Origin of the sequence: Micromonospora sp. NPDC047465 (assembly GCF_040643125.1) — a bacterium.
GTDB lineage: Bacteria > Actinomycetota > Actinomycetes > Mycobacteriales > Micromonosporaceae > Micromonospora.
In genome coordinates this window covers 1-55,316 of the sequence record NZ_JBEYTP010000014.1, presented here as the reverse complement: position 1 = coordinate 55,316, position 55,316 = coordinate 1, and the positions used below count along the sequence as shown (strand labels likewise).

Annotated in this window: 58 protein-coding genes and 1 pseudogene; 25 read left to right on the top strand and 34 right to left on the bottom strand. The window is 73.8% G+C overall.

Going from position 1 to position 55,316, the window contains the following annotated elements:
- Window positions 1-10: 10 nt before the first annotated feature.
- From ABZ793_RS15305 to ABZ793_RS15265, 9 genes are all read right to left on the bottom strand, one after another.
- Window positions 11-877: a PHP domain-containing protein gene (locus tag ABZ793_RS15305; protein ID WP_357457185.1), complete on the bottom strand. Its 867-nt coding sequence runs from the start codon at window positions 875-877 to the stop codon at window positions 11-13.
- Between the two features lie 46 nt (window positions 878-923).
- Window positions 924-2,150, bottom strand: a complete 1,227-nt coding sequence (locus ABZ793_RS15300; protein WP_357457183.1) for a hypothetical protein — start codon at window positions 2,148-2,150, stop codon at window positions 924-926.
- A gap of 56 nt (window positions 2,151-2,206) precedes the next feature.
- Window positions 2,207-3,136, bottom strand: coding sequence for a SigE family RNA polymerase sigma factor (locus ABZ793_RS15295; RefSeq protein WP_357457181.1), 930 nt, complete (start codon window positions 3,134-3,136; stop codon window positions 2,207-2,209).
- A gap of 102 nt (window positions 3,137-3,238) precedes the next feature.
- A complete protein-coding gene (locus ABZ793_RS15290) occupies window positions 3,239-4,111 on the bottom strand; it encodes a PH domain-containing protein (protein WP_357457178.1) in 873 nt (290 codons plus the stop codon).
- 6 nt (window positions 4,112-4,117) lie between these two features.
- Window positions 4,118-4,276: a hypothetical protein gene (locus tag ABZ793_RS15285; protein WP_007455302.1), complete on the bottom strand. Its 159-nt coding sequence runs from the start codon at window positions 4,274-4,276 to the stop codon at window positions 4,118-4,120.
- 133 nt (window positions 4,277-4,409) lie between these two features.
- Window positions 4,410-5,096, bottom strand: coding sequence for a TFIIB-type zinc ribbon-containing protein (locus ABZ793_RS15280; protein ID WP_357457176.1), 687 nt, complete (start codon window positions 5,094-5,096; stop codon window positions 4,410-4,412).
- 95 nt (window positions 5,097-5,191) lie between these two features.
- Entirely contained in the window at window positions 5,192-5,815 is a 624-nt protein-coding gene (locus ABZ793_RS15275; RefSeq protein ID WP_357457174.1) for an RNA methyltransferase, read from the bottom strand.
- 146 nt (window positions 5,816-5,961) lie between these two features.
- Window positions 5,962-6,486 carry a hypothetical protein gene (locus tag ABZ793_RS15270; protein ID WP_357457172.1) on the bottom strand — a complete coding sequence of 175 codons (525 nt, stop codon included), beginning with the start codon at window positions 6,484-6,486 and terminating at the stop codon, window positions 5,962-5,964.
- Between the two features lie 61 nt (window positions 6,487-6,547).
- Window positions 6,548-7,063: a MaoC family dehydratase gene (locus tag ABZ793_RS15265; protein WP_091098336.1), complete on the bottom strand. Its 516-nt coding sequence runs from the start codon at window positions 7,061-7,063 to the stop codon at window positions 6,548-6,550.
- Between the two features lie 548 nt (window positions 7,064-7,611).
- Here ABZ793_RS15265 and trxA point away from each other — a divergent pair.
- The 3 genes from trxA to ABZ793_RS15250 all read left to right on the top strand — a co-directional run bounded on the left by trxA (window position 7,612) and on the right by ABZ793_RS15250 (window position 9,465).
- Window positions 7,612-7,974, top strand: coding sequence for a thioredoxin (trxA, locus tag ABZ793_RS15260; protein WP_091098340.1), 363 nt, complete (start codon window positions 7,612-7,614; stop codon window positions 7,972-7,974).
- A gap of 136 nt (window positions 7,975-8,110) precedes the next feature.
- Window positions 8,111-8,551: a hypothetical protein gene (locus tag ABZ793_RS15255; RefSeq protein ID WP_357457169.1), complete on the top strand. Its 441-nt coding sequence runs from the start codon at window positions 8,111-8,113 to the stop codon at window positions 8,549-8,551.
- On the top strand, window positions 8,548-9,465 hold the full coding sequence (locus tag ABZ793_RS15250) for an HTTM domain-containing protein (RefSeq protein ID WP_357457167.1): 918 nt from the start codon (window positions 8,548-8,550) through the stop codon (window positions 9,463-9,465). The genes ABZ793_RS15255 and ABZ793_RS15250 overlap by 4 nt, the downstream gene beginning before the upstream one ends.
- Here ABZ793_RS15250 and ABZ793_RS15245 read toward each other — a convergent pair.
- The gene (locus ABZ793_RS15245) at window positions 9,429-9,848 is read right to left on the bottom strand and encodes a DUF393 domain-containing protein (RefSeq protein ID WP_357457165.1); all 420 of its coding nucleotides are present in this window, start codon (window positions 9,846-9,848) and stop codon (window positions 9,429-9,431) included. The genes ABZ793_RS15250 and ABZ793_RS15245 overlap by 37 nt on opposite strands.
- 92 nt (window positions 9,849-9,940) lie before the next feature.
- On the opposite strand from ABZ793_RS15245, the gene ABZ793_RS15240 reads away from it, so the two are divergent.
- The 4 genes from ABZ793_RS15240 (at window position 9,941) to ABZ793_RS15225 (ending at window position 14,018) form a co-directional block, all read left to right on the top strand.
- Window positions 9,941-12,019, top strand: coding sequence for an intein-containing Rv2578c family radical SAM protein (locus ABZ793_RS15240; protein ID WP_357457163.1), 2,079 nt, complete (start codon window positions 9,941-9,943; stop codon window positions 12,017-12,019).
- A gap of 23 nt (window positions 12,020-12,042) precedes the next feature.
- Entirely contained in the window at window positions 12,043-12,771 is a 729-nt protein-coding gene (locus ABZ793_RS15235) for a hypothetical protein (protein ID WP_357457161.1), read from the top strand.
- 22 nt (window positions 12,772-12,793) lie between these two features.
- Window positions 12,794-13,201 carry a CoA-binding protein gene (locus ABZ793_RS15230; protein ID WP_357457159.1) on the top strand — a complete coding sequence of 136 codons (408 nt, stop codon included), beginning with the start codon at window positions 12,794-12,796 and terminating at the stop codon, window positions 13,199-13,201.
- Window positions 13,202-13,271: 70 nt separating this feature from the next.
- On the top strand, window positions 13,272-14,018 hold the full coding sequence (locus ABZ793_RS15225) for a hypothetical protein (RefSeq protein WP_357457157.1): 747 nt from the start codon (window positions 13,272-13,274) through the stop codon (window positions 14,016-14,018).
- 12 nt (window positions 14,019-14,030) lie between these two features.
- Here ABZ793_RS15225 and ABZ793_RS15220 read toward each other — a convergent pair whose 3' ends face one another.
- The gene (locus ABZ793_RS15220) at window positions 14,031-15,227 is read right to left on the bottom strand and encodes an acyl-CoA dehydrogenase family protein (protein WP_357457155.1); all 1,197 of its coding nucleotides are present in this window, start codon (window positions 15,225-15,227) and stop codon (window positions 14,031-14,033) included.
- 172 nt (window positions 15,228-15,399) lie between these two features.
- Here ABZ793_RS15220 and ABZ793_RS15215 point away from each other — a divergent pair, with 172 nt between their 5' ends.
- Entirely contained in the window at window positions 15,400-15,957 is a 558-nt protein-coding gene (locus ABZ793_RS15215; RefSeq protein ID WP_357457153.1) for a DUF4190 domain-containing protein, read from the top strand.
- A 19-nt stretch (window positions 15,958-15,976) separates the two neighbouring features.
- Here the strand turns inward: ABZ793_RS15215 and ABZ793_RS15210 are convergent, their stop codons facing one another.
- The gene (locus ABZ793_RS15210; RefSeq protein ID WP_357457347.1) at window positions 15,977-16,813 is read right to left on the bottom strand and encodes an SDR family NAD(P)-dependent oxidoreductase; all 837 of its coding nucleotides are present in this window, start codon (window positions 16,811-16,813) and stop codon (window positions 15,977-15,979) included.
- Between the two features lie 190 nt (window positions 16,814-17,003).
- Here ABZ793_RS15210 and ABZ793_RS15205 point away from each other — a divergent pair, with 190 nt between their 5' ends.
- Entirely contained in the window at window positions 17,004-17,507 is a 504-nt protein-coding gene (locus ABZ793_RS15205) for a DUF4190 domain-containing protein (protein ID WP_357457151.1), read from the top strand.
- Between the two features lie 54 nt (window positions 17,508-17,561).
- Here ABZ793_RS15205 and ABZ793_RS15200 read toward each other — a convergent pair whose 3' ends face one another.
- The gene (locus tag ABZ793_RS15200; protein ID WP_357457149.1) at window positions 17,562-18,518 is read right to left on the bottom strand and encodes a CoA ester lyase; all 957 of its coding nucleotides are present in this window, start codon (window positions 18,516-18,518) and stop codon (window positions 17,562-17,564) included.
- Window positions 18,519-18,646: 128 nt separating this feature from the next.
- On the opposite strand from ABZ793_RS15200, the gene ABZ793_RS15195 reads away from it, so the two are divergent.
- Window positions 18,647-19,471, top strand: coding sequence for an SDR family NAD(P)-dependent oxidoreductase (locus tag ABZ793_RS15195; protein ID WP_357457147.1), 825 nt, complete (start codon window positions 18,647-18,649; stop codon window positions 19,469-19,471).
- A 40-nt stretch (window positions 19,472-19,511) separates the two neighbouring features.
- Window positions 19,512-20,264 (top strand): GNAT family N-acetyltransferase, encoded by a 753-nt coding sequence (locus ABZ793_RS15190; RefSeq protein WP_357457145.1) that lies wholly within the window; start codon window positions 19,512-19,514, stop codon window positions 20,262-20,264.
- Window positions 20,265-20,292: 28 nt separating this feature from the next.
- Here ABZ793_RS15190 and ABZ793_RS15185 read toward each other — a convergent pair whose 3' ends face one another.
- Together ABZ793_RS15185 and ABZ793_RS15180 are read right to left on the bottom strand one after the other, a co-directional pair.
- On the bottom strand, window positions 20,293-22,494 hold the full coding sequence (locus ABZ793_RS15185) for an APC family permease (protein WP_357457143.1): 2,202 nt from the start codon (window positions 22,492-22,494) through the stop codon (window positions 20,293-20,295).
- 137 nt (window positions 22,495-22,631) lie between these two features.
- Complete coding sequence (locus ABZ793_RS15180; protein ID WP_357457141.1) at window positions 22,632-23,591, bottom strand: DMT family transporter; 960 nt, start codon at window positions 23,589-23,591, stop codon at window positions 22,632-22,634.
- Window positions 23,592-23,696: 105 nt separating this feature from the next.
- Here ABZ793_RS15180 and ABZ793_RS15175 point away from each other — a divergent pair, with 105 nt between their 5' ends.
- The gene (locus ABZ793_RS15175; RefSeq protein ID WP_357457139.1) at window positions 23,697-24,512 is read left to right on the top strand and encodes an HAD family hydrolase; all 816 of its coding nucleotides are present in this window, start codon (window positions 23,697-23,699) and stop codon (window positions 24,510-24,512) included.
- Window positions 24,513-24,552: 40 nt separating this feature from the next.
- Here the strand turns inward: ABZ793_RS15175 and ABZ793_RS15170 are convergent, their stop codons facing one another.
- Both ABZ793_RS15170 and ABZ793_RS15165 read right to left on the bottom strand, forming a co-directional pair.
- Window positions 24,553-25,062: a hypothetical protein gene (locus ABZ793_RS15170; protein ID WP_357457137.1), complete on the bottom strand. Its 510-nt coding sequence runs from the start codon at window positions 25,060-25,062 to the stop codon at window positions 24,553-24,555.
- Window positions 25,063-25,154: 92 nt separating this feature from the next.
- On the bottom strand, window positions 25,155-26,024 hold the full coding sequence (locus ABZ793_RS15165) for a PhzF family phenazine biosynthesis protein (protein ID WP_357457135.1): 870 nt from the start codon (window positions 26,022-26,024) through the stop codon (window positions 25,155-25,157).
- A gap of 33 nt (window positions 26,025-26,057) precedes the next feature.
- On the opposite strand from ABZ793_RS15165, the gene ABZ793_RS15160 reads away from it, so the two are divergent.
- From ABZ793_RS15160 to ABZ793_RS15150, 3 genes are all read left to right on the top strand, one after another.
- Window positions 26,058-27,341 carry a CBS domain-containing protein gene (locus ABZ793_RS15160; RefSeq protein ID WP_357457133.1) on the top strand — a complete coding sequence of 428 codons (1,284 nt, stop codon included), beginning with the start codon at window positions 26,058-26,060 and terminating at the stop codon, window positions 27,339-27,341.
- Window positions 27,334-27,951, top strand: coding sequence for a DUF1003 domain-containing protein (locus tag ABZ793_RS15155; protein WP_357457131.1), 618 nt, complete (start codon window positions 27,334-27,336; stop codon window positions 27,949-27,951). The genes ABZ793_RS15160 and ABZ793_RS15155 overlap by 8 nt, the downstream gene beginning before the upstream one ends.
- 156 nt (window positions 27,952-28,107) lie before the next feature.
- A complete protein-coding gene (locus ABZ793_RS15150; protein ID WP_357457129.1) occupies window positions 28,108-29,256 on the top strand; it encodes an Mrp/NBP35 family ATP-binding protein in 1,149 nt (382 codons plus the stop codon).
- A 211-nt stretch (window positions 29,257-29,467) separates the two neighbouring features.
- Here ABZ793_RS15150 and ABZ793_RS15145 read toward each other — a convergent pair whose 3' ends face one another.
- Both ABZ793_RS15145 and ABZ793_RS15140 read right to left on the bottom strand, forming a co-directional pair.
- Window positions 29,468-29,890: a preprotein translocase subunit TatB gene (locus tag ABZ793_RS15145; RefSeq protein WP_357457127.1), complete on the bottom strand. Its 423-nt coding sequence runs from the start codon at window positions 29,888-29,890 to the stop codon at window positions 29,468-29,470.
- Window positions 29,891-29,965: 75 nt separating this feature from the next.
- Window positions 29,966-31,306, bottom strand: a complete 1,341-nt coding sequence (locus ABZ793_RS15140; protein ID WP_357457345.1) for a trypsin-like peptidase domain-containing protein — start codon at window positions 31,304-31,306, stop codon at window positions 29,966-29,968.
- A gap of 284 nt (window positions 31,307-31,590) precedes the next feature.
- On the opposite strand from ABZ793_RS15140, the gene ABZ793_RS15135 reads away from it, so the two are divergent.
- Window positions 31,591-32,178: an O-methyltransferase gene (locus ABZ793_RS15135; protein ID WP_357457343.1), complete on the top strand. Its 588-nt coding sequence runs from the start codon at window positions 31,591-31,593 to the stop codon at window positions 32,176-32,178.
- A 39-nt stretch (window positions 32,179-32,217) separates the two neighbouring features.
- On the opposite strand, the gene ABZ793_RS15130 is transcribed toward ABZ793_RS15135, so the two are convergent.
- Both ABZ793_RS15130 and ABZ793_RS15125 read right to left on the bottom strand, forming a co-directional pair.
- Window positions 32,218-33,690, bottom strand: a complete 1,473-nt coding sequence (locus ABZ793_RS15130; protein ID WP_357457125.1) for a leucyl aminopeptidase family protein — start codon at window positions 33,688-33,690, stop codon at window positions 32,218-32,220.
- A gap of 129 nt (window positions 33,691-33,819) precedes the next feature.
- Entirely contained in the window at window positions 33,820-33,987 is a 168-nt protein-coding gene (locus tag ABZ793_RS15125) for a DUF3117 domain-containing protein (protein ID WP_007455245.1), read from the bottom strand.
- A 190-nt stretch (window positions 33,988-34,177) separates the two neighbouring features.
- Between ABZ793_RS15125 and ABZ793_RS15120 the strand changes: the two genes are divergently transcribed.
- Window positions 34,178-35,002, top strand: a complete 825-nt coding sequence (locus tag ABZ793_RS15120) for a PaaX family transcriptional regulator C-terminal domain-containing protein (RefSeq protein WP_357457123.1) — start codon at window positions 34,178-34,180, stop codon at window positions 35,000-35,002.
- Window positions 34,999-35,790 carry an enoyl-CoA hydratase-related protein gene (locus ABZ793_RS15115; RefSeq protein WP_357457121.1) on the top strand — a complete coding sequence of 264 codons (792 nt, stop codon included), beginning with the start codon at window positions 34,999-35,001 and terminating at the stop codon, window positions 35,788-35,790. The genes ABZ793_RS15120 and ABZ793_RS15115 overlap by 4 nt, the downstream gene beginning before the upstream one ends.
- A gap of 107 nt (window positions 35,791-35,897) precedes the next feature.
- Here ABZ793_RS15115 and ABZ793_RS15110 read toward each other — a convergent pair whose 3' ends face one another.
- The 4 genes from ABZ793_RS15110 to ABZ793_RS15095 all read right to left on the bottom strand — a co-directional run bounded on the left by ABZ793_RS15110 (window position 35,898) and on the right by ABZ793_RS15095 (window position 38,591).
- Window positions 35,898-36,521 (bottom strand): hypothetical protein, encoded by a 624-nt coding sequence (locus ABZ793_RS15110; protein ID WP_357457119.1) that lies wholly within the window; start codon window positions 36,519-36,521, stop codon window positions 35,898-35,900.
- A gap of 13 nt (window positions 36,522-36,534) precedes the next feature.
- Window positions 36,535-37,116 carry a DNA-3-methyladenine glycosylase I gene (locus ABZ793_RS15105; RefSeq protein WP_357457117.1) on the bottom strand — a complete coding sequence of 194 codons (582 nt, stop codon included), beginning with the start codon at window positions 37,114-37,116 and terminating at the stop codon, window positions 36,535-36,537.
- A gap of 177 nt (window positions 37,117-37,293) precedes the next feature.
- Window positions 37,294-37,791 (bottom strand): SRPBCC family protein, encoded by a 498-nt coding sequence (locus tag ABZ793_RS15100; protein ID WP_357457115.1) that lies wholly within the window; start codon window positions 37,789-37,791, stop codon window positions 37,294-37,296.
- The gene (locus ABZ793_RS15095; RefSeq protein ID WP_357457113.1) at window positions 37,788-38,591 is read right to left on the bottom strand and encodes a DivIVA domain-containing protein; all 804 of its coding nucleotides are present in this window, start codon (window positions 38,589-38,591) and stop codon (window positions 37,788-37,790) included. The genes ABZ793_RS15100 and ABZ793_RS15095 overlap by 4 nt, the downstream gene beginning before the upstream one ends.
- 328 nt (window positions 38,592-38,919) lie before the next feature.
- On the opposite strand from ABZ793_RS15095, the gene folP reads away from it, so the two are divergent.
- Window positions 38,920-39,789, top strand: coding sequence for a dihydropteroate synthase (gene folP, locus ABZ793_RS15090; protein ID WP_357457111.1), 870 nt, complete (start codon window positions 38,920-38,922; stop codon window positions 39,787-39,789).
- 97 nt (window positions 39,790-39,886) lie between these two features.
- On the opposite strand, the gene ndhC is transcribed toward folP, so the two are convergent.
- On the bottom strand, window positions 39,887-40,264 hold the full coding sequence (gene ndhC / locus ABZ793_RS15085; RefSeq protein WP_357457109.1) for an NADH-quinone oxidoreductase subunit A: 378 nt from the start codon (window positions 40,262-40,264) through the stop codon (window positions 39,887-39,889).
- Between the two features lie 124 nt (window positions 40,265-40,388).
- On the opposite strand from ndhC, the gene ABZ793_RS15080 reads away from it, so the two are divergent.
- The 3 genes from ABZ793_RS15080 to ABZ793_RS15070 all read left to right on the top strand — a co-directional run bounded on the left by ABZ793_RS15080 (window position 40,389) and on the right by ABZ793_RS15070 (window position 44,977).
- Window positions 40,389-41,801: a hypothetical protein gene (locus tag ABZ793_RS15080; RefSeq protein ID WP_357457107.1), complete on the top strand. Its 1,413-nt coding sequence runs from the start codon at window positions 40,389-40,391 to the stop codon at window positions 41,799-41,801.
- A gap of 301 nt (window positions 41,802-42,102) precedes the next feature.
- Window positions 42,103-43,950: a 2-oxoacid:acceptor oxidoreductase subunit alpha gene (locus tag ABZ793_RS15075; RefSeq protein WP_357457105.1), complete on the top strand. Its 1,848-nt coding sequence runs from the start codon at window positions 42,103-42,105 to the stop codon at window positions 43,948-43,950.
- Window positions 43,943-44,977, top strand: a complete 1,035-nt coding sequence (locus ABZ793_RS15070; protein WP_357457103.1) for a 2-oxoacid:ferredoxin oxidoreductase subunit beta — start codon at window positions 43,943-43,945, stop codon at window positions 44,975-44,977. Before ABZ793_RS15075 ends, ABZ793_RS15070 begins: the two co-directional genes overlap by 8 nt.
- 126 nt (window positions 44,978-45,103) lie before the next feature.
- Here ABZ793_RS15070 and ABZ793_RS15065 read toward each other — a convergent pair whose 3' ends face one another.
- Entirely contained in the window at window positions 45,104-46,903 is a 1,800-nt protein-coding gene (locus ABZ793_RS15065; protein WP_357457101.1) for a trypsin-like serine protease, read from the bottom strand.
- Between the two features lie 346 nt (window positions 46,904-47,249).
- Complete coding sequence (locus ABZ793_RS15060) at window positions 47,250-48,263, bottom strand: NAD-binding protein (protein ID WP_350701536.1); 1,014 nt, start codon at window positions 48,261-48,263, stop codon at window positions 47,250-47,252.
- Between the two features lie 259 nt (window positions 48,264-48,522).
- Between ABZ793_RS15060 and ABZ793_RS15055 the strand changes: the two genes are divergently transcribed.
- Window positions 48,523-49,047, top strand: coding sequence for a helix-turn-helix transcriptional regulator (locus ABZ793_RS15055; protein ID WP_357457098.1), 525 nt, complete (start codon window positions 48,523-48,525; stop codon window positions 49,045-49,047).
- A gap of 135 nt (window positions 49,048-49,182) precedes the next feature.
- On the top strand, window positions 49,183-49,782 hold the full coding sequence (locus ABZ793_RS15050) for an ATP-dependent Clp protease proteolytic subunit (protein ID WP_350701539.1): 600 nt from the start codon (window positions 49,183-49,185) through the stop codon (window positions 49,780-49,782).
- A 163-nt stretch (window positions 49,783-49,945) separates the two neighbouring features.
- On the opposite strand, the gene ABZ793_RS15045 is transcribed toward ABZ793_RS15050, so the two are convergent.
- Entirely contained in the window at window positions 49,946-50,827 is an 882-nt protein-coding gene (locus tag ABZ793_RS15045) for a trypsin-like serine protease (protein ID WP_357457096.1), read from the bottom strand.
- A 300-nt stretch (window positions 50,828-51,127) separates the two neighbouring features.
- A complete protein-coding gene (locus tag ABZ793_RS15040; RefSeq protein WP_357457094.1) occupies window positions 51,128-51,487 on the bottom strand; it encodes a helix-turn-helix domain-containing protein in 360 nt (119 codons plus the stop codon).
- A 121-nt stretch (window positions 51,488-51,608) separates the two neighbouring features.
- Here ABZ793_RS15040 and ABZ793_RS15035 point away from each other — a divergent pair, with 121 nt between their 5' ends.
- On the top strand, window positions 51,609-52,457 hold the full coding sequence (locus ABZ793_RS15035) for an SDR family oxidoreductase (RefSeq protein ID WP_357457092.1): 849 nt from the start codon (window positions 51,609-51,611) through the stop codon (window positions 52,455-52,457).
- A gap of 54 nt (window positions 52,458-52,511) precedes the next feature.
- Here the strand turns inward: ABZ793_RS15035 and ABZ793_RS15030 are convergent, their stop codons facing one another.
- The 4 genes and pseudogenes from ABZ793_RS15030 to ABZ793_RS15015 all read right to left on the bottom strand — a co-directional run bounded on the left by ABZ793_RS15030 (window position 52,512) and on the right by ABZ793_RS15015 (window position 54,904).
- Window positions 52,512-53,489, bottom strand: a complete 978-nt coding sequence (locus ABZ793_RS15030; RefSeq protein ID WP_357457090.1) for a zinc-binding dehydrogenase — start codon at window positions 53,487-53,489, stop codon at window positions 52,512-52,514.
- 70 nt (window positions 53,490-53,559) lie between these two features.
- A pseudogene (locus ABZ793_RS15025) lies at window positions 53,560-53,751 on the bottom strand (DUF6228 family protein); the annotation flags it as partial.
- Between the two features lie 18 nt (window positions 53,752-53,769).
- Entirely contained in the window at window positions 53,770-53,973 is a 204-nt protein-coding gene (locus ABZ793_RS15020; RefSeq protein WP_357457088.1) for a hypothetical protein, read from the bottom strand.
- 709 nt (window positions 53,974-54,682) lie between these two features.
- Window positions 54,683-54,904 (bottom strand): hypothetical protein, encoded by a 222-nt coding sequence (locus tag ABZ793_RS15015; RefSeq protein ID WP_357457086.1) that lies wholly within the window; start codon window positions 54,902-54,904, stop codon window positions 54,683-54,685.
- Window positions 54,905-55,316: the final 412 nt, after the last annotated feature.

Genomic DNA, 55,316 nt, shown 5'->3' with positions numbered 1-55,316 from the left:
GAAACGCGGATCAGCCGGAAGCGATCCCGGTCACCCCGCTCGCTTCGGCGAGGATCCGTTCGTACGCCTCCGGGTCGGTGGTGAACGCGCCGAGCCGGACGGTCTTGTGCGTGCCGTGGAAGTCCGACGAGCCGGTCACCAGCAGGCCCAGCTCGCCGGCGAGGGCGCGGACGTGCGCCCGCTCGGCCGGGGAGTGGTCCTCGTGGTCGGCCTCCAGCCCCGCCAGGCCCACCGCGACCAGGTCGGCGATCAGCGCGTCCGGCACGATCCGTCCCCGCCGCGTCGCCCGGGGGTGGGCGAAGACCGGCACGCCGCCCGCCGCGCGGACGAGCCGGACCGCGTGGAAGACGTCGATGTCCTCCTTCGGCAGCCGGTAGCGCTCGCCCAGCCAGTCCGGCCCGAACGCTTCCGTGGTGGTGGCCACCAGGCCGGCCCGGATCAGCGCCTGGGCGATGTGCGGCCGGCCCACCGAGCCGCCCGCCGCGCCGGCCAGGATCTCCGGCCAGTTCACATCGATCCCGTCGGCCCGCAGCAGCGCCACGATCCGCTCGCCCCGCTCCTCCCGCGCGGCTCGCACCCGGGCCAGCTCGGCGACCAGCTCCGGGGCGTCCGGATCGAAGAGGTACGCCAGCAGGTGCAGCGGCACCGCCGGCTCCTCGCCGTACCAGCGGCAGGAGATCTCCGCCCCACGGACGAGGCTGAGCCCGGCCGGCAGCGCCCGCAGCGCGGGCTCCCAGCCGGCGGTGGTGTCGTGGTCGGTGATCGCCACGACGTCCAGCCCCGACTCCGCCGCCGCCCGTACCAGCTCGGCGGGGCTGAGCGTGCCGTCGCTGGCGGTGGAGTGGGTGTGCAGGTCGATCCGCGGGCGCGCGCTCACCGCCCCGACGCTACCGGCCACCGCCGACGCCCGGCGCGCGGGCGGGTCAGGAACCGGCGCGGCCGACCGGGATCGGGCGCTGCCCGTCGCCCAGGCCGCTGACCGGGGCGCCCGACGACTCCTCGCCCGCGAGCACCCGGCTCACGTCGACGCGCACCAGGCCGGCGCGGGCGTCGGAGTAGTACGCCGTCCCCTCGGGCGTCCACGCCACCGGCCCGTGCACGGGCGGCCCGGCCGGTCGGACCGCCCGGGTGGCGCCCAGCCGGTCCAGGTCGACCAGCAGCGCCCGGTCCTCGCCGCCCACCCGCCCGTTGACCAGCAGCCACCGGCCGTCGGCCGAGACGCCGCCGCGCCCGTCGTCGCCCAGGGTGGGCCCGCAGCCGGTTTGGGCGGGCGCGAGGTCCCGGGTCGGGTCGAGCAGGGCGAGACAGAGCCGGCGCGGCGTGCCCGCGGACACCTGCGCGACCACCACGCCGTCGGGGCGGGTGCCGTAGACCCGCAGGGTCGCACGGTCGCCCCCGCTCTTCAGCGGGCCCTGCGCCGGGCGCCACAGGGTGTGGCCGGGCCGGTCCGCGTCGAGGCGCACCAGGACGGCGTCGCCGGCGAAGCCGACCGGCACCGCCCCGGCCGGCACCGGCGTGCGGGCGGCGGCGACGACCTGGATGCCGACGATCCCCGCGGCGACCAGCTCGCCGCCCTCCCGCCAGGCGACCTGACGCCCGTCGCGGCTGAGCGCGATGTCCCGCGCCCCGGCCAGGAGCAGGTGCACCGCGCCGTGCGGCTGCACCACCCACAGCGCCTGACCGGCCGCCGTCGGGGTGCCGACCACGGCCCAGCCGGTGCCGTCCGGCAGCCGCTGGGCGCGCTCGGCCGGACCCACGTCGGGCAGCGTCAGCCGCTGCCCGCTCGTGGTGGCGAGCACCGCGCCGAGGATCAGGTCCACCTCGCCCCGGCCCGCGCCCTGCGCCGGGTCGGTCGGTGGGGCGACCGGCAGCGTCGGGGTCAGGTTCGGCAGGGGCGAGGCGTACGGGTCGCCGAGCACGACGGTGGGATGGGTGGGCCGGCCGGGCTGCTGCCCCAGCTGGGCGATCCCGGTGCTGATTCCCACGGCGGTGACCGCGGCCAGCGCCAGCCCGGCCACGGTGCGCCGGCGCCGGGCCCGGTCGGCCCGGCGGATCGCCAGGCCCGCCGGGTCGGCGGCGAGCGGGTGGGCGACGGCGACCCGGCGGGCGAACGTCTCCCGCACCGCCTGCTCCAGCTCGTCCTCGGTCACGCCGTATGGACGCCTCGGGCCGCCGGTCCGGTTGTCAGCAGGGCCCGCCGGGCGGCTCACCGCCGCTCTCCGGCACCGGTGCCGGCCGGTACGACCGGCAGGCCTCGCGCCTCGTCGTGGTCGGCCTCCGCCGGGCCGGCCGGGGTTCCCGGGGCAGATCCTTCCCCACGGCCCGGCCGCGCCGCCGGCGACGACACGGGAACGGGCTCCGCCGCCGGCTCGCCGACGGGCGGCGTGAGCCCGGCGTCCGGCCTCGGCAGCCCGGCGTCGGAGGCGGGCAGCCCGGGCGCGGGTGCGCCGTCCGGTGCGTCGACGCGCGGCGGGGCGTTGGTCGCCGCGACCACGGCCGCCGCGTCCGCGCCCACCACCATCCTCGGCGCGCCGTACGCCGGCGACCGTCCGGCATCGGCGGGCGCCGGTGCCGGCCGGCCGGCCGGAGCGCGCCGGGGCCGGGGCGGGGTGGGTGCCGCCCCGCTCGGCAGGTCGAGGGCGGCCTCGGCGCCCATCCGGCGGCGCAGCGTGCCCAGGGCACGCGAGGTCTGGCTCTTGACGGTGCCCGGGGAGATGTTGAGCAGGGCGGCGGTCTGCGCCTCGGACATGTCCTCGTAGTAGCGCAGCACGAGCACCGCCCGCTGCCGGGTGGGCAGCGCGCTCAGGTGGCGCCAGAGCAGGTCGCGGTCGAGCTGATGCTCGATCTCGTCGACCGCGACGCGCTCCGGCAGCACCTCGGTGGGGCGTTCACCGTGCCAGCGCCGGCGCCACCAACTCGTCGAGGTGTTGACCATGACCCGGCGGGCGTACGGCTCGATCGCCTCGATCCCGCCGAGCCGCTTCCAGGCCAGGTAGGTCTTCGTCAACGCGGTCTGCAGCAGGTCCTCCGCGGTCGCCCAGTCCCCGCTGAGCAGGTACGCGGTGCGCAGCAGGGCGCCGGAGCGGGCCGCGACGAAGTCGCGGAACTCCTCCTCCAAAGGATCCCTGCTCGCCATCAGCCACCTCCGCGCCCCGTCTCCCTGGCAGGTTGCCATGGCCGGGCAGGTCGGGTCGACGGCGAATGGTGCGCAGTTCCTCCGATGTTCGGACGAAAAGTTTCACGCCCCGTCGTCGGCCTTGGCCTCGTCGGCCTCCTTGCCCAGCCGCGCCTCGACCGCCTGCGGCTCGTACATCTCTTCGACGACGCGCAGGTAGAGCTCGTTCGGGTTGGGCAGATTCTTGATCTCGCGGAGCGCCTGCTCCTGACCGGCGGACTCCAGCACGAACGTGCCGTAGTTGAGCGCCCGGCCGGCCGGGGTCTGCTCGTATTTCATGTCGGTGACCCGGGTCAACGGCATCATCGCGACCTTCCGGGTGATGATTCCGTTGACCACCATCACCCGCTTGTTGGTCAGGATGAAGCGGTCGTACCACCAGTCGGCGACCTTCCAGGCCACCCAGCCCATGACGGCGAACCAGAGCAGCACGGCGATCGTGGTGAGGGCGCCGACGTCCTGCCCGGCGAGGAAGCCGGAGAGGTAGCCGAGGACGAAGGTCGCGGCGATGCCGACGAGCAGCGGGGTGGTGAGGTGGACCCAGTGCCGCTTCCACTCGCCCCGGTAGCGCTCGGTGGGGAAGAGGTAGCGGGCGACCAGCGAGCTGGGCTCGTCCTCCAACGGCAGGACCCGGCGTGGGGCCGCGCCGGCGGCGTCGGCCCGCAGGCCGGCCAGCTCGTCCTCCGAGATCTGCGGCGGCTGGTAGCCGGCCTCGGGGTCACGGATCCAAGCCCGGCCCGACCGGCCTTCCCCGCCGTACGGGCCGTCACCGTAGCCGACGTCGTCCGAAAAGGAGGGGCCGTCGCCGAGACCCGGGCCGGTGCCGTAGGCCGGCCCGTCGTCGGGCCCGAGCCGGGGGATCGGCTCCGTGTCTCGCTCCCGGCGCTCCCTGTCGGGGTCGTCGGGGTCGAAGGGTGGACCGGAGGGGTTACCCATCGGCGGCTAGGCGACGAGGCTGGTGAAGAAGTCGCCGAAGCCCTGTGCGATGTCCATGATGCCGCCGCCCAGGGACTTGAACACGTCCGCGGCGGAATTTGGCCGGTAGGCGACGAAGAAGATCAAGAATGCGATTCCGGCCCAGGTGAGGACCTTCTTGACCATGGCGGGCCATCCTCTCGCGCGGCGCCGGGTCCCATTACCGCAGCGGCACCCAGAGTATCAGTGTGGTGTCGTACAGTGAATATCTGCGTCCGTTCTCCGTCATTCCGGGAGCCCTGTCAAGCCCTGGAGCTTGTCAGGCCTTCCCGTGCAGATACGGAGATGGTGCGCCGTACACGAGTTCGGGCGGTGTCCACTCGGTCAGGTCGTGCAGCACGACGTCTTCCGCGAGCAGGTGACCCGCACTCGCCGGCCAGGCTATCGCATGGAGCCACAAACCCCGAGCCTCGCCGGCGTACGCGCTTCGATCCGTAGGCGAGTTCACAAGCCACAGTGGAGTCGGGTGGCCGGCCACCTTGATCCTGGCCTGCCCGACGTGCTCCGGGTGGCCGGGCCCGGGGCCGGTCAACGCCTCGGCCAGTTCCGGTCCCGGGTCCGGGCCGGCCATCCCGGCGAACCGGGTGCCCAGGCCGACGCCCGGCTCCTCGGCCACGAAGACCAGGTCGGCGGGGCCCTCGCCGAGCGGCGCGGGTCCGGCGCAGGCGACCGCCGTGGCGCGCACGCCCGTCCGGTCGTCCCCGGCGTACGCCACCCCGGTCATGGTCCAGCCCGGCGGCAGCGGCCACGGGCACCAGAGCGGCGTCGCCGGCCGGCGCGGCAGGTCGGCGGCGGCGGTGATGCGGTCCACCACGCTGGCGACGATCTCCGCGCCGATGTGCTCGGGCACGTGCAGCGGGGGGACGGGCCCGCAGTCCAGGCAGCGCGATTCGGTGTGCATCAGGTCCGGCGCCCGCACGGGCCCGCCACATCTCGGACAACTCACCGCGACACTCACCTTCCCACCGTCACCCCGCGCCGCCGCCCCGTCAAGCGGAGCGCCGGTTTCGGTGCCGCCGGCCGGTGCCGGGAACGACCCGCTCAGGCGGGCGGCGGGCCGGCGTGCGCGCGGATCCAGGCGTGCATCGCGATGCCGCTGGCCACGCCAGCGTTGATCGACCGGGTGGAGCCGTACTGTGCGATGGAGAAGAGCTGGTCGCAGGCGGTGCGGGCCGGGTCGGACAGGCCCGGTCCCTCCTGCCCGAAGAGCAGCACGCAGCGCCGCGGCAGGGTGGTGGTCTCCAGCGGGCGCGACCCGGGCAGGTTGTCGATGCCGACGACCGGCAACTCCCGCGCGGCCGCCCAGGCGACGAACTCCTCGATGGTCTCGTGGTGCCGCACGTGCTGGTAGCGGTCGGTCACCATCGCGCCGCGCCGGTTCCACCGGCGGCGGCCGACGATGTGCACCTCGGCGGCGAGGAAGGCGTTGGCGTTGCGGACGACCGTGCCGATGTTGAAGTCGTGCTGCCAGTTCTCGATCGCCACGTGGAAGTCGTGCCGGCGCCGGTCCAGGTCGGCCACCACGGCCTCGCGCCGCCAGTAGCGGTACCGGTCGACCACGTTGCGCCGGTCGCCCTCGGCGAGCAGCTCGGGGTCGTACCGCGGGTCGTCCGGCGGGTCCCCCGCCCACGGTCCCACGCCGACGTCGAGCTGGTCTCCGGTCACGGTCACGCAGGGTACGGCCCCCGAGCCCCGCCCCCGGCGGCGGCCCGGTCCGGCAGCGGCGGGCCGCCGGGCGCGGGGGCGGCCGGCAGCGGCCGGATCGGCGGTTCGCCGGGCGCGGGACGCCGACGGGGCCGGCCGGCGGCGGATCAGCCCAGCCCCAGCGCGCCGCCGAGCCGGTCGAGGAAGCGGCGGTCGGCGGGCGCCGGGGGCAGCGCCTCGGCCCCGGGCGTCGCCGCCCGGCAGACCCGGGCCGCCACGGACTGCACCCACTGCCGGTACGCCGCCGAGTCGGCGGGATCGGCCCGCCGCAGCACCCGGGTCGCCGCGCGGCAGGCGGCCAGCAGGTCCACCAGGTCGGCGAGCCGGTCGACCGACGGGGCGGCCCCGTCGTGGCGGGCGTAGATGGCGGCGACCACCGCGCGGACGAGATCGCTGTCGAAGGCCCGACCCGCCGCGACCGCGTCCAGGCCGGCGAGCCCGGCGGAGACCCCCCGGCGGGGCCGGCCGGGGCCGGGCGCGGCGGCGGCCACGATCACCCGGCCGGGCAGGCTGGTCAGCAGATCCCACTCGGCGGCGGAGTAGACGGCGGTGGTCAGCGGTGCGGCGCGGCGGCCGGCAGAGGGCGGCTCTCCGGCGACGGAGTGGCTCATGGGGACCTCCGGCGCCAGCATATGCCCCGGAAGGGGAAAAGGGCCCCTTCCACACGAACCTGGCGGGAAGGGGCCGTCGACGTCAGCGCGGCTCGGGGAAGCTCGGCCGCTCCGGGTCCACGCCCTCGGGCACGGTCGTGGCCGCGTACTCCTTCTTGGGGACCATCACCCGGCGGCGGAAGACGCAGACCATGGTGCCGTCCTGGTTGTAACCCCGGGTCTCCACCGAGACCACGCCCCGATCGGGCTTGGAGGACGACTCGCGCTTGTCCAGCACCGTGGTCTCGCCGTAGATCGTGTCGCCGTGGAAGGTCGGCGCCACGTGCCGCAGCGACTCGACCTCGAGGTTCGCGATGGCCTTGCCGCTGACGTCGGGCACCGACATGCCCAGCAGCAGGGAGTAGATGTAGTTGCCGACCACCACGTTGCGCTTGAACTGGCTCGCGGACTCGGCGTAGTGCGCGTCCATGTGCAGCGGGTGGTGGTTCATGGTGAGCAGGCAGAAGAGGTGGTCGTCGTACTCGGTGACCGTCTTGCCGGGCCAGTGCCGGTAGACCGCGCCGACCTCGAACTCCTCGTAGTAGCGGCCGAACTGCATCCTTGTCCCCTTCGACGGGCGGCGATGGAGTTCGGCACAGCATGCCTTATGGAGTGTTAAGGCGACGGGTGGGGCGCGGGCCGTGCGGAAATGTCACACCGGCGCTACCGAGGGGAGACGCAATGAGCGGCGGGGCCCTCCCCGGCACCCGCCGCCCACGCTCTGATGCGGAAGATTCTGCCGTACGACAACGAGGACCGAACAGAGACAGAGGTCACATTTATCTTTTTGTAACACTACTCTGTGTCATCACATCGGGAGCCTTCGGCGATCTCCGCACACCGGATAGCCGCTTGTCAACCGCCAGATTGCTGAATTGCGCCGATCCGTTGAGGCGATCTTTATGGAAGCGCTCCCATCACCGCTGGTCACGCAAATGCGTTGTGCACTTGCGATCAGCACCCCGAGGCAAAGCCAACTCCGTCGATGGGAGCGGGACCACCCCCACGGGCCGTGAGCGCGCGTTTCGGCGCGCAACTGCCGGGAATTCCACGCGGTACGCCCTGGTTCCACCAGACGTAGCTATTCCGCGCCGATCGGAGACTTTCATGGCAACCGTAGAGCTGACCACGGCAAACTTCGACGAGGTGGCCGGCAGCGACGGCATCGTGCTCGTCGACTTCTGGGCCGAGTGGTGCGGCCCGTGCAAGCGGTTCGCCCCGGTCTACGAGCGTTCCTCGGAGAAGCACCCCGACATCGTCTTCGGCAAGGTCGACACCGAGGCGCAGCAGGAGCTGGGTGCCAAGTTCGACATCCGCTCCATCCCGACCATCATGGCGATCCGCGACGGCGTCATCGTCTTCGCCCAGCCGGGCGCCCTCCCCGAGTCCGCCCTGGAGAACCTGATCGAGCAGGTCCAGGCACTCGACATGGACGACGTCCGGCAGAAGCTGGCCGGTCACCAGCACTGAGCCGACCCGCTCCACGACGGCCGGGCCCCCCACGGGCCCGGCCGTCGTCGCGTCCGCGACCCCGTCCGCCCGGCGGCGACAAGTGGCCGTCGGAGGGACCCGGAGCGGGCGGTACATCCCGTATCGTCACGACCCGATGGAGACCTTGACCAGCCGTGGACGCGCGATCCGGCTCGCCGCCACCGCCCTCGGCCTGGCCGTCCTGCTCGCCGGCACCGTCTGGGGCACCGACGACCACTTCCCGTTCGGCCCGTTCCGGATGTACTCGACCTCCAACCCGCCGAACTCCCCCGCCCCGGACACCCGGATCGAGGGCGTCGACAGCACCGGCGCGGTCGTCGACCTGGGCGAGCGCGCGACCGGCATCCGCCGGGCCGAGATCGAGGGCCAGCAGGACCGCTACGCCGCCGACCCCGAACTGCTCACCGAGGTCGCCGACGCGTACGCCGAACGCCACCCCGACGCGGCCGAGCTGGTGGAGGTCCGCATCGTGATCCGCTGGCACGGCATCCGCGACGGCCGGCCCACCGGCCGCTGGACCGACGAGACGGTGGTCTCCTGGAAGGCGCACCCATGAGCCGCTGGTTGACCGAGCCGGTGCCCCGCGGCCGGGTGGCCGCCTTCCGGACGCTGATCTACCTCTTCGTCGCCGCCGACCTGGTCGTGTTCACCCCGTGGATCCGCACCCGGGTCGCCGTGCCCGGGGAGCTCTACCAGCCGCTGTTCGTGGGGCGGGTGCTGCCGCTGCCCACGCCCACCCCGGCACTGGTCGCCGTGATCTTCTGGGCCCTGCTGCTGCTCGCCCTGCTCGCCGCGACCGGCCGGGCGCCCCGGCTGCTCGGCTGGGCCGTCTTCGCGCTCTACTTCGAGTGGATGATCGTCGCGATGAGCTACGGCAAGGTCGACCACGACCGGTTCGGCCTGCTCGTCGCGCTGGCCGTGCTGCCCACCGCCGGCCGGGCCCGGCACGGCGACGCCACCCGCACCGAGGCCGGCGGCTGGGCCCTGCGGGTCACCCAGATCGCCGTCATCTGCACCTACTTCCTGGCCGCCTGGGCCAAGCTGCGCTTCGGCGGGCTGGACTGGCTGACCGGCTCGGTGCTGGCCCGGGCGATCCTCCGGCGCGGCACCGAACTGGCCGACCTGATCGCCTCGGTGCCGTACCTGCTGATCGTGGCGCAGTTCGGCATCGTCGCGTTCGAGCTGCTCAGCCCGGTGGTCTTCCTGCTGCGGGAACGCTGGCGGCTGGCGACGGTCGGCTTCTTCTACTCGTTCCACCTGGTCACCGTCGCGACCATCACCATCTCGTTCGCCCCGCACCTGGCCGCGATGACCAGCTTCCTGCCGCTGGAACGGGTCCGGCCGGTCGTCTGGGCGCGCCGGCTGCTCACCCGCCGCGAGGGGAGCGGCGGACGGCCCGTCGACACGGGCGGCCCCGCGCCGTCACTCGCCGGTCAGGCGTCCGCCGCCGGCCGACCGGACGGGCCGTAGAGGCGCTCCCGCGCCTCCTGGGGCAGCGCGCAGGCGGCCGTTCCGCCCGGAAGCCGGTGCCGGTTGCGGGCGACCCAGCGGTACGCGGGCCAGGCGGCGGCGCGTACCGGCGGGAACCGGAGGCCGGTGCCGGCCATCCGCCAGAGCGGGCCACTGTCGCCGAGCAGCTTCGCGATCGCGTCAGGGCCGGCCGCGCGGGAGCCGTCCGCGCCGACCCACTGCACCGCCTCCTCGCACTCCGCCTCGGTCAGGCCGAGCGCGTCGAGGTCGGCGAACTGCCACGGCACCACGCGCACACCGGTGGGGATCCGCCGGTCGATGAACTCGGCGCACCGGGTGCAGAACGCGCAGTCCCCGTCGTAGACGAACGTCGACCTCTCCATGCCTCCATCCTGCACCCGCCGGCTACAGACCGAACGCCGAGGTGGGCGGGAACACGGCGGGTCGCTTGCGCTCCGCTCGTACGCGTGTTCGAATGAGGGTCATGCGCTGGGACAACCTCTCCGCTCCCCCGGACGAGGGGGTCCCCGATCGGGCAGCGCCAGCGACGCCACCCCTGCCGCTGGCGCTGCCCGGCGCGATCGCCCGCACCTTCGACACCCCGGGCTTCGCCGGCATGACGTTCTACGAGATCCGGGCCAAGTCGATCATCAACAAGGTGCCCGGCGCGTCCCGCGTCCCCTTCGAGTGGACGATCAACCCGTACCGGGGATGCAGTCATGCATGCGTCTACTGCCTGTCGGGTGACACCCCGATCCTGATGGCCGACGGGCGCACGAAGCCCATCAGCGAGTTGGAGATCGGTGACCGGATCTACGGGACCGAGCGCCGTGGCGCCTACCGGCGCTACGTCGTCACCACGGTCCTGCGCAAGTGGTCCACCGTGAAGCCCGCCTACCGCGTCACCCTGCAGGACGGCACGACGTTGGTCGCCAGCGGTGACCACCGATTCCTCTCAGAGCGGGGTTGGAAACACGTCACCGGCGCGATGAACGGTGCTGGCCAGCGTCCCTACCTGACCACGAACAACCGCCTGATCGGCACCGGCCGGTTCGCCACGGGCCCCAAGGACTCGGTCGACTACCGGCGGGGCTACCTCTGCGGAATGGTCCGCGGTGACGCAAACCTCGGTACGTACCGCTATTCGTACGGAGTGGTACACCGGTTCCGCCTCGCACTCGCCGACGAGGAGGCGCTGCGTCGCACGGAGCGCTACCTCGCCGACTTCGGCGTGGAAACCGACCGCTTCTCGTTCACCCCGCCCAGCGGAGCCCGGCGCGCTATCCAGGCGATCCGTACGTCCCGGCGACGTTCGATCGAGGCGATCACCACGCTGGTGCGGTGGCCGGACGATCTCACCGACGACTGGCGGCTGGGCTACCTCGCCGGGATCTTCGACGCCGAGGGCGGTTGCAGCCAGGGCGTCTTCCGGATCAGCAACGGCGACGACGAGATCCTCGACCACGCGTCGGATGCTCTGCGCCACTTCGGCTTCACGACCGTGTTGGAGGACGGAGGCCGCGCGAACCGGGTGCGACAGATCCGTCTGACCGGAGGGCTGCCCGAACGACTGCGCTTCTTCCACCTGACTGACCCGGCGATCACCCGGAAGCGGTCGATCGAGGGCGCCGCGCTGAAGTGCCAGGCCGCGCTCCAGGTGGTCAGCATCGAGCCCCTCGGGCTGGAGTTGCCGCTCTGGGACATCACGACCGGCACCGGCGACTTCATCGCCGACGGCGTCGTGAGCCACAACTGCTTTGCACGGAACACCCACACCTATCTCGACCTGGACGCCGGCGCGGACTTCGACCGGAAGGTGATCGTCAAGGTCAACGCGGGTGAGCTGGTCCGGCGGGAGCTGACCGCGCCGCGCTGGCGGGGCGCGCACGTCGCGATGGGCACGAACGTGGACTGCTACCAGCGGGCCGAGGGGCGCTACCAGCTCATGCCGCAGATCATCGCGGCGCTGCGCGACTTCGCCAACCCGTTCTCGATCCTCACCAAAGGCACGCTGATCCTGCGGGACCTGCCGCTGCTGCGCCAGGCCGCCGAGGTGACCCGGGTCGGCGTCTCCTTCTCGGTGGGCTTCGTCGACGAGCGGCTCTGGCGCGCGGTCGAGCCGGGCACGCCCAGCCCGCGGCGGCGGCTGGACGCGGTGCGGGCGCTGACCGACGCCGGCTTCGACGTCGGGGTGCTGATGGCGCCGATCCTGCCCGGGCTCAGCGACGACGACGCCTCGATCGACGCCACCGTGGCGGCGATCGCGGCGGCCGGGGCGACCAGCGTGACCCCGTTGGCGCTGCACCTGCGCCCCGGAGCCCGGGAGTGGTACGCGCGCTGGCTCGGCCGCGAGTTCCCCCATCTGGTCCCCCGCTACCGCGAGCTCTACCGCTCCGGCGCGTACGCCCCGCAGTCCTACCAGCGGGAGTTGACGGCGCGGGTGCGGATCGCGTCGCGCCGGCACGGGCTGCACCGGGGCGAGCACGGGGACAACCGTCGCCTGCCCGACCCGACACCCGCGCCGCCGGCCGCCGAGCAGCTCAGTCTGCTGTAGACGCCGGCCGATACCCTGCCGCCGTGCGGGAGACGATCGACCGGGCACTGCGCCGGCAACGGATCGCGGTGGCGATCGCGCTGACCGTCGGGCTGCCGTGGGGCACGGCCGCCGGATGGGCGGTGCGCGCGGACGGCTCCGCCCCCGTCCTCACGCTGCTGCCGCTGCTCCTGCTGATCTGGAGCCTGGTCCGGGTCTTCGGCCGACCCGGCGACGCCGAGCTGCGGGTGGACGAGCGGGAGCGCGCCTTCTTCGGGCCGCCCAAGACCCGGACGAGCTACCGCTGCGTCCTGCTCGCCTTCCTCGCCTACCAGCTGACCTACCAGTCCGTCTCCGATCAGGACGGACTGTCGTGGTTCTTCGCGGGCCTCTCCGGCGCGTTCACCGTGATCCTGTCGGTCGCCCTCTGGCGACAGGTCCCGGAGGTCGCGCTCACCCCGGCCGGGATCACCGCAGGCGACCCGCTGCGGCACACCTTCGTACCGTGGGAGGCCCTCGACCCGGCGGCTCCGGTCGGTTCGCCACGGCAGTCCGGTTTCCTCCGGCTGCCGGTGCGGAGCCCGGAGTTGGTCCGCCACCGGGGGATGGTTCCGCGCCGACGTGCCATCGTCGAGACCGGCGAGCTGGACGTCGCGCCGGAGCTGCTGGTCGGGGCGGTCCGGCACTACGCCGCCCATCCTGAGCACCGCGCGGCGATCGGCACGCCCGAGGAGCACGCCCGGCTGCGCCGCGTACTCGGGGGCGGCGGCTGATCGGCGGGGTTAGAGTCGGCGGGTGCGCTCCGCTCAGCAGATCCTCGCCGACTCCGCCGTGATCGCCGTCGTGGGCGCGTCCCGCGACCCGCGCAAGGCCGCGCACAGCGTACCGTTGCAGATGCAGCGGTACGGCTGGCGGGTCATCCCGGTCAACCCTACCGCCGACGAACTGTTCGGCGAGCGGGTCTACCGGTCGCTGGCCGACATCCCGCACCCCGTCGACCTGGTCGACGTGTTCCGCCCGGCGCAGGACGCGGTCGAGGTGGTGCGCGAGGCGGTGGCGATCGGCGCCCCGGCGGTCTGGTTGCAGCTCGGCATCGTCTCGGCCGAGGCGCGGCGGATCGCCACCGAGGCGGGCGTCGACTACGTCGAGGACCGCTGCCTGGTCGTCGAGCGCGCGGCGGCCGGGCTGACCCGACTGAGCTGACCCGGCTCGGAAGGTCGCGCCGCAACGGCGAGGACCGACCGCGGTTGTCCGCGGCCCGTACCCTGCGGCCGTGTCCCCCCGACAGCGCCGACTTCCGAAGCGCGACGACGGCCTCTGGGCCCGCCGGCTGCTTGCCGCGACGATGGCCGGAACGGTGACGGTGGTGGTGGCCGCAGCGCTGTCCCTGGTACCCCGGTTCGAGGTGGACGGGACCGCCGGCGTCTTCTGGCTGTTCGTCGGTCTGGCCGCGCTGCTGCGGCGGTGGCGCCCGCGGCAGGACGCCCGGCTGGCCTGGCGGGAACGGGTGGCCGGCCTGGACAAGATCGAGCCAGGTCTGGTCGCTAGGCGGTCCCTGGCCGGTCGGGTCGACCTGGCCGCCGCCCTGGCCTTCGCGACGGCGATGACGCTGGTGGTGACGATGCTGCTGCCCGCCGACCCGCAGTGGGCCCGGGTCGTACGGCTGGCGCTCCTGGTCGGGTTGGCGGTGGCGACCGGTTTCGTCGCCTATTCCGGCGTGCGGTTCACCGGGCGGTTGGCGCTGACCGCGAGCGGGATCCGGCACGGTCGCCGGCGGTACGACTGGTCCGACATCGACCGGGTGAGCCTGCACCGGCAGGACGGCCGGCTCGCCGGGGTGCGGCTGCGGCCGAGGGTGTGGCGGTCGCTGGAGCCGGCGCCGGTGGTCGGCGGTCGGGACGTGGCGGTGCCGGAGCAGCGCCTGGCGGCCGCGATCGAGGCGTACCGGGAACGACCGCAGGTGCTGGCGGCGGGGCCGGTCACCGCACCGGAACCGGCCGTCGAGCCGGCCGGCGGGTGACCGGCGTGCCCGTCAGAGCTTGTACTCCTTGAGCAGGCCCCGCGAGATGATGGTCTTCTGGATCTCCGAGGTGCCCTCGCCGATGAGCAGGAACGGGGCCTCCCGCATCAGCCGCTCGATCTCGTACTCCTTGGAGTAGCCGTAGCCGCCGTGGATGCGGAACGCCTCCTGCACCACCTCGGCGCAGTATTCCGAGGCGAGCAGCTTGGCCATGCCGGCCTCGACGTCGTTGCGCTGGCCGGCGTCCTTGAGGCGGGCGGCGTTGACCATGAGGGCGTGCGCGGCCTCGATCCTGGTGCCCATCTCGGCGAGCTTGAACGCGACCGCCTGGTGCTTGGCGAGCGGCTGGCCGAAGGTGCGGCGCTGCTGGGCGTACGCGACGGCGAGCTCGAAGGCGCGGATGGAGATGCCGCAGGCGCGGGCGGCCACGTTGACCCGGCCGACCTCGATGCCGTCCATCATCTGGTAGAAGCCGCGGCCGACCTTCTCCGCGCCGCCGAGGACGGCGGTCTCCGGGACGGTGACCCCGTCGAGCACCATCTCGGTGGTCTCGACGCCCTTGTAGCCCATCTTGTCGATCTTGCCGGGGATGGTCAGGCCGGGCGCGGTCTCGCCGAAGCCGGGCTCCTTCTCCAGCAGGAAGGTGCTCATGTTGCCGTAGACCGAGTCCGCGCCGGTGTCGGTCTTGACCAGGGTCGCCACGACCGAGGAGTACGCCCCGTTGGTCAGCCACATCTTCTGGCCGTTGATGACGAACCGGTCGCCGTCCCGGACGGCCTTCGACTTGATCGCGGACACGTCGGAGCCGCACTCGGGCTCCGACATCGAGAAGGCGCCGCGCACCTCGCCGGTGGCCATCATCGGCAGCAGCCGGGCCTTCTGCTCCGCGGAGCCGTGCTGGGAGATCAGGTACGCCACGATGAAGTGGGTGTTGACGATGCCGGAGATCGACATCCAGCCCCGCGACAGCTCCTCGACCACCAGGGCGTAGGTGAGCAGGGACTCGCCGAGCCCGCCGTACTCCTCGTCGATGGTGAGGCCGAAGAGGCCCATCTCGCGCATTCCGTCGAGGATGTCGGTCGGGTACTCGTCGGCGTGCTCCAGCCGCTGCGCGTGCGGGATGATCTCCTTGTCGGCGAACTCCCGGACGGTCTCCAGGATCGACCGCTGCACATCGGTCAGGCCGGGCGTCTGGGCGAGTCGGGCCATCTCAGCCTCCGGGGGTCGGCGCCTTACTCATGGGTAACTGAACGCTGGGTCAGTATCAGCCGCCTGGCGGGCGAGGCCAAGGTGACCAGTCCACACAACCGCTGTGAAAAGGTTCACCGCTGCGGGTAGCGTCCGGCAAGAGGGACGTGATCGCCACCGGCAGGAGGAGACCGTGAGCCAGCCACCGCCGCCGGGCCCGCCCGATCCGGACCGGCCGCCGTCGCCCTGGGAGCCCTCGCCGGGCCACGACCCGGCGCGGTCCGAGCCGCCGCCGTACGGCCCACCCGGCCACGAGCAGCCCCCGTACGGGCAGCCGTCCGACTACGAGCAGCCGTCCTACGGCCCGCCCTCGCACGAGCAGCCGGCGTACGGGCAGCCCTCCTACGAGCAGCCCGGCGAGCCGCCGCACGGCCAGCAGTGGGCACACCAGCCGCCGTACACCCCGCAGGTGCCCTACGGGCAGTACGGCCCGCCGTCCGGCCCCCGGCCCGGCGGTGGCACGAACGTGCTGGCCATCCTCTCGCTGGTGCTCGCGTTCGTGTTCGCCCCGGCGGGCATCGTGCTCGGGCACCTGGCCAAGCGGCAGATCCGCAGCACGGGCGAGGAGGGCGACCAGCTCGCCACCTGGGGCCTCGTCCTCAGCTACGTCTTCACCGGGCTGGGCCTGCTCGCCTGCTGCGGCTGGATCGCCCTGGTCGTCGCCGCCGGCGACAGCGGCACCACCTACTGACGCCCGCCGTCCGCCCGGCTCACCGGAACTGCGCCTCGCGGACGCTGTTGCCGCCGTCCACCACCAGCATCTGCCCAGTGATGTACGACGCGGCCGGCGAGCAGAGGAAGGTGATCGCCGCGGCCACCTCGTCCGGCGTGCCGGGGCGGCCGACCGGGGTGCCGAGGCCCTGCTTGATCTCGGCGACGGTCGAGGCCGCGGTGTGGATGGTGCCCGGGGCGACCGAGTTGACGGTCACCCCGTCGGCGATCATCTCCATCGCCAACGCCCGGGTCAGCCCGACCACGCCCGCCTTGGCCGCCGCGTACGCCGCCTCGGTCGGCAGGGCGTTGACCGGCCCGGCGGTGGCCGCGAGGTTGACGATCCGGCCCCAGCCCCGCTCGGCCATGCCGCCGATGAAGGCCCGGCTGCACAGGAACGCGGTGGTGAGGTTCCGGTCGATCTCGCCGCGCCACTCGTCGTAGCTGAGCTGGGCGACCGGCCGCAGCACCTCGGGGCTCGCCCGGCTGGCCAGCCCGGCGTTGTTGACCAGCACCTCCACGTCGCCGAGCTGCTCGGTGACCGCGTCGGCGAGCGCCCCGACCTCCGACTCGTCGGTGAGGTCGGCGACGAAACCAGTCACGCCCAGCTCGCTGGCCCGCTCATGGATGCGTCGGGTGGTGGAGACGATGGCGACCCGAGCGCCGAGGTCGGTCAGCCGGCGGGCCGTCGCGTACCCGATGCCGTCCGGGCTGCCGGCCCCGGTGACCAGGGCGACCTTCCCGTCGAGCCGCATCGTCACCGGGTCCGGCAGCGGCGCCGGCTCGTCGGTGCCGGCGGGGCCCGCCGGGGCGGCGGCCCGGGTGCGCCGGGCCAGGCCGGGGCGGCTCGCGTCCCGTCTCGGTCGGCTTCCGGAGCGGTCCGCGGCTCGCGCGTCAATCACCATGGTCAGGATCCTGCCCGCTTCCCGGGGCCCGGGCAACGCGGCACACCAGGTGGCGACCCCCCAGGGTTTGCGCCGGCCTGACTACCCTGGCGGGCGCACCCGCACCCAACGGAGTAGACGAATGACATATCCCCCGCCGTCCGGCGGCTGGAACGACCCGGCGTGGTCGGGCCAGCAGTCGAGCCCGCCCGCCGACCCGGTGAGCGGCCAGCCCGTTCCCACCCAACCCACCGCCGACCCATACGCCCCGGCCGACCCGTACGCGGGCGGCGACCCGTACGCCGGCATGCAGCAGACGGCCCAGCCCGCGCCCGCCGGATACCCGCCGCCGGCCTACCCGGCGTACGGCTACGGCGCCCCGCAGAAGACCAACGGCATGGCGATCGCCGCCCTGGTGCTCTCCCTGGTCGGCTTCGCGTCCTGCATCACCGCGCCGGTCGGCGCGATCCTCGGTCACGTCGCGGCCAAGCAGATCCGGCAGACCGGCGAGGGCGGCGAGGGCATGGCGAAGGCCGCCATCATCATCGGCTGGATCCTCACCGGCCTGTTCGTTCTTCTGATCCTCTTCTACGTGGGGATCATCGTCCTGGCGATCACCCAGGGCAGCTCGAGCAGCAGTTACTGAACAACCGTGCCGCCCCGGCGCGGGCCGGGGCGGCACGGTTCGTACGGTGCCGCCTCACTCCGCCGGCGGGGTGAAGGTCGAGGTCCGGGTCATCCCGGCCGCCCGGCCCTTCGCCGCGATGACCAGCGCCATCTTGCGCGACGCCTCGTCGATCATCTCGTCACCGAGCATCACCGCGCCCAGCTTGCCGCCCGCCTCCGACGTGTAGTGCTCGTACGCGTCGAGGATCAGCTCGGCATGGTCGTAGTCGGCCTGGGCCGGCGAGTAGACCTCGTTCGCGGCGTCGATCTGGCCCGGGTGCAGCACCCACTTGCCGTCGAAGCCGAGCGCCGCCGAGCGCTTGGCCACCTCGCGGAACGCGTCCACGTCGCGGATCTGCAGGAACGGGCCGTCGATGGCCTGCTTGTCGTGCATCCGCGCGGCCATCAGGATGCGCATGAGGATGTAGTGGTAGGGGTCGCCCGGGTAGTCCGGGATGAGGGCGCCGACCACCAGGGACTTCATGTTGATCGAGGCCATGAAGTCGGCCGGGCCGAAGATGATCGTCTCGACCCGGGGCGAGGCGGCGGCGATGGCGTCCACGTTGACCAGGCCGGCGGCGTTCTCGATCTGCGCCTCGATGCCGATCCGGCCGACCTCCAGGCCGAGCGTCTTCTCCAGCTGGGTCAGCGTCATGTCGAGCCACTGCACCTGGGCCGCGTTCTGCACCTTCGGCAGCATGACGCAGTCGAGGTTCGCGCCGGCCCCCTCGACCACGTCGATGACGTCCCGATAGGTCCACGGGGTGGTCAGGTCGTTGACGCGCACGACGCGGGTCTTACCCGACCAGTCGCCCTCGTTGAGCGCCGCGACGATGTTCTTCCGGGCGTCGGGCTTGGCCAGCGGGGCGACTGCGTCCTCCAGGTCGAGGAAGACCTGGTCGGCCGGGAGGCCCTGGGCCTTGCCGAGCATCTTGACGCTGGAGCCGGGTACCGCGAGGCAGGACCGGCGGGGGCGACCGACTGCGGCCATGGATGCGCTCCTTCCAGCGACCGGCGGGCACGCCGACGCCACCTGACGAGAAAGGCGAGAACTTAACGATCCCAAAGGGCGTTGTGACGCCACGGTAACCTCGTGCCGTGACCGGGGTGAATGGACCTGTGGAAGATTTCACTGGGCGTCGGCTGGTGGTGGTGACCGGGGCCAGCTCGGGCATCGGGCTGGCGGCCGCGGTGGACCTGGCGCGCCGCGGTGACCAGGTGGTACTGGTCGGCCGGGACCCGGCCCGGCTCCAGGCCGCGGCGGAGCAGGTCCGGGAGGCGTCCGGCGAGCGGCCCGAGCTGTTCCGGGCCGACTTCGCGGTGCTGGACGACGTACGCCGGCTGGCCGAGCAGCTACGGGCCGCGTACGACCGGATCGACGTGCTGGCCAACAACGCGGGCGCGATCGTCCTCCAGCCGCTCACCACCGTCGACGGCTTCGAACTGTCGATCCAGGCCAACCACCTGGCCCCGTTCCTGCTCAGCAACCTGCTGCGGGACCGGGTCGGCCGGATGGTGGTGACCGCCTCCGGCGCACACCGCAGCGGCGCGCTCGACCCGGAGGACCTGAACGCCCCGCTGCGCCGCTACCGGCCGGTGCAGGCGTACGGCACCAGCAAGCAGGCGAACATCCTGTTCACGGCCGAGGCGGCCCGGCGCTGGCCGGAGGTCCCGGCGTACTGCTTCCACCCCGGCGTGGTGCGCACCCGGTTCGGCAGCGACAGCCGGCTGGTCGCCCTGGGCATGCGGCTGCTGCCGTTCCGCAGCCCCGAGAAGGGGGCCGAGACGCTGGTCTGGCTCGCCAACCAGGACCCGTCCCGGCTGCGTACCGGCGGCTACTACGCCGACCGGCAGCCGCGCCGGCCGCTGCGCAAGGCGGCCGACCCGCAGCTCGCCGCCCGGCTCTGGGCGGCCAGCGCCGAGGCGGTCGGCGTCGCGGGATAGCGGTGTCGCCCGTGGCCGCCCCGCTGCCATACTCCGCCGCATGACGACGGGGAACGACACCGCCGCGCGCGAGGCGACGGCCGGCGGCGGCAACGGTGACACCCTGCGGGTGCTCGGCGCGGACAAGGAGCTGGCGGCCCGGCTCGACGCCGAGCTGACCGCCTTCAACAACCGGGCGACCGGCGCGGCCGACGAGGCCGACCTCTCCGTCCGGGTCACCGACGCCGCCGGCGAACTCGTCGCCGGGCTGACCGGCTGGACCTGGGGCGACTGCGCCGGCATCAACATGGTGTGGGTGCGCGAGGACCGGCGGGCCGAGGGCTGGGGCGGCCGGCTGCTGCGCGCCGCCGAGGAGGAGGCCCGCCGGCGCGGCTGTACCCAGCTGTCGGTCGCCTCGTTCTCGTTCCAGGCGCCGGAGTTCTACCGCCGCAACGGCTACCTCGACACCGGGCGTCGGGAGGGCATCCCGGGCGGCCACGTCGACCACCACTTCTGGAAGTCGCTGGTTACGGATCCGGCTGCGGCGTTGCGCGTGGTCGCCCTGGTGGAGCTGCCCGAGGTGGAGGGCGGCCGGCGGTACGAGGACACGGTGCTGGGCCTGCTCGGGCGGCACGGCGGGCGGCTGGAGCGCCGGCTGCGGACCGGCGACGGGCGCTCCGAGGTGCACCTGATCCGGTTCGACACCCGCGACGGCTACGACGCCTTCCTGGCCGACCCGGAGCGGGTGGCCCTGCGGGCCGCGCTGGGCGACGCCGCCCCGGCCGCCCGGGTGCTGGAGGTCCACGAGGTCTGACGGCCGCCGCCACCGGCCGGCGAGGAAGCTATTCGTCCAGGTGCACCGGCAGGCTGGTGACCACCACCCCGGGCAGCCGGCGCAGCGCCGCGCGGAGCCGGTGCTCGGTACGGCTGTGCAGCGGCCGGTGCCAGCGGCTGCGTAGCACCACCTCCGGCACGACGACGGTCAGCACCAGGTCGGCGCGGGAGGAGTGCAGCGCCTCCAGGTAGTGCGCGAGGGGCCCGATCACCGCCCGGTACGGGGACACGATCGTCTCCAGCCGCAGGTGGTCGCCCCATGCCTGCCACTGCTCCCGGAACCGGTCCGCCTCCGGCTCCTCGGGGGCGATGTGCACGGCCAGCGTCGGCTGCCCGAGCGAGGCCGCGTACGCCAGGGCCCGCAGCGAGGACCGGTTCAGCCGGGCGACCGGCACCACCACGAGGTGGCGTACCTGCTCGGGCAGTTCCTCGTCCTCGGGCGCGGCGGGCCCGGCGGCGGGCGGCCGCGCCGGCACCACCGGCGGCCCGGGCGCCGGGCCGGCGGGCGGCGGGTGCAGCGCGAGGGACCGGTGCAGCATCCGGTAGTGCCGCTGGATGGCCCGGAACAGCAGGATCAGCAGCGGCACGGCGACGACCACCACCCAGGCGCCCTCGGTGAACTTGGCGACCGCCGCGGTGACCAGGACCAGCCCCGAGAAGACGGCGCCCACCGCGTTGATCGCCGCCCGGCGTCGCCAGCCGGGCCCGCGCCGGCGGCGCCAGTGCACCACCATTCCCGTCTGGGACAGGGTGAAGGCCAGGAACACCCCGACCGCGTAGAGCGGGATCAGCGCCTCGGTGCGCCCCCGGAAGGCCACCAGGATCACCGCCGCCGCGGCGGTCAGCGCGACCAGCCCGTTGCTGAAGGCGAGCCGATCCCCCATGTGCAGGAACCGGCGCGGCGCGTGACCCTCCCGGGCCATGAAGAACAGCAGCCGGGGAAAGCCGTTGAAGGCGGTGTTCGCGGCCAGCAGCAGGATCATCGCCGTCGCGGCCTGGACCAGCCCGTACCAGGGACCGCTGGGAAACGTTACCCGGGCCAACTGGGAGAGCATCGACTGCTCGGCGGTGGGCACCAGCCCGGACAGGTGGATCAGCCCGATGAGCCCGAGGAAGAACAGCACCAGCATCGCGACCATCCAGGTCAGCGTGATGCGCGCGTTGCGCCACTCCGGCGGCCGGAACGCGGGCACCGCGTTCGAGACCGCCTCGATGCCGGTCATCGACACCGCGCCGGAGGAGAACGCGCGGAGCACCAGCAGCAGCCCCAACCCCTCGACGGCCGGCACCGGCGGCGGGTCGACCGGCACGAATCCCCGCTCGGCCACGCGGAACCAACCGACCGCGAGCAGCGCCAGCAGCGCGACCACGAAGGCGTACGTGGGCAGCACGAAGAGGTTGCCGGCGGTGCGGACGCCGCGCAGGTTGCCCGCGAGCAACACGCCGACCACGGCCAGCCCGAGGGGCACCGTCCAGCCGGCCAGCCCCGGGACCGCCGAGGTGACCGCCTTGACGCCGGCGGAGACGGACACCGCCACGGTCAGCACGTAGTCCATCATCAGACCCGCCGCCGCGGCGAGGCCCGCCCCCGCGCCCAGGTTGTCGCCGGCCACGATGTACGAGCCGGCCCCGTGCGGGTAGGCGGCCACGGTCTGCCGGTAGGAGACGCCGACCGCGACCATGAGCAGCGCCAGCCCGGCGGCCAGCGGCAGGGACAGTCCGAGCGCGCCGCTGCCGGCGAGCAGCAGCACGGCGAGCATCGCCTCCGGCCCGTACGCCACCGAGCTGAGCAAATCGGAGGAGAGCACCGGCAGGGCGACCAGCTTGCGCATCCGCTCGTAGAGCACAGCGGCGCTGCTCAGCGGCGGCCCGAACAGCACCCGCCGCAACCGGGTGCCCGCCCGGCCGAGGCGGGTGCCGGGCAGGTTTGCCGGCTCGGCGGCGACCAGCTCGTCCGGTTCCCCGACCCGGAACATCGCGATCGGGGCGAGCCGGCCGAACCGGGTCGGGGCCGGCTGGCCGGGATGACGACGCAGCGTCGGATCGACGGGCAGGATGTCCCCGCCGGGTGGTCGGCCCGGCCGGGCGGCCCGCCAGCGGTCGCCGATCCGGCGCAGCGCACGCAGCTCGTCCGGGTCGAGTGGCGGGAACTCGGCCGACGGCGTGACGACCGTGCCGCGATCGCCCTTGCCGCCGTCCCGCTTCGCCATCCGCCGTCCCGTCCCGTGTCTTCCCTCCCCCGCACTCTCACGGACGCGACCGCTCCCGGCGGGCGGAACGGCGGTTCTCGCGGCAAAGAGTGGTCGGCGGCAGGCCGACCGTGCCCGGGGCACGGGGTGGCGGGCGGTCAGTCGCGCAGCGGGCCTACGTCGGCCGGGACGGCGGTGGACGCCGGGACGCGGCGGGCGGCGCGGGCGCCGCCGAGCACCACCACCGCGACGCCGGCCAGCAGCAGCGCCAGCCCGGACAGGGCGGTGGCCCGGGGCAGCTGCCCCAGCCAGGCCCAGCCGATCAGGGCCGCGCCCGGGGCCTCCAGCAGGACCAGCACGCTGATCGTGGTCGCCGAGACCCGGCGCAGCGCGTAGTTGAACATCGAGTGCCCGAGCAGTTGGGCGCCGGCCACCAGGGCCAGCACGGCGGCCCAGGTGCCGGTGTCGAAGCCGGTCAGCGGCACCCCGCCGACCAGGCAGAGCACCAGCAGGAGCAGCGCGCAGACCCCGTAGCAGATGGTGGTGTACGTGGTCGTGCTGATCGTCGTGCGGGCCCGCTCGCCGAACGCGGTGTAGACCGCCGCGAACATCCCGCCGACCACCGCCAGCAGGTCGCCCGCGAAGGCCCGGCCCGAGACGCCGAAGTCGGCCCCGGTGGCGAGGGCCGCCCCGGCGACCGCCACCCCGATGCCGACCCACACCGCGACCGGCAGGCGGCGGCCCTGGCCGCGGGCGATCAGGCCCTGCCAGACCGGCTGGGTGGCGCCCAGCGCGGTCGCCGCGGCGACCGAGGTGAGCTGGGCGCTCGGCATCCAGGTGGCGAAGTGGGCGGCGAGGGCGACCCCGGACAGGACGCAGTAGAGGCCCTCGCGCCGCCCGGCGCCGACCGTCAGCGACCGGAACTCGGCGCGCCGCCGGCCCAGCGCGTACGGGCCGAGCACGGCGACCGAGAGCGTGTTGCGCCAGAACGCGACAGCCAGGGCGGGCGCCGCCGCGAACGCCACCAGCGGGGCGGACGACGAGACGGCGACGACGGCCAGGACGAGCGCCCCGGTGGTCACCGGGTCGAGTGTCGGGCGGTGTGGTGCGGTGGGCACGGGGAGCAATCCTCACACGGCACGGGCCACCACGGACGGTCAACGCTCGGTTACGATCATGCCTGTCCGCGCCGGCGACCCCCTCGACCGCCCGGAGGCGCTCCCATGCCCACCTACCAGGCGGTGCTGTTCGACTTCTTCGGCACGCTGACCTGTTCCGTGCAGCGGGGCGCGGCGCACCGGTCGACCGCCGAGTTGCTCGGCTGCCCGCCCCACACGCTCGTCGACGTGCTCGACCGCACCTTCTACGAGCGGGCCTGCGGCCGGTACGGCAACGCCGAGGCGACTCTGCGCTGGGTCTGCGAGCAGGCCGGCGTGCACCCCTCGGACGACGCGGTCCGGTCGGCGGTGGCCTCCCGCCACCGGGCCGTACGCGCCGACACGCGGCTGCGCGACGAGGCGGTGCCCACGCTGGCCGCGCTGCGCCGGCGCGGCCTGCGGACCGGGGTGATCAGCGACTGCACCCACGAGCTGCCGGCGTTCCTGCCGCAGTTGCCGGTCGCCCCGCTGCTCGACGTGCGGGTCTTCTCGGTGCAGGTCGGGCGCTGCAAGCCGGACCTGGCGCTCTACCAGGCGGCGTGCGGGCGGCTCGGCGTGGCCGCGGCGGACTGCCTCTACGTGGGCGACGGCGGCAGCCAGGAGCTGACCGGGGCGGAGCGGGCCGGCATGACCGCGGTGCGGCTGGCCGCGCCGGACCTGGCCGAGCACATGGTGTTCAACGCCGACGCGGCCTGGCGCGGGCCGGTGCTGCGCTCGCTCGACGAGGTGGTCGACCTGGTCGACCGGTCGCCGACGCCGGCGGCACCCGCGCCGACGGCGGCATCCGTGCCGGCGGCGGCATCCGTGCCGGCGGCGGCATCCGTGCCGGCGGCGGCATCCGTGCCGGCGGCGGCATCCGTGCCGGCGGGCTGCCTCTCCTGACCCGGCCGTGCCCGCGGCCCACGGCGTGACCGGCCCGGTTTCAGCGGCGGCGGACCCGGTGCAGGCGGAACGGCTTGCGGATCGCCCGGACCACCGGCGCCTCCCGGGGCACCTCGGCCAGCGAGCCCGCGGGCAGCGCGGCGCCGGCGAGCGGTTCCCCGGCCGGGGCCAACCGGTTCACCGCGCAGCCGTCGGCCGCCCAGCGGTCGACCAGCTCGGCGGTCGGCCCGGGCGCGTTGAGCCGCTTCGCGGCCACCAGCGGGGCCGTGGTCTCCCAGTGCTCGGTGCCCGGCACGAGGCGGCTCACCCGGGCCGGCCAGGTGACGATCCGCCCGCCGTGGTCGCCGCGCAGCGTCACCTGGGCGTCGGTGGCGTCGGCCAGCCCCGGCGCGGACTGCTCCCCCGGGCCGCTGACCACGAAGAGCGCCCCCTCCAGGGGGACGCACCAGAGGGCGAGCGACGGCCCACCGGGCACGCTCACCCAGGCCACGGCGGCCTTCTTCATCGCCTCGTCGACCAGCGGCGTGCTGGTCCGGTCCGCGTCGGTCACACCGGCATCCTCCCGCACCCGCCCCCGTCCCGTCAGCGCCGCCCGGCGTCCGGCCGCGTGGCCGGTGGCCGTGGCGGCACGGATGGCGCAGGTCAGCCGACGAACGGGGGGACCATGATCTCGCCCCGGGCCACCGGCATGACGTGGCCGGCCACGGTGGCGCCCACCGCCTGGCCGCCGGCGGCGGTCACCGTGCAGGCCAGCACGGACGGCCGGTTGATCTCGATGCCCTGGTGGACGGTGTACGCCGCGCGCCCGTCGGCGGGGAGCAGGCCGCTGGCGACCAGCCACACTCCGAGGCCCAGGGCGGCCGAGCCGGTGGCCGGATCCTCCGGCACGCCCAGCCCGGGAACGAAGACCCGCGCGTGCGCGGTTTGCGCGGCGGCGTCCCAGGAGAAGACGCTGACATGCTCCACTCCGTACCGCTGTGCCGCCGCCGCGTTCACCGTGGCGCGGGCCACCGCGTCCGGGCGGACCGGGAGGTACGGGAACTCCAGCCCGCAGCCGGCCACCCGGGGCGCCGGGCCGACGTGGTCGTCCGCGGTCAGGCCGGCCATCTCCAGCAGCGGCTCCGGGTCCAGCTCGGGGCCGAGGGTGGGAACGCCGCCGGTCAGCGTGGCCCCGGTCGCGGTCACCTCGATCGGGAGCACGCCCGCGCCGCACTCCTGGGTGACCTGCCCCGCCGGGAACAGTCCCCGGCGGCTGGCGGTCACCGCCGCGCCGACGCTGGGATGCCCGGCGAAGGGCAGTTCCTCGGCCGGGGTGAAGATGCGGGCCCGGTAGGTGGCGCCGACCTGGGTGGGCGGAAGCACGAACACCGTCTCGGAGAGGTTGAACTCACACGCGAGCGCCTGCATCTGCTCGGTGGCCAGCGCTTCGGCGCCGAACACCACGGCCAGCGGATTGCCGGCGAACGGGCGGTCGGTGAAGACGTCCACGATCTCGTAGGCCAAGGTCGACATGTTGATAAACACTAGGCGCTTAGGCTGGTGCCCGTGAGCACGCCGACCCGGATCTACATCGCCCGGCTCGCCGGGGTCGCCGTCTTCGACCCCAACGGTGACCAGGTGGGCCGGGTCCGCGACGCGGTGGCCCGGATGCGGCCGACGCAGCGCCCGCCGGAGGTGGTCGGGCTGGTCGCCGAGATGCCGATGCGGCGGCGCATCTTCCTCTCCATCAACCGGATCACCTCCATCGACGCCGACGCGGTCGTGCTCGGCAGCGGCACGCTCAACCTGCGGCGCTTCGAGAAGCGCCCGAACGAGCTGCTCGTGCTCCAGGAACTGCTCGACCGGCGGGTGCAGGTCGAGCCGGGCGGGCAGCCGGGCTCGGTGGTCGACGTGGCGATGGAGTGCAGCCGGGGCGGCGAGTGGTCGCTGACCCGGGTGGCCGTACGCGAGCAGACGGGCCGGCTGAGCCGCCGGGGTCACCTGCACCAAATCGAGTGGGAGCGGGTACGCGGGCTCAGCGGCATCGCCGACAGCCGGGGCACCGCCAACCTGCTCGCGGTGCTGGAGGACATGCGCCCGGCCGACCTCGCCAACGCCCTCCAGGACCTGCCCGACGCCCGGCGCAACGAGGTCGCCGCCGCGCTGGACGACGAGCGTCTGGCGGACGTGCTGAGCGAGCTGCCGGAGCACGACCAGGTGGAGATTCTGGCCGCGCTGGACCGGGAGCGGGCCGCCGACATCCTGGAGGAGATGGACCCGGACGACGCGGCCGACCTGCTCAGCGAGCTGCCGCCCCCGGAGCAGGACGTGCTGCTGGACCTGATGCAGCCGGACGAGGCCGACCCGGTGCGTCAGCTGCTCAAGTACACGCCCGGCACGGCGGGCAGCGTGATGACCTCCGAGCCGGTGATCCTGCCGCCCGACGCCACGGTCGCCGAGGCCCTGGCCCGGATCCGGGAGCCGCAGCTCTCGCCCGCGATCGCCGCGCAGGTCTTCGTGTCCCGGGCGCCGATGACCACCCCGACCGGCCGCTACCTCGGCATGGTGCACTTCCAGCGGCTGCTCCGCGAACCGCCGGCCGACCTGCTCGGCGGGGTGGTGGTCAACGACATCGACCCGCTGCGGGCCACCACCCCGCTGCCGGAGATCACCCGCCGGATGGCCACGTACGACCTGGTGGCCATGCCGGTGGTCGACCGCAACAACCGGCTGGTGGGCGCGGTCACGGTCGACGACGTGCTGGACCACCTGCTCCCCCGGGACTGGCGGGACCGGGACGCCACCGCGAGCCCGGCCGCCACCGAGCCGGTGGGCGGCGCGGATGGCTGACCAGCGACGGGCGCCGCGGCTCGACCAGCCGCGCGAGCCCCGGGGCGTCAAGCTGCCCCGGTTCGACCCGGAGGCTTTCGGGCGGTGGTCGGAGGGCATCGCCCGGGGCATGGGGACCGCGAACTTCATCGTCTACATGACGGTCGTGATCGCGCTCTGGTTCGGCTGGAACACCCTGGCCCCGGCGCACCTGCGCTTCGACCCGTACACCTTCACGTTCCTGACCCTGGTGCTGTCCCTCCAGGCCAGCTACGCGGCCCCGCTGATCCTGTTGGCGCAGAACCGCCAGGCGGACCGGGACCGGGTGGCGCTGGAGGAGGACCGCCGGCGGGCGACCATGCAGAAGGCCGACACGGAGTACCTGGCGCGGGAGATCGCCGCGCTGCGCAACGCGATGGGCGAGGTGGCGACCCGGGACTTCCTCCGCTCGGAGCTGGCCCGGCTGGCCGAGGAGCTGGACGAGGCGAGCCAGCGCCGGCAGCGGTTGGAGCGCCGCCACCAGGAGCGGTCCGCGCAGCGCGAGCAGGGCGGGGACGGGCTCGACGAGCCCCGCGACGAACTGGACGGCGACTGGGCCCGGGACGGCCGGCCGGAGGCCCGGGACACGTGAGACGCCGCTCGCCCCGAGGGGCCGGGCGGGTGGCGTTCGCGCTGATCGTCCCATTTCGCGCCGTAGGCGGTCCACCCCCAACCGCCGTCATCGATTCGCTCACACCAGGCCCCGCTGGCGGCGGCGCGGGGTCACCCCCGACGTAGCATTGCGGGCATGTCAGCACCCGTCAGCACCGTCTCCGACGCGATCCAGGCCGCGCTGGCCACCGTCAACGACCCGGAGATCCGCCGGCCCATCACCGAGCTGGGCATGGTCCGCTCCGCCGAGGTCGGCGACGACGGCGTCGTACGGGTCGAGCTGCTGCTCACCGTCGCCGGCTGCCCGCTGAAGGACAAGCTGCGCGCGGACATCACGGCGGCGGTCGGCGCGGTGTCCGGGGTGACCGGCGTGGAGATCGAGTTCGGTGTGATGAGCCCCGAGCAGCGCCAGGAGCTCCAGGCGAAGCTGCGTGGCGGCGGCGCCTCCCAGGAGCCGGTCATCCCGTTCGCCCAGCCGGGCTCCCGCACCCGGGTGTACGCGGTCGCCAGCGGCAAGGGCGGCGTCGGCAAGTCCAGCGTGACGGTCAACCTGGCCGCGGCGCTGGCCGCCCGCGGGCTCTCCGTCGGCGTGGTCGACGCGGACATCTACGGCCACTCGGTGCCCCGGATGCTCGGCGCGGACGGCCGCCCGACCCGCGTCGAGGACATGATCATGCCGCCGCAGTCGCACGGCGTGAAGGTCATCTCGATCGGCATGTTCACCGCCGGCAACGCCGCCGTGGTGTGGCGCGGCCCGATGCTGCACCGGGCGTTGCAGCAGTTCCTCGCCGACGTCTACTGGGGCGACCTGGACGTGCTCCTGCTCGACCTGCCCCCGGGCACCGGCGACGTGGCCATCTCGCTGGCCCAGCTCCTGCCCAACTCCGAGATCCTGGTCGTCACGACGCCGCAGGCCGCCGCCGCCGAAGTGGCGGAGCGGGCCGGCGCGATCGCCCTGCAGACGCACCAGCGCGTCGTCGGCGTCATCGAGAACATGTCCTGGCTGGAGCTGCCGGACGGCTCGCGGATGGAGGTCTTCGGCGCGGGCGGCGGCCAGACCGTCGCCGAGTCGCTGACGAAGACCATCGGCGCGCAGGTTCCGCTGCTCGGGCAGGTGCCGCTCGACACCCGGGTCCGCGAGGCCGGTGACGAGGGCACGCCGATCGTGCTGGCCGAGCCGGAGTCGCCGGCCGCGAAGGCGCTGGGCCAGGTCGCCGACCGGCTCGCCCTGCGGCGGGAGTCGCTGCTCGGCAAGCCGCTGGGTCTCAAGCCCGCCGGCCGCTGATCCGCCCGCCGGCCTCGCCGGCGCTGTCGCCACCCGACCGGGGCGGCGTTCCTCCGGGAGCGCCGCCCCGTCGCCGTTCTTACGAGGCGTACGGCGTGGCGCGGGCCCGGCGACGCGCGGCCGTCGGCCGGTCCGCCCGGCCCAGCGCCCCGTCGCGCACGATGCCGGGCAGGGTGGTGCCGTTGGTCAGGCCGAAGCGGTGGACGTGGGGTCAGGTGGCGTCGTCGTAGCTGACGCGGGGGGCGGGGGCCGGCGCGCCGCCGGTGGCGGTGCTCGGGCGGCTGCCCTTCGACCGCAGGTCAGCGGCGGAGGCGACGTCCTTCAGCTCGTTGTGCACGCCGGTGACGTCCGCGCGCAGGTTGTCGTAGACGCCCTGCAACGGCTTCCGGATCGCCTGCTCGTCCTCCTCGCTGAGCAGGTGCTTGCGGATGAACGCCTTGGGGTGCAGATCCTCCAGCTGGATGTCGGTGCCCAGCTCCCGGCTGAGGTCGGTGGTGGCACTGCGGGCCATGTTGCGCAGGTTGCGCACCATCCGCAGGCCGTCACTGATCACGGCGGGCAGCCGGTCGCCGAAGATCAGCAGCGCCAGGAGCAGCAGCCCACCGATCTCCCACCAGTTCAGGTTGTCGAACACTGCACGGGCCTCCTCTCCGCGTCAGCAGCAAGACTACGCACGTCGGACGCCGCGCGGGGAGGGGGTGACCGGCTGCTACTTGGCGTCTGCGGCCAGCGTCACGGAGGCGTTCTGCCGGTCGGAGCCCCGGCGGTACTCCACCGTCACCACCGAACCCGGCGCGAACTTCCGCACCAGGGCGATCAGGTCGGTCGGCTCGGTCATCGGCCGTCCGGCGAGCTTGAGGATCACGTCGCCGGCCCTCAGCCCCGCGCCGGCCGCCGGCCCGGACGGCTCGACGGCCGCCAGGCGTACGCCGGCCCCGCCGGTGCCCGCGCCCGGACCGCCCACCTGGGCGCCGATCACCGTCCGCCGGGCCTTGCCGGTGCCGATGATGTCCTGGGTGACCCGCTTGGCCTGGTTGATCGGGATGGCGAAGGCGAGGCCGATGTTGCCCGCCTCCTGCCCGTCCGAGACCAGCGACTTGATCGTCGAGTTGACGCCGATCACCCGGCCGGCCCCGTCGACCAGCGGGCCGCCGGAGTTGCCGTGGTTGACCGCCGCGTCGGTCTGGATCGCCGCGTAGTAGCGCGTGGGACCGCCCGGCTCGCCGGCCTGCATCGTCCGGTCCAGCGCGCTGACGATGCCGGCGGTGACGGTGTTGGCCAGCGAGAGCGGTGACCCGATGGCCAGCACCGGGTCGCCCACGGCCAGCGCGTCCGAGTCGCCGAACTCGACCGGGCGCAGGCCCGTCCGGGAGACCTTGATCACCGCGATGTCGGACTCCGGGTCCTGCCCGACCACGGTGGCCGGGGCCGAGCTGCCGTCGTTGAAGATCACCGACGCCTTGCCGCCGGTCGCCCCCGCCACCACGTGGTCGTTGGTGATCACGTGCCCGTCGGCGCTGGCGACGAAGCCGGAGCCCTCGCTGGTGCCGCCGAGGCTGGCCACCCGGACGGTCACCACGCTGGGCAGCACCCGCTCGGCGACCCCGGCGAGCGACTCGGGCCGGCGCTGGGCCAGGCCGGGGGCCTGGGGGTCGGCGCCGAGCACCGGCCCGCCCCCGGCGCCGCCGCGCACCGCGAAGGCGTACCCGAGGGCGCCGCCGAGGCTGCCGGCGAGCAGCGCGGTGATCAGCGGGATGAGCAGCAGCTGGCGCAGCGTCGGCCGGCCCGGTGCGTCCGGGTCGCTGACCGGCTCGGGCTCGGTGCCGGGGCTCGGGGCGGCCGGCACCACCACGGCGGCCGGCGCGGCCGGGTCGCGCCACGGGTCGGCGAGCGCGTCGGACCACCACGGCGATGTCGTGCCGCCCGCGGCGCCCTGGAGCGCCGGTGGCGGCCCCGCCGGCGGGTACCCGGGCCCCGGCGGTCGCGCCGGTGCCGGAGTCCCCCCGGGCTGGCGCCAGTCCCAGCCGTCGGTCACGTCGGTGCCTCCCAGTCCTTCCCCGGATCCCGCACGCCACGGAACCGGCGAGGGGGCCGCCCGGTCGCGATCGACGGAATACCGCTTCCAGGATTACACGGATGCCACGTACTCAGTCACCGGTTGCCGGCCGTGATCGTCGGGTGGCGGACGCGCGGCTGCGTCCGTTCGACGTCGCCTCTAGGCTCACAGTGCCCACCCGCCCCCGCACCACTCGCGACGCCCGGAGGTGTCCCATCGCCACGGTCGCCGGTTCCGGCAGTTCGACGACCCAGGCCCTGCAGTTCGCCGAGTCCTACGTGACCGAGGACCTCGTACTGCGCACCGCCCGCAGCCTGGCCCGGGAGGTCGGCCTCGACGCGGTCACCCCCGGCGCCGGCGCGGCGCTGCGGCTGCTCGCCGCCGCCGGCAGCGCCCGCGCCGTGGTGGAGATCGGCACCGGCACCGGGGTCAGCGGGGTCTGGCTGCTGCGCGGCATGCGCGCCGACGGCGTACTCACCACGATCGACGTGGAGGTGGAGCACCAGCGCATCGCCCGCCGGATCTTCGCCGAGGCGGGCTTCGCCGCCGGCCGGACCCGGATCATCACCGGTCGGGCGCTGGACGTGCTCCCCCGCCTCGCCGACGGCGCGTACGACCTGGTCTTCGTGGACGCCGAGTCGACCGGGTTCGCCGCCTGCGTGGACGCGGCGCTGCGGCTGCTGCGGCCCGGCGGCGTGCTGGCGCTCAACGGCATGCTGGCCGACGGTCGGATCGGCGACCCCGCCGCCCGGGACGTCGAGACGGTCACCATCCGCGAGACGATCAAGGCGGTCCGGGAGTCGGAACACTGGACCCCGGCGCTGCTGCCGGTCGGCCACGGGGTGCTCGCCGCCGTCAAGTGCTGACCGGGCGCCGGCCCGCCGGGGGCCGGCGCCGCCCGGCGGTCAGCCCAGCGTCCCCAGCCAGCGCAGCAGCGAGCGTACGCCCCAGCCGGTCGCGCCCTTGGTCAGCTCGGCGTCGTCGCCGTCGGCCCACGACGGCGCGGACATGTCCACGTGCAGCCACCGGTCGCGCAGCTCGCCGGTGAACTCGCGCAGGTAGAGGGCGGCCATCACCGAGCCCGCGCCCCGGTCCGGCGAACTGTGCAGGTCGGCCAGGTCGCTGCCGAGGTGCTCGGTGTAGTCGGCGGGCAGCGGCATCCGCCAGGCCGCCTCGCCGGCGGCCCCGATCGCGGCCAGCACGTCGGCGGCGAGTCCGTCGTTCTCGCTGTAGAGCGCGCCCATCCGCTTGCCCAGCGCGACCGCGTTCGCCCCGGTCAGCGTGGCGAGGTCCACCAGCAGGTCGGGCTTGAGCTGGGCGACGGCGTAGGCGAGCGCGTCGGCGAGGACCAGCCGCCCCTCGGCGTCGGAGTTGGTGGTCTCGCTGGTCGTGCCGCCGTAGTGGCGGACGATGTCGCCGGGGCGGAACGCCGAGCCGCTGAGCATGTTCTCCGCCAGCGGCGCGAGCGTGGTGACCCGGACGGGCAGGCGCAGCGCCGCCGCGCCGAGGGTGGCCGCGACCACCGCCGCCGCGCCGGCCATGTCCTTGCGCATCAGCTTCATCGCCGGCACCGGCTTGATCGAGATGCCGCCGGTGTCGAAGGTGATCCCCTTGCCCACCAGCACCACGTGCGTACGCGCGCCGGCCGGTCGCCAGTCCAGCTCGACCAGGCGCGGCGCGCTGGCCGAGCCGCCGCCGACCGCGAGGATGCCGCCGAAGCCCTCCGCCGCCAGCTCCTCCGGGCCGCGTACCCGCAGGTGCAGGTCCGGCACGTCGACCTCGGCCGCGGCGAGCGCGACCTGGCCGGCGAACCACTCCGGGTTCTTGACCGACGACGGGGTGTTGGTGAGGTCGCGGGCGAACCTGGTCATCCGGGCGGTCGTGCCGGCGGCCTCCACGGCCGGCGCGTGCGCGTCCGGGTCGGCCACCACGACGTCGACCCCGGCCAGCGCCGCGGCGGCGCCCGCCTCGGTCAGCCGGAACCGGTACGACGCCAGCAGCAGCCCCTCGACCAGCCCGCGTACGGCCGCCGGGGTGGCCCCGGCCGGCATGGCCAGAGTGACGCGCGTCTCATCGCCGGCGGCCCGGGCGAGTGCCGCGCCGGCCGTCCGCCACTCCGCCTCGTCGCCCTCGCCGATCCCGAGCAGCAGCAGCCGGCCGGGGTCGCGCCCGGGCCGGAGGTGCACCTGGACCTCGCCGGGCCGCCCGGTCGCGCGCGCGGCCGGGACCAGGGCGGCGGCCTCCTCGGCCACGCCGTCGGGCAGCGCCACGTCGGTCGGGACCGGCCGGGCCGGGGCGTCGTCGGCCGCGGCGGGCCGCACGGGCAGCACGAGGACGTCGGGCCGTTCCGGCTCGACGAGCAGACGAATGGCGAGCACGCGGAGCCGTACCTCCAGGAAAGCTCGCGGAGCCGGGCTCCGCGGGGAATGAAGACCCTGAGCCACCGGCCGGGCCGGTGGCTCAGGGGTTGACGAAACGTCCACGCGGGCGCGCGGACCGCTCCTCGGTCAGCCGGCAGCCGCCTTGAGCGCGTCACCGAGCGCGTTGGCCTCGTCGGGAGTCATCTCGACGACGAGCCGGCCACCGCCCTCCAGCGGGACCCGCATGACGATGCCCCGGCCCTCCTTGGTGACTTCCAGCGGACCGTCGCCCGTCCGCGGCTTCATCGCCGCCATGTTGTCTCCCCTCAGACCTACACCAGGGTCGGTGGGTTGCCCCACAGCCACTTCGTCTTGACCACCCGCAACGTACGCGGGGGTGTCGACCAACGATTTTCCCTGATGAACACCGCCGGACCCAAACCGAAGCAGCATTGATGTAACAGCATCTAGCTTATCCTGAGAATGCCTGTCACAATGTGCGGTCATGCAGGCACGGTCGGCACTCTTCGACCTGTACGGCGACCACCTCCGGGCGAGGGGCGGCCGGGCACCCGTCGCCGCCCTGGTCAGGCTGCTGGCGCCGCTCGGGATCGCCCCGCCCGCCGTGCGTACGGCGGTCTCCCGGATGGTCCGCCAGGGGTGGCTGGACCCCTGCCGGCTCACCTCCGGCCCGGGATATTCGATCACACCGAAAGCCGCCCGCCGACTGGACGAGGCAGCCGCCCGGATCTACCGGACCGGCCGGATCACCTGGGACGGCCGGTTCGACCTGCTGGTGCTGGAGGCGCCCGCCGCGCGGCGGGAACGCCAACGCCTCGCCGCCAACCTGACCTTCCTCGGCTACGGGGCCCTGGACGACTGCACCTGGGTTGCCACCCGCCCCGGCGAGGACGTGGACGTGCTGCTCGACGAGGCGGGCGTGCGCTACGAACGGTTCACCGCCGCGCACACCTCCGGCACCCCCGGCGCGATGGGCGTCGTACGGCGCGCCTGGAACCTGACCGAGATCGGCCAGGCGTACGAGCAGTTCGTCGCCGAGCAGCGGCCGCTGCTGGCCGGCGTCACCGTCCGCAGCCAGGACGAGGAGGCGTACGCCGCCCGGTTCCGGCTCGTGCACGCGTGGCGTACCTTCCTCTTCCGGGACCCACAGCTGCCGCCGGCGCTGCTCCCCGAACGCTGGCCCGGCACCGCCGCGGCCAGTTTCTTCGACCGACACGCGGCCCGGCTGCGGCCGGCCGCCGACCGGTACGTCGAGCAGTGCCTCGACGCCGGCAACCGCCTCGCCCGACAGAAGGGTCGTGAGACGTGACCGAGCCCCTGCTCGTCGACCGCACCGACGCCGTCGTCACCCTGACGCTGAACCGCCCGACGGCGATGAACGCGCTCGACGTGGCTCTCAAGGAGGCGCTGCGGGACACCCTGGCGGAGCTGGAGACCGACCGCTCCTGCCGGGCCGTGGTGCTCGCCGGCGCGGGCCAGTCGTTCAGCGCCGGCCAGGACCTGCGCGAGCACGTGCAGACGCTGGAGTCCACCGACGGCAACCCGCTGGACACCGTCCGGGCGCACTACAACCCGATCGCCGCCCGACTGGCCAACCTGCCGAAGCCGGTGGTCGCGGCGGTGCGGGGGATGGCCGCCGGGGCGGGCGCGTCGCTCGCCTTCCTGGCCGACATCCGCATCGGCGGGCCGTCGACCAGCTTCCTGATGGCCTTCGCCAGGGTCGGGCTCGCCGCCGACACCGGCGCCTCCTGGACGCTGCCCCGGCTGGTCGGCCACGCCAAGGCGGTCGAGCTGCTGATGCTGGCCGAGCCGGTGCCCGCAGCGGAGGCCTGCCAGCTCGGGCTGCTCAACCGCCTGGTGGTGGACGACGAGCAGGTGCTGCCGACCGCACAGGAGCTGGCCGCCCGGCTGGCCGCCGGCCCGACCGTCGCGTACGGGGCGATCAAGCGGCAGCTCTCCATCGCCGACGCGGGCACCCTCGCCGACGCCCTCGCCGCCGAGGCGCAGGCGCAGTCGATCTGCGGGGGCACCGCCGACCACCGGGCCGCCACCGTCGCCTTCGTCAACAAGCAGAAGCCGGTCTTCGAGGGCCGCTGACGTCTCCGGCTCCGCCCGGGCGGCGCGTCGCAACCGCCCGGGCGGCCAGGCATCGGCGGCAACCGCCCCCGATCCGGCGTCGTCGTGGCGACGTCACCCCGGCCAGGTCAGTCGTCCTCCTCCGGATCCTGGTTGGCCTCCGCGCCGAGCACGAACGCCTGCATGGCCAGCTCGTCGCCCGAGGGCGAAACGAAGGCGGGCAGCTCGCGCGGCCCCAGCTCCTGCACGTACGCCCAGAACAGCCGGACCGCCTCGGCGGGCGAGGCGGCCTCGATCGGCAGGTCGAGGCTGACCAGCCAGGAACGCCGCTGCGGCGGCGGGCCGAGCTTGTCGGCCAACTCCCGGAACACCGTGGGGTCGAGCGCGGTCACCGGCCCGTCGAGCGTCACCGCCCCGGCCGGCACCGGCTCGTCGAAGGCCCGCCGGGTGTACGCCACCACCAGCGGCGCCTCGCCCCGGTCGGAGAGCGGATCCTCCGGGTCCTCCCGCTCCTGTCCGCTGGCCGCGGCGACCCGACCCAGCGCCACCAGCCGTGGCGGCTCGTCGGCCAGCACCGCCACCCGGTCGCCGGGGCGGGGCCGGTCGGCGTCGGCCAGGCCGGTCAGTTCGAGCGTGTCGTGGTGGACGAGCCGCTCGGCCTCGTAGCGCCCGCCGGGCAGCAGCACGGCCCAGGCGCCCGTGCCGTCGGCGTGGGCCGCCCCGTCCACCCGGTGCGCGGTGTCGGTCGTCATGGCCTCCATCCCATCACGCCGCCCGCGCCGCCACGACGTGGCAGCCCGCAAGGTGGTCGTCGACCATCCCGGTGGCCTGCATCAGCGCGTAGGCCGTGGTGGGGCCGACGAACCGGAAGCCGCGCTTCTTGAGCGCCTTGGCCATCGTGGTGGACTCCGCGGTCAGGGCGGGCACCTGCGCGAAGGACGTGGGCCGGATCGGGCGGGGCGGTGGGGCGAAGGACCAGAGCAGCGCGGAGAGCCCCTCGGGCAGCTCCAGCGCCGCCCGGGCGTTGGCGATCGCCGCCTCGATCTTGGCCCGGTTGCGGACGATGCCGGCGTCGCCGAGCAGCCGGGCCACGTCGGCCTCGCCGTAGCCGGCCACCGTCTCGATCCGGAACTCGTCGAAGGCCAGCCGGAACGCCGGGCGCTTGCGGAGGATGGTCAGCCAGGACAGCCCCGACTGGAACGCCTCCAGCGTGATCCGTTCGTAGAGCGCGTCGTCGCCGTGCAGGGGGCGGCCCCACTCGGTGTCGTGGTAGGCGGCGTAGTCCGGGGTGCTGGTTCCCCAGCCGCAGCGCGGCAGCCCGTCGGCGCCGATCACCAGGTCAGTCACGCGTCCACGCTAGGGCACGGGCCCGACGGCCCCGTCGCCTGCGGCCGCCCTCCGGCGTCCGTACGCGCGCCGCGGGCACGGCTCGGTCAGCCCGAGGTCAATGAGATCGGGGCATCCCGGCCGGGTCGACACCCCGACTGTCAGGGATGTCGAGTCGATCACGCAATCGTCCGGCGGTCAGGGCAGGCGGCCCTGCTCGACCAGCCGGCCGAACTTCTTCAGTGCCTGGGTCAGGCCGAACTTCGAGCCGGGCCACAGCACCGGCCAGGTCACCCGCCCGGCCGGGCCGCCGGGCAGGTGGAACCACTCGTGCCAGACCACCTGGGTGCGGTCCCGGGCCAGCGGCGTGCAGCGCAGCACGCCGGGGCCGCGCAGCAGCTTCCCGCAGTGCACCACCCGGACCTCGTAGGGCGCGTCCACCCGGACCACCCGCATCTCGTCGCGCAGCACGGCCGGGCCGAGCGCGGTCACCGCCTCGACGAGGCTGCCCTCGCCGCCGTCCCCCTCGACCACCCGGACGGTGGTGAACGGGATCCAGTCCGACTGTCGCTCCCACGCCGTCAGCCCCGCGAAGACCCGCTCCGCCGGCGCGTCGACGATCACCGTGGCGGTGACCTCGCCCGCGCCGGGCTGCGCCGCCTCGCGCAGGTCGTCGCCGCCCACGGGCCCGGTCACGCCGACTCCGACCGGACCACCGGCCCCTGCCGCCCGGCGTCGCCCGCCGGCGCCGTCGTGTCGTCGTCGCCCGAAGGTGCCGTCACCCGGTCGTCGCCCGACGGTGACATCGCCCGGTCGTCGCCGGTCAGGTCCTCGCGCCGGGGCTCACGTGGTTCTCCCCCGGCGGCGACGCGGCCGGTCCGGTCCCCGGTGCCGTCGCCGCCCGCCGGGGCGGCGGGCGCGTCGTCGGGGCGCCCGGTGGCGTCGGCGCCCGGAGCCGACGCCGCCCACCCGGTCGACCCGGCCGGCGTCGCGTCACCCGTCGCCGGTCCGGTGCCCGGGTCCGCGAACGCCGGGATCGGCTCGACGACCAGGTCCCGTTCCCCGGCGGCGTCCGGCCGGTCGACCCCGACCGGCACCGTCGCCCGGGCCTGCGGCGACGCCTCGCCGGCGGTCGTCCCGGCCGCCTGCTCCCGGGCGCGGCGCAGGGCGTCGGCGTCCGCGGTCCGCCCCTCGCGCAGCGCGGCGACCTCCGCCTCCAGCACGCCGACGAGCTCGGACTTGTAGCCGATGTCGTAGGCCGCCCGGCGCATCGCCTGGTCGACCTGGTCCATCCGGTAGCCGCGCAGCGCCGTGTCGAACCGGACCTCACCCACGTCGGCCTCGCGGAGCGGGCGGGTGGCCGGCAGCGGCACGGCGCGCCCGTCCGGCTCGGCCGGCGTCAGGCCGGGATCCCGGCCGGTGACCAGCACGGTCACACCGAACACCACGGCCCCGACGGTCAGCGCGACGACAAGCAGGAGCAGAACCTGATCCATGCACAGATCGTGGCATGTCGAAGGGGCCGGAGCGACCCCACCACCCCCACCGCCGCACCGGAGCGGGCGGCGGGACCTGGGCCGGGGTCGAGGTCGACGCCCGCCGGGACCACCGGGGGCGCGGGCCGCCGCTCGACAGGGCGTGACGACACGCGGACGACACGTGGGGCGCGACGGCGGGCGGAACCCCACCCGGTCGGTGACCGTGCCATCGACGCTGACGACGCGGCGACGGCCGACCGGCCGGGCCCGGCGGCGGCGGACCGGATAGCGTCGTGATCGGCCGGCGACGGGGACGGGACGACGGCGCGGACCTTCAGGAGGCGGTATGGCCGGGGCGCTTCGGCTCGGTGGGCGGACGTTCGGCCCGGGCGAGCTGGTGGTGATGGCGATCGTCAACCGGACGCCGGACTCGTTCTTCGACCGGGGCGCGACCTTCGCCCAGGACAGCGCGCTGCGCGCCGTGGAGCGGGCGGTCGAGGAGGGCGCCGAGATCATCGACATCGGCGGGGTCAAGGCCGGCCCGGGCGCCGAGGTCGACGTCGCCGAGGAGATCCGACGCACGGTGGCGACCATCGCCGCCGTCCGGGCCGCCTTCCCCGACGTGGTGATCTCGATCGACACCTGGCGGGCCGAGGTCGCGGTGGAGGCGGTGGCCGCGGGCGCCGACCTGCTCAACGACACCTGGTCCGGCGCCGACCCGGCCCTGGCCCGGGTGGCGGCGGAGACCGGCGCCGGGCTGGTCTGCTCGCACGCCGGTGGTCTGGCGCCCCGGACCCGGCCGCACCGGGCGGCCTTCCCCGACGTGGTGGCCGACGTGGTCGCGACGGTGACCGGGCTCGCCGAGCGCGCGGTCGGGCTGGGCGTACGGGCCGACGGGATCCTGATCGACCCGGCGCACGACTTCGGCAAGAACACCCGTCACTCGCTGGAGATCACCCGCCGGCTCGACGAGCTCACCGACACCGGCTGGCCGCTGCTGGTCGCCCTGTCGAACAAGGACTTCGTCGGCGAGACGCTGGACCTGCCGGTGGCCGAGCGGCTGGAGGGGACGCTGGCGGCCACCGCCGTCTCCGCCTGGCTGGGCGCCCGGGTGTTCCGGGCGCACCAGGTACGCCCCACCCGCCGGGTGCTCGACATGGTCGCGTCGATCCGCGGTGACCGCCCGCCCGCGGCGACCCGGCGCGGCCTGGCCTGACCACGACGACCTCGCCCGGCCCGACCTGACCACGGCCGGCGCGGGCGGTGGGAGCCGGACGATCACCGGCGCCCGGGCCGGTCGGGCCCGGGTCAGGTCAGGTCCAGCGCAGGATGTTCTTCCGCCAGGCGTAGAGGATGCCGAGCGCCAGCACCGCGACGAAGACCGCCATCTCCACGACCGTCACCATCCCGAACCCCGGCCGGTCGAAGACCACCGCCCAGGGGAAGAGGAACACGGACTCCACGGCGAACAACACGTAGAGATACGCGTACACGTAGTAACGGATCTGCATCTGGGCCCAGTCGGCGCCAACGGGGTCGAGGCCGCACTCGTAGCTGGCCCGCTTGCCGTGGGGATCGGCCGGACGGGCAGGACGTAACACCCGATTGGCCGAGAACGCCGTAACGAAGAAGAGGACGCTGGCGAGCAGCAGGAGCCCGAGCGTCGCGTACGAGCCCAGGTAACCGGTCACGGTCGATCAGCCTACCGCCCCGCGCGGCCGGCCGAGCGTTACGGACTTGTTTCCGGGCGGGACTAGTGCCAGTGGACAACAGTTGCCGAATATTGGAACCCTCACTCATCGTCACGGAGGACAGATGGCCCGCGTGGACGTACGGCCCGGCCGACGGGCGTGTGACCGGCGTACCGTTCCCCTGCTGGCGATCTCCCTCGCGGTCGGGCTCACGGTCGCCGCGGTGCCGGGCTGGGCGGCTGCGGCCCCCACCGCCGCCCGGGTCGCCGCCGCCGCCACGGACCCGGCCGGCGAGCCCGGCACGGAGCCGTCTACGGCGGACCCGACGGACACCGGGCCGGTGCCCAGCGAGGCGCCGTCGACCACCTCTCCGCCGCCGGAGTCCACGCCGCCGGCCGGGACGACCGAGCCGACCCCGACGACCACGGCCCCGGAGGAGCCGGCGCCGACCACCGCCGCACCGACCCTCAGCGCGCCGCCGACGGCGCCGTCGGTGCCGCCGGTGCGCCCGAGCGCGCCCGCACCGGGCAGCCCGGCGGCCTCCCCGGCCGGCGTCCACGTCACCACCGACGACATCACCCTGACCGCCTCCTACTGGAACGCGCCGAGCACCGTGACCGCGCTGCGGGTGACCGTCACCAACACCGGGGCGGCGCCCGCCCGGATCCGGCTCGCCTACACGCTCCCGGCCGGGCTGACCGACGCCGGCACCCGGGGCTGCGCCCACGTCGGCGGCGGGACACACCGCTGCGGCGAGTGGACGAGCGCGCCGGGCGCCCGGTTCAGCACCCTGCTCCGCGTACGCGTGGCCGGCGACGCCTGGCGGCAGATGCCCCTCAGCGGCTCCGTCCAGGTCACCGCGACCGCCCCCGGCGCGGAGCCGGCGCGCGACGACGAGGGTTTCGCCGTGCTCTTCCCGCCCGGCCCGCCGGCGCCCGGGATCAGGCTGGAGGCCGGCGAGGTCGCCTTCGACATCAGCGGCGGAGCGAGCGGGCTGGACGTACGCCTGGGCAACACCGGCCGGGTCGACGCCGACGGCCGGGTCGAGGTGGTCCTGCCGGCCGGGGTGACCGTGCCGGCGCCGCCGCCGGGCTGCACCGCCGCCGGCCCGACGCGGACCCGCTGCGACCTGGGCACGGTCCCCGCCGGCCGCGCCGCCCACCTGCGGCTGCCGGTGTCCGCGACGCCCGAGGCCCAGCGGACGGCCCCGCTGGCCGGCGCGGTGCTCGGCAAGCTCGACCCGCGCAGCGGCCGGGCCCGGCAGGTGCAGATGAGCTTCCGGATCACCGCTGCCGCGGCCCTGGCCAACCCGGTGATCTCGCCGCCCGCCCCGACCGGGTCGCAGGGCGTGCTGGCCGCCGATTCCCCCACCCTGCGCGCCGGCGGGGGCAGCTCGGTGCGGCAGACCGCGATCATCCTGATTGCCGTCTCCACGCTGCTGGTGGTGCTGGCCCTCACGCTGGCGACCACCTCCCTGCGGCGGCGGTTGGGCGCCCCGGTGCCGGAGCCGACGACGGCACCCGCGCCGACGGACTGACCCGGAAGCCGGTCACCGACCCGGATCGCGGGCACCCCGGTGATCTGGATTACGGCGGGCGGGCGGAAACACCGCAAACCGGTGTGGAACCCCGCCCGATCGGATCCCACAAGGCGGCCTACAAGAAAGTTGGAAGGACGATCCGACGTAGGCTCTCAGGTGAGGAACTACGGCGGACCGGACCCGCCCCACGCGGGTCCGGTGCAGCGGTGCGTCAAGGAGGTCACGTGGCCGGGCTAGGCGAGGTCACCATCATGTTCAGCCGCCCGCGCGACCGCGCACAGCGAAGCGAGGTGCAGGCGTGACCAAGCAGATCCGTCAACTGGACCGGGTGGTGATCCGGTTCGCCGGCGACTCCGGCGACGGCATGCAGCTCACCGGCGACCGGTTCACCTCGGAGACCGCGCAGCTGGGCAACGACATCTCCACGTTGCCGAACTTCCCGGCGGAGATCCGGGCCCCCGCCGGCACCCTGCCGGGCGTGTCGAGCTTCCAGGTGCACTTCGCCGACTACGACATCCTGACCCCCGGCGACGCGCCGAACGTGCTGGTGGCGATGAACCCGGCGGCGCTCAAGGCCAACCTCGTCGACCTGCCGCGCGGGGCGGACATCATCGTCAACACCGACGAGTTCACCAAGCGCAACCTTGCCAAGGTCGGTTACCAGGCGAACCCGCTCGAAGACGACACGCTCGCCGGCTACGTGGTGCACCCGGTGGCGCTGACGTCGATGACGGTCGGCGCGCTCGCCGAGCACGACGTGTCCAAGAAGGACGCCGAGCGGGCCAAGAACATGTTCGCCCTCGGCCTGCTCTCCTGGATGTACAACCGGCCCTACGAGTCGACGCTGCGCTTCCTGGAGCGCAAGTTCGCCGCCCGCCCGGAGCTGGTCGCGGCGAACGTCGCGGCGTTCCGCGCCGGCTGGAACTTCGGCGAGACGACCGAGGACTTCGCGGTCCGCTACGAGGTCAAGCCGGCGAAGATGCAGCCGGGCACCTACCGCAACATCACCGGCAACGCCGCCCTGTCGCTCGGGCTGGTGGCCGCCGGCGTGCGCTCCGGGCTGCCGGTCTTCCTGGGCGCCTACCCGATCACCCCGGCCTCGGACATCCTGCACGAGCTGAGCAAGCACAAGCGCTTCGGCGTGCTCACCATGCAGGCCGAGGACGAGATCGCCGCGGTCGGCGCGGCGCTGGGCGCCTCGTACGGCGGCTCGCTCGGCGTCACCACCACCAGCGGCCCGGGCGTGGCGCTCAAGAGCGAGACGATCTCCCTCGCGGTGGCGCTGGAGCTGCCGCTGGTCATCGTCGACGTGCAGCGGGCCGGCCCCTCCACGGGCATGCCCACGAAGACCGAGCAGGCCGACCTCAACATGGCGCTCTACGGCCGCCACGGCGAGGCCCCGGTGGCGGTCATCGCGCCGCGGTCCCCGGCGGACTGCTTCCACGCGGCCATCGAGGCGGCCCGGATCGCGCTGACCTACCGCACCCCGGTCATCCTGCTGTCCGACAACTACGTCGCCAACGGGTCCGAGCCGTGGCTGCTGCCCGACGTCGAGTCGCTGCCCGACCTGCGGGTCGAGTTCGCCACGAAGCCCAACGGCGAGGACGGCACCACCTTCCTGCCGTACCTGCGCGACCCGGAGACCCTGGCCCGGCCGTGGGCCGTTCCGGGCACCGCCGGGCTCGAGCACCGCATCGGCGGCCTGGAGAAGGCCGACAAGACCGGCGACATCTCGTACGACCCGGCGAACCACGACTTCATGGTGCGCACCCGGGCGGCCCGGATCGAGACGATCCCGGTGCCGGACGTCGAGGTCGAGGACCCGAACGGCGACGCCCGGGTGCTGGTGCTCGGCTGGGGCTCTACGTACGGGCCGATCGGCGCGGCCTGCCGGGGCCTGCGCCAGCGCGGCCACTCCATCGCCCAGGCGCACCTGCGGCACCTCGCCCCGATGCCGGCCAACCTCGGCACGGTGCTGAGCTCCTACGACCGCGTGGTCATCCCCGAGATGAACCTCGGCCAGCTCGCCCACGTGATCCGGGCCAAGTACCTGGTCGACGCGATCGGCTACAACCAGGTCCGCGGCCTGCCGTTCACGGCCAACGAGCTGGAGACGATGCTGGAAGAGGTCCTGAAGAATGTCTGAGCCCGTCGCCCTCAAGCTCACCGCCAAGGACTTCAAGTCCGACCAGGAGGTGCGCTGGTGCCCCGGCTGCGGCGACTACGCGATCCTCGCCGCGATCCAGCAGTTCATGCCGGAGCTGAACATCCCGCGCGAGCGGATCGTCTTCGTCTCCGGCATCGGCTGCTCGTCCCGCTTCCCGTACTACATGAACACCTACGGGATGCACTCGATCCACGGCCGTGCCCCGGCGATCGCCACCGGCCTGTCGGCCAGCCGCCCCGACCTGTCGGTCTGGGTGGTCACCGGCGACGGTGACGCCCTCTCCATCGGCGGCAACCACCTGATCCACGCGCTGCGCCGCAACGTCAACCTGAAGATCCTGCTGTTCAACAACCGGATCTACGGCCTGACCAAGGGGCAGTACTCGCCGACCTCCGAGGTCGGCAAGATCACCAAGTCGACGCCCGCCGGCTCGGCCGACGCCCCGTTCAACCCGCTCTCGCTCGCCCTCGGCGCCGAGGCCACCTTCGTGGGCCGCACCATCGACTCCGACCGCAAGCACCTCCAGTCGGTGCTGCGGGCCGCGGCGGAGCACCAGGGCTCGGCGTTCGTGGAGATCTACCAGAACTGCAACATCTTCAACGACGGCGCGTTCGACCAGCTCAAGGAGCCGGCCACCCGGGACGACTACCTGATCCGGCTGGAGCACGGGCAGCCCATCACGTTCGGCAAGGACGGGCAGTTCTGCGTCGTGCACCCGCCCGGCGGGTTCGGCCTGGAGGTCCGGGAGACCGCCTCGGTCAGCCCCGGGGAGATCGTCGTGCACGACGCGACGGTCACCGACCCGGCGTACGCCTTCGCGCTGTCCCGGCTGCCCGGCCTCGACCTGCGCAACACCCCGATCGGGGTGTTCCGCTCGGTCGACCGCCCGTCCTACGACAGCGTGGTGCAGGCGCAGCTCGACGCGGCAAAGGCGACGGTGACCGAGACCCCGGAGCAGCAGCTCGCCGGGCTCCTCGCCAGCGGGGACACCTGGACCATCCTCTGACCGGCGCGGCCGGTCGCCGCCCCGCGAGGGGGAGCGACCGGCCGCCGCAACGCCAGGACGAAAAGGGGCCCGCAACCGGTCGGTTGCGGGCCCCTTCTCGTTATTGCGCGGGAGTGGCTCCCCTGGTCAGAAGATCAGGTTGTAGCTGCCCCAACCGCTGGAGATGACCTTGCCGCTCGCGTCGATCCACTGGCCCTTGCCGTTGGTCGTGTAGAGCCGCATCTGGTTGTTGCTGTTGACGCCCAGCATGTCCATCATGTTGTCGCCGTTCCAGTCGCCCAGCGTGAGGATGCTCTTGAAGCCACCCCAGCCGCTGCCGATCTGGGTGCCGGCCGGGTTGGTCCAGCCGCCCTTGCCGTCAGACTGGTACATCTTGAGGTAACCGGTCGAGGTGCGACCGATGATCACCTCAAGCCCGTCGCCCTTCCAGGCGCCCGGCGTGAGGAACAGGTTGAACCCGTTCCAGCCGGTGCCGATCCGGGTGCCCGCCGGGTTCTCCCAGCCGCCCGCACCGTTGCTGGTGTAGCGGATGAGGTCACCGTTGGACTTGCGGACCAGCAGGCTCGGGCGGTTGTTGCCCATCCAGTTGTTCGTCACCATGAGCGCGGTGAAGTTCGCCCAGCCGGTGCCGATCAGCTTGCCGCCACCGACGAAGTTGCCGCGGCCGTCGGTGTTGTAGATGTACAGCTCGCCGGTGGTCCTCAGCGACATGATGGACGGCCGCTTGTCGCCGTTCCAGTTGTAGACGCGGAAGACCCGCTTGGCGTTGCCCCAGCCCGCGTTGAGCTGCTTCGGCGCGTAGTAGAAGCCGCCGAACCCGTTGTTGGCGAACCCGGCGCCCTCGAAGAGCTTGAGGTTGCCGGCGGTGTCCCGGGCGATGAGGTCGGTGTGACCGTCGCCGCCCCAGTCGGCGTTGATCAGCGGCGGACGGGTCAGGTCCGCCTTGACCGTGCTCACGTAGTTGTTCAGCCGGACGTAGTAGCCCGGGCTCTCGCCGCACGGCTCGAAGCCCCAGCTGGTGATGCCGACCTGCTTGCCGCCGACCATCAGCGGACCGCCGGAGTCGCCGCCGCACGTGTCGGTGCTCGGCACGCTGGGCGTGCCCGCCCCGGCGCAGGTCATCGCGTTCGGGTCGTACCCGTAGGTGCTGCAGACCGAGTCGGACCGCATGGGAACGGTCCCCTTGCGCAGGCGGCTGTCCGGGTTCTCCTCGTACGAGTCGGTCACGCCGTAGCCGGCGATGACCGCGCTCGTGCCCTCCTGGTACGGCGTCGCGTCGCCCTGCGTGCCCAGCGTCACCGGCGTGTACTCGCCGGGCAGGTTCTGCTTGAGCGTCAGCACCGAGACGTCGTGCTTGATCGGGATCGTCGGGTCGTTGTAGACCGCGCTGATGTTCCAGCTCTGGTGGGTCCAGGTGGAACCGACCTCGGCGACGTACCCGCTGCCGCCGAGGATGTTGCCGTTGCTGTCGAGCAGTTGGTCGTTACCAGCGATGACACGGGTGGTGCCCGGGCCGTCGGCGGTGCAGTGCGCGGCCGTCAGCACCTTGTTGGGGGCGATGATCGTGCCGGTGCACCAGTACCAGTAGAACTCTCCGGCGTACTTGAAGCTGGTCACGACGCCGACGATGTAGGGGAACTCCGACGCGCTGGCGAACTCCCCCTTCACGATGCGCGGCGACGGACCCGTGCCGGTCTGGAACCGCGGTCCCTTGGCGCCCGGCGAGGGCAGCTCCAGCTTGCCCTTGTGCAGGTTCGGCAGCCTGTCCAGGTTCCTGGTCCCGGACTCGCTGGCCGCGTCGTACACGCCGTCCCCGGCGGGGGCGGCCTGAGCGACGGTAGCGGGCGCGACGAACGCCGCGCCGGCGAGGGCGAGGCCGACGACGCCGGCCGACCAACGCCGCCTGGCTCCTGCGGATGTTGCCACTTCAGCCACTGATTGATTTCCCGTCGTTCGATTAACGAGGTGCTCGGAACGGCTCAGCGGAGTTGTTCCCGACCGGACGGGAAGACGACGATCGACGCGCGGGGCGTCAACCCACGTGCGAAAGATGAAGCCCCCGTCGTGCCTGTGCCATTGACGGCGCCCGGCTGCGATCGATAACGCTCACCGGCGATTCCAAGCCGCCAAACGGTAGCAAACGAGCCGGCGCGGAAAAAGATCCGCGAAGACGATTCTTGGTCAGCCCAAAGGCTCGGACCGGGGCGGCCGTCCAGGGACGACCGCCGGCGAGGCCGGCACAGCCCAGCCGGCGTCGGATGGCGCGGGGCCGTCAGGGCGTGGTGGTCGCCTGAGGGCGGTCGTCGCGGACGTGGACGAGCATGTCGCCGGTCTCGATGACCGCGCCGGCCTTGTCGGCCAGCGTCACCACCTTGCCGCGCCGGACCAGGGCGATGACCAGCGAGTCCAGCTCTCGGGGGGAGCGGCCCACCTCGGCCCGCTCGGCGGAGCGCATCGCCAGCGCCATGCCCTGGCCGGGGGTGAGCAGGTCCTCCACCACGTCGATCAGCGGCGGGGCCGAGGTGGACAGGCCCAGCAGCCGGCCGGCGGTGGCCGAGGAGACGATCACGTGGTGCGCGCCGCTCTGCTTGAGCAGCGGGGCGTTCTCCGCCTCGCGGGCTGCGGCGATGATCCGCACCTGGCCGGCGGTGAGCTGCCGTACGGTCAGCGCCACCAGGACCGAGGCGTCGTCGCTGTCGGTCGCGATGATCACCGCCTTGGCGTTGCGGACGTGCGCCTCGTTCAGCACGGACGAGCGGGTCGCCGATCCCTCGATCGCCACCAGGCCGGCCGAGGTGGCCTGTCGCAGGGCCGGGCCGCTGCGTTCCACCACCACGATCCGGGACTTGTCCAGCCCGTTCTCCAGCAGGGCGGAGACCGCGCTGCGGCCCTTCGTGCCGTAGCCGCAGATGATGACGTGATCCTTCACGGCTCTCCTCCACCGCGACAGGCGGCGCCCGGTGCGGTACTGCTCGGTCAGGACTTCGAGAGTGGTGCCGACCAGGATGATCAGGAAGATCACCCGGGCCGGCGTGATGTAGACGACGTTGACCAGCCGGGCCGTCTGGCTGACCGGGGTGACGTCGCCGTAGCCGGTGGTCGAGAGGGTGACCACCGTGTAGTAGAAGCAGTCGAGGAGGGTCATGCCGTCCTCGTTGACGTCGCGGTAGCCGTCCCGGTCGAGGTAGACCACGGCGACGGTGGCGAAGACCAGGCCGATGGCGGCGGCAAGGCGGAGGCTCAGCGCGCTAAGCGGGCCCCGTCGCTGCGCGGGAAAGTGGATCACCTGATGACCTGCCCCGACTCCGTCGTCGCCTGCACGCCCACAACATAGCGGCCCGACGGGAATCCGCACGGCGGGGTCGCCGACGGGGCAACCGGTCGGGCGCCCGGACCCGGATGCCGCGGTGGCCGCGGGCGGGCAACCTGGACGCGCTGGTCCGCGGCGGCTCCCGTACGGGCGGCGCGCCGACGGGCCGGTCCGCAGGGCCGGGACAGGGCATGATGGGGGTGTCCCCGACGGCGACCACGAGAGTGAGGCCCGCATGTCGTTGCTGCGACGAGTGATCGGCGGGGTGCTGCGCCGGCTCCGCCTGCGGCAGGGCCGCACGCTGCGCGAGGTGGCCGAGGCCGCCGGGGTGTCGGTGCCCTACCTGTCCGAGGTCGAACGCGGTCGGAAGGAAGCTTCTTCGGAGGTGCTCGCGGCGATCTGCCGGGCGCTCGGCATCCACCTGTCGGACCTGCTTGAGGAGGCGCGCGACGACCTGCGCCGCGTCGAGCCGCGCATCCCGGCGGCGCCCCGGGCGGAACTGGCCTCCGCCGCGGCCGCTCCGGCCGGCCCCGACCCGGTCGGGCCGGAGCGGGCGGACGCCCCCCACGTCACGCCGGTCGCCCGGGTCGGTCTCCGCACCGGCGGGTCGCTGCTGCACCTGGCTCCCCGGGCCGGCGGGCCGACCGTCCGGGTCGGACACTCCGCCTCCGCGCGCGGCGGTCACCCCGGGCCGCGTACCCGTGCGGTGCTCGGCTGCGGACGGTGCCGGTCGGGCCGACGGCGGCTGGCGGTCGTCTAGGCCCGGCCGCTTCCGCCCTCAGCGGATCTGCCGCCGGCAGAATTGTTACGGCGAAGCGCCGTCCGACGGGCAGTCTGAAGGGGCCGGTCCCCCGGGCGCCTCCGGTCGCCCGCCGGCACTGTGGGAGGGCGCGCGATGATCGCTACGGGCGTACGCATGTTGGACGGTGGGCATCCGTCCTTCGACGACCAGGTGTTCAACCGGCTGCTGAAGGAGCGGATCATCTTCCTCGGCACCGAGGTGACCGACGAGTCGGCGAACCGGATCTGCGCCCAGATCCTGCTGCTCGCCGCCGAGGACGCCGACCGGGACATCTTCCTCTACATCAACTCGCCGGGCGGCTCGGTGAGCGCGGGGATGGCCGTCTACGACACCATGCGCTACGTCAAGAACGACGTGGCCACCCTGGCGCTCGGCCTGGCCGGCTCGATGGGGCAGTTCCTGCTCTGCGCCGGGGCGGCCGGGAAGCGCTACGCGCTGCCCCACTCGCGGATCATGATGCACCAGCCGTCCGGCGGGATGGGCGGCACGGCTGCGGACATCACCATCCAGGCCGAGAACATGCTGCACGTGAAGCGGACCATGCAGGAGCTGATCGCCCGGCACAGCGGGCGCACCCTCGACGAGATCCAGCAGGACTGGGACCGGGACCGGTGGTTCACCGCCGAGCAGGCCCGCGAGTACGGCCTCATCGACAAGGTGCTCACCAAGGTCGCCCAGCTGCCCGAAAGCTGACCGGCCGGCCGGGTCGGGCGGCGGCCGGGCGAGCGGGGCCGAGCCGGCACGGCAGCCGGACCGGCCGGCCCCGGCGGCCGGCACCACGGCGACGGGGGCGGCCGGGCGGTGACGCGCGACGGCGGCCGGCGATGGTCCCGCCGGCCGCCGTCGCGTTCCGCCGTCAGGGCAGGTCGACGAAGTCGTCCAGGAAGTCGCGGGCGCTGTCGCTGTCCAGCCGGTAGGTGACGTTGGTGGCGTAGCAGGGGGCGTCGCCGGTGATCGTCGTGGCGGCGAGGAGCCGCTGCCCGCCGATGGTGACGAAGTTCGGGCCGCCCGAGTCGCCGTAGCAGGCCCCGCCGTAGTCGCGGCTCTCGTTCATGGCGAGCCGCACCCAGGTGTTGTTGAGCGCGGCGAAGCCGACCTCCGCCTTCATCCGCACCCCGCCGCCCGGGTGGACGTGCCCGCCGGGCTCGCGCTGGGCCTCCGCCGTGCCGTACCCCATGACCTCCCAGCGGGCCGCGTCGAGCGCCCGGGAGCCGAGCGCGCCGAGTTGGCCGGCCGTCGGCAGGGTGGCCGGGGTGAAGTCCCAGCGCCGGTCCAGCTCGGCCGCCTGCGCGGTGTCGAGGGTGACCACGGAGATGTCGTGCGAGTCGGCGGAGTTGCCCGGGTAGTCGGGGTGGACGTGCTCGGTGCCCTCGACGCCGACGGCGGCGGCCACCTGCGCCGGGCTGAGCCCGGCGGCCTTCGCGGCGGCCAGCTCCGCCTCCACGTCCTGGTCGAGCGAGACGTAGAAGCGGGCGCCCGGCGACCAGTCGGTGGTGCAGTGCGACGCGGTCAGGAAGACGTCGCGGTCGATCATGGTGCCGGAGCAGTACCAGTCCACGACGTCCGGCGTGCCGGGATCGCCGTCGCGGTCCCACTGCACGATCAGGGCGCCGACCTCGGTGCGCTCCGGGGCGGGCAGGGCGTTGTAGGTGTTGATCGCGGATGCCGGTGTGGCGGCGAGGACGGCCGCGGCGAGCGCCGCGGTGGTCAGTGTGGCGAAGAGTGCGGTACGACGCACAGGGTCCTCCGGTGTGAAACGAGAAGCGGCACCGGCGCCGGACGCGCCCCCTCGATCCGCGTCCGACGCGCGGTACGCGATGGCCGCAGGTGGCGGCCGTCGATATGCGGAGCCTATTCCCGGAGCTGGGAATATTCGCGGGCTGCAAGCGCAGCGTCTTGTCAGCGAATCTCGTTACATCCGGAGGTCGGCCTTCGCGGTGGGCCGGCCTTCTCGCGGCGCCGGCGAAACACCGGCTCCGGCTGTCGTCCGCGCCGTCGGCCGCCCTCCCCGACACACGCCCGCGCCCCGTCCGGCGGCCTAGCGAGGCTCGGCGTCGTAGCGGGCGCGGGCGGCCTCCACCTCGTCGAGATGGGTGGTGGCCCAGGACTCGAGCCCGGCGACCAGGTCGAGCAGGCTGCGGCCGAGGTCGGTCAGCGCGTAGTCGACTCGCGGCGGGACGCTCGCGTGCACCGTCCGGGTCACGAGGCCGTCGCGTTCCAGCGCCCGCAGGGTCTGGGTGAGCATCTTCTGACTCACCCCCTCGATCCGCTGGGCCAGTTCGCCGTAGCGCTTCGTGCCGTCGGCGAGGGTGAGCACGACCAGGACGCTCCACCGGTCGCCGATCCGGTCCAGCACCTGCCGGCTGCCGCAGTTGCGGGCGTAGACGTTCGGGTGCATCGCACTCTCCATCGGTAAGTCACGCACTTCAAGGTGCCTACTCTCCAACGGGAAGTATCGCGCTCGCATTCCCGTTGCCGATGACGTCAGACACCATCCCGCACGTACGCAAGGAGTGCCCATGTCCATCGTCGTCACCGGCGCCACCGGCCACCTCGGCCGCCTGATCGTCGACTCGCTGCTGCGCCGGGGCGTACCCGCCGGGCAGGTCGTGGCGCTCGGCCGGGACACCGACCGGCTGGCCGACCTCGCCGCGCGCGGCGTGACGGTGCGGCGGGCCGACTACAGCGACCCCGACTCGCTGCGCGCCGCCCTCGCCGGGGCCGAGAAGCTGATGTTCGTCTCCGGCAGCGAGGTCGGGCAGCGGGTGCAGCAGCACCGCAACGTCGTCGCCGCCGCCAAGGAGGCCGGCGTCGGGCTGGTCGTCTACACCAGCATCGCCAAGGCCGACACCTCCAGCCTCATCCTCGCCAGCGAGCACCGCGCAACGGAGCAGGAGATCCGCTCCTCCGGTCTGCCGTACGTCTTCCTGCGCAACAACTGGTACGTCGAGAACTACCTCCCGCAGCTGCCCACGTACCTGGCGCACGGTGTCGTGGGCGCGTCCGGCGACGGCCGGATCGGCGTCGCCACCCGCGCCGACTACGCGGAGGCCGCGGCGGCGGTGCTCACCACCGAGGGCCACGCCAACCGGGTGTACGAGTTGGCCGGCGCGCCGATCACCATGACCGAGCTGGCCGAGGAGCTGTCCCGGCAGACCGGTCGCCAGGTCGGCTACACCGACCTCGCCGTCGAGAAGTACGCCGAGGTGCTCGCCGGCGCCGGCGTGCCGCAGGCGTACGCGGAGGTGCTCGCGGACGGCGACCGGGGCATCGCCCAGGGCGACCTGGACGTCGAGAGCGACGACCTCGCGAAGCTGATCGGCCGGCAGCCGACGACGCTGGCCGAGGCGATCCGCGCCGCGCTCTGACGACCGCCCACCCGGCCGCCCCGCGCGTCGTCGGCGGGGCGGCCGGGTACCCGGTCAACGCTCCACGGTCAGCACCACCTTGCCCAGCGCCCGGCGCCCCTCCAGGTCGGCGTGCGCCGTGGCGGCGTCGGCCAGCGGATAGGTCGTGACCAACGGGCGCCACCAGCCCTTCCCGGCCAGCTCCAGCGACCGGGCGGCCAGCGCCGGGATGCCGCCGGGCAGGGCGCGCATCCGCTGCCCCAGCCAGCCCACGGTCAGGCCGCGCCCGATGACGTCGTCCGTCCCGATCCGGGTCGCCTCGCCGGCCGACCAGCCGAACATCATGAACCGGCCGCCCGGCCTCAACAGCTCCAGAGCCGCCCGACCCACCGCGCCGCCCACCCCGTCGTAGACCAGGCTCAGGCCGCCCACCTGCTCCCGCACCCGATCGGTCCAGTCCGGCAGCCCGTAGTCCACCACCATGTCCGCGCCGAGGTCGCGCAGCGCCGCCGTCCGGTCGGCGCCACGCGCCGCCGCCACCACGGTGGCGCCGGTCGTCCGCGCCGCCTGCACCAGCAGCCAGCCCACCCCACCGGCCGCCGACGGGACGAAGACGACGTCGTCCGCCGTCGGCGTCTCCAGGTCGAAGACGCCGAGCGCCGTCCGCCCCGTCCCGACCGCCGCCACCGCCTCGGCGCAGGTCAGATTCCGCGGTACGGCGTAGAGCGACTCGACCGAGGTGACCGCCTGCTCGGCGTACCCGCCCGGCACCATGCCCAGGTGCGCGACGACCCGCTTGCCGCGCCACGACCCGTCGACGCCCTCGCCCAGGTCGTCGACGACACCGGCGACCTCCCGCCCGGGGATGGTGGGCAGGTCGGGCAGCGGCATCGGGCCGCCCGCCTCGCCCCGGCGCAGGCTCGTGTCGAGCAGGTGCACGCCGCTCGCCGACACCGCGATCCGTACCTGACCGGGGCCGGGCGACAGGTCCGGCACGTCGTCGAGCACCAGGTTTCCCGGGGGACCGAACTCGTGAAGCTGAATCGCACGCATGCCCCCATCCGACTACCTCAACCTCGCTTGAGGTCAACCCCGACCGGCGGCCCGGAACACCGAGGAAGTCGCGCGGGTCCGCCGCGAAGCGGGTCAACTCCTCACCGGCCTCCAGGTCGAACGCCGAACGGGCCGACCAGCCGCTGTCGTCATGACCCGGCCCCGGCTCGCGCAGCGTGACACCGAGCGACACGTGGCCCCGTCCGTCGTGCCGCGCGTCGAGTTCCAGGTGGCTCCCCGGAGACCACCAGCGGCGGGCACCGTCCCAGCCGCGGCATCACTACACTGCTCGCACAGGATGGTTCTGCTGGCCCTCGCGCTCGACGGCCGCCGCCCAGTCGGTGAGCCTCCCCTGATTCGGCCAGTCAGATACGACCGGTTCGGGCTGCCCGGCGGCGGATTGCCCGGCGGCCGGTTGCCCGCACGCCGTCAGCGCCATGACGGCCGGCGCCGCCAGTGCCAGCAGCAAGGTCCGTGCTTTCATGGTCAACCTCCTCCGCTGGGCGCGTACCACCTGCTCGGACAGTGTGCACCGAACTTGCGCCGTCCGGGATAAGACGCCCATTTCCCCCGGACGGTTCCGGACGCGGACTGCTCGCCTGCGCTGCCGTACGCCAGCCCAACTACGCGGCGCAGTGCTGCTCCGCATCGGTGAGGCCGCCAGCGCCACCGAACACGCGAACCACGCTCTCGCGAAAGCCACAGCGGACCCCTCAGTCGCCTACGGCACGCTCGCCCAAATCCGCATCTGGGCCGCCTCGGCACACCTCAACGCCAACAGCCTCGATGGCGCTCTCTCGGCCCTCTCCCCCGTTCTCACCCTGCCGCCCGAACAGCGACTCCATCCACCAGTCCATCGCTTGCCCGACGTGGGCCGCACCATCGCCAGCACCGTCGCTACCCACGAGCAGCGAAGCCCGCAGCCTCCAAGCAGCGATCACCGAGTTCTGCGCCACCGGCGCAGCCCGCCAACTCCCCTGACAACCTGGAGCGACCATGGCAGTCCCACGGCCACCCGCATCCGCAACCACTGGCACTGGCGACCCGGCTGGGGCATCGGCTTCCGCTTCCACACCTGGCACATCACCTTCAACGGGCAAGCCGAAGTCGAACACCTCGCCGACCGGTCCCTGCTGCCCCGGCAGCGAAGCGCCCTGGTTCAGGGAGGTGGGGGGCCACTTCGTCGTCTCGGTCTACCAGGGCCCGTCGCCGAACTCGTCAGTGCACGCCTCCAACACGGCGAGCGCCGCCCGGTCCATGGCGATGTTCGCGTCGAGCCAGGGGAGCGTGCCGGCGTCGTTGGCCGCGTTGATCAGATCGATGCCGGCCTGCTTGATGCCGGGCACGGTGGACTCGGCGGCGAGCGCGCCCGCATTGCGGAACTCGGTCGGGTCGGTGTCGCCAAGGGCGATCACGGCTCGGCATCCCCGCCGGTCGTCGGTCGTAGACGACGGCGTTGGGGCCGCGGAGGTAGTAGACGGACTGGACGGGGCCGCGGCGGATTCGGCGCTGCCGCCGCAGCCGGTGAGGGCGGCAGCGGCCAGTAGGGCGGTGACAGTGAGGCGGGTCCGGGTCACCCGGGCACGATAGCGCCGCCGGTCAATCCCGCAGGGAGCGTCGCCACGCCGTCGGCGGGCGGGTGTGATGGCAGCGACCGGGTCCGCCTTCAGCCTTCCATTCTCACCGCAGGGTAGCGATGGCGATGCTGCGCGAAGAACTTGTCGAACTCCCTTAATACTCCAACGTCACTTGCCTTCGGCGTTGGGCGTGGCGTGGGCATGAGGACGGCCACCGCGTTGATCATCGATGGTTTGTGAGGACAACCGA

Coding starts and splice junctions, on each gene's coding strand:
- ABZ793_RS15040 (WP_357457094.1), bottom strand. CDS start 51,487: ATGCACCCGAACGTCTACGCCCGCAACTGCGGCAGCCGGCAGGTGCTG.
- ABZ793_RS15050 (WP_350701539.1), top strand. CDS start 49,183: ATGATCGCTACGGGCGTACGCATGTTGGACGGTGGGCATCCGTCCTTC.
- ABZ793_RS15190 (WP_357457145.1), top strand. CDS start 19,512: ATGACGACGGGGAACGACACCGCCGCGCGCGAGGCGACGGCCGGCGGC.
- ABZ793_RS15245 (WP_357457165.1), bottom strand. CDS start 9,848: ATGGAGAGGTCGACGTTCGTCTACGACGGGGACTGCGCGTTCTGCACC.
- ABZ793_RS15295 (WP_357457181.1), bottom strand. CDS start 3,136: ATGGCGAGCAGGGATCCTTTGGAGGAGGAGTTCCGCGACTTCGTCGCG.
- ABZ793_RS15250 (WP_357457167.1), top strand. CDS start 8,548: ATGAGCCGCTGGTTGACCGAGCCGGTGCCCCGCGGCCGGGTGGCCGCC.
- ABZ793_RS15175 (WP_357457139.1), top strand. CDS start 23,697: ATGCCCACCTACCAGGCGGTGCTGTTCGACTTCTTCGGCACGCTGACC.
- ABZ793_RS15205 (WP_357457151.1), top strand. CDS start 17,004: ATGACATATCCCCCGCCGTCCGGCGGCTGGAACGACCCGGCGTGGTCG.
- ABZ793_RS15270 (WP_357457172.1), bottom strand. CDS start 6,486: ATGCTGGCGCCGGAGGTCCCCATGAGCCACTCCGTCGCCGGAGAGCCG.
- ABZ793_RS15095 (WP_357457113.1), bottom strand. CDS start 38,591: ATGGATCAGGTTCTGCTCCTGCTTGTCGTCGCGCTGACCGTCGGGGCC.
- ABZ793_RS15020 (WP_357457088.1), bottom strand. CDS start 53,973: ATGAAAGCACGGACCTTGCTGCTGGCACTGGCGGCGCCGGCCGTCATG.
- ABZ793_RS15240 (WP_357457163.1), top strand. CDS start 9,941: ATGAGGGTCATGCGCTGGGACAACCTCTCCGCTCCCCCGGACGAGGGG.
- ABZ793_RS15255 (WP_357457169.1), top strand. CDS start 8,111: ATGGAGACCTTGACCAGCCGTGGACGCGCGATCCGGCTCGCCGCCACC.
- ABZ793_RS15055 (WP_357457098.1), top strand. CDS start 48,523: ATGTCGTTGCTGCGACGAGTGATCGGCGGGGTGCTGCGCCGGCTCCGC.
- ABZ793_RS15030 (WP_357457090.1), bottom strand. CDS start 53,489: ATGCGTGCGATTCAGCTTCACGAGTTCGGTCCCCCGGGAAACCTGGTG.
- ABZ793_RS15070 (WP_357457103.1), top strand. CDS start 43,943: ATGTCTGAGCCCGTCGCCCTCAAGCTCACCGCCAAGGACTTCAAGTCC.
- ABZ793_RS15165 (WP_357457135.1), bottom strand. CDS start 26,024: ATGTCGACCTTGGCCTACGAGATCGTGGACGTCTTCACCGACCGCCCG.
- ABZ793_RS15150 (WP_357457129.1), top strand. CDS start 28,108: ATGTCAGCACCCGTCAGCACCGTCTCCGACGCGATCCAGGCCGCGCTG.
- ABZ793_RS15265 (WP_091098336.1), bottom strand. CDS start 7,063: ATGCAGTTCGGCCGCTACTACGAGGAGTTCGAGGTCGGCGCGGTCTAC.
- ABZ793_RS15220 (WP_357457155.1), bottom strand. CDS start 15,227: ATGGCCCGACTCGCCCAGACGCCCGGCCTGACCGATGTGCAGCGGTCG.
- ABZ793_RS15200 (WP_357457149.1), bottom strand. CDS start 18,518: ATGGCCGCAGTCGGTCGCCCCCGCCGGTCCTGCCTCGCGGTACCCGGC.
- ABZ793_RS15290 (WP_357457178.1), bottom strand. CDS start 4,111: ATGGGTAACCCCTCCGGTCCACCCTTCGACCCCGACGACCCCGACAGG.
- ABZ793_RS15035 (WP_357457092.1), top strand. CDS start 51,609: ATGTCCATCGTCGTCACCGGCGCCACCGGCCACCTCGGCCGCCTGATC.
- folP (WP_357457111.1), top strand. CDS start 38,920: ATGGCCGGGGCGCTTCGGCTCGGTGGGCGGACGTTCGGCCCGGGCGAG.
- ABZ793_RS15285 (WP_007455302.1), bottom strand. CDS start 4,276: ATGGTCAAGAAGGTCCTCACCTGGGCCGGAATCGCATTCTTGATCTTC.
- ABZ793_RS15120 (WP_357457123.1), top strand. CDS start 34,178: ATGCAGGCACGGTCGGCACTCTTCGACCTGTACGGCGACCACCTCCGG.
- ABZ793_RS15125 (WP_007455245.1), bottom strand. CDS start 33,987: ATGGCGGCGATGAAGCCGCGGACGGGCGACGGTCCGCTGGAAGTCACC.
- ABZ793_RS15185 (WP_357457143.1), bottom strand. CDS start 22,494: ATGGCGAAGCGGGACGGCGGCAAGGGCGATCGCGGCACGGTCGTCACG.
- trxA (WP_091098340.1), top strand. CDS start 7,612: ATGGCAACCGTAGAGCTGACCACGGCAAACTTCGACGAGGTGGCCGGC.
- ABZ793_RS15110 (WP_357457119.1), bottom strand. CDS start 36,521: ATGACGACCGACACCGCGCACCGGGTGGACGGGGCGGCCCACGCCGAC.
- ABZ793_RS15080 (WP_357457107.1), top strand. CDS start 40,389: ATGGCCCGCGTGGACGTACGGCCCGGCCGACGGGCGTGTGACCGGCGT.
- ABZ793_RS15155 (WP_357457131.1), top strand. CDS start 27,334: ATGGCTGACCAGCGACGGGCGCCGCGGCTCGACCAGCCGCGCGAGCCC.